The following is a 57,671-nucleotide window of genomic DNA, read 5'->3' as shown; positions in this document are numbered from 1 at the left end:
AAACAAGAATTTTATATTAGCTTCCCCAAAGAAATACCATCCTATAATTGTAGAAAATGCAAAGAAGAATAAAGCTACTGAAATAAATATTCCTCCAAATTCTCCACCCATACCATTAGCAAAAGCAGTTTGTGTTAATATGATTCCTGTTTCTCCACTATCCAAAGCTCCAGTAGTCAATATTACAAGAGCTGTTAAAGTTAATATAATGAAAGTATCTATAAATACTCCCATCATAGCAACTAACCCTTGCTCTGATGGATGATTAACCTTTGCTACTGCATGAGCATGTGGGGTTGAACCCATACCTGCTTCATTTGAAAACAATCCTCTAGCAACTCCATATCTAACCGCTTGTCTAATCGTTACTCCTACAACTCCTCCAGCTATAGCTTGAGGTTTAAATGCTCCAACTACAATCATTTTTAAAGCAGGTAATATATTTGCATAGTTCATTACTATTATAAATAAACTACCTATAATATATAATAGTGCCATTACTGGAACAACCTTTTCTGTAAAGGATGCTATACGAGAAACCCCTCCTATGAAAATTATACCAGCTAGTATAGCAACTACCACACCCACTATTCTAGGATCAATGCTAAAGGATTTTGAAAAAGCACTTCCTATGGAGTTTGCTTGTACCATATTTCCAATAAAACCAAGAGCAAGTATAATAGTTATTGCGAAAAATATAGATAGCACCTTTGCTATATTTTTATTCTTTAAACCATTTTTAATGTAATAAGCTGGACCACCAGTAACTTGTCCATTTACTACAGTCTTGTATTGCTGAGCTAAAGTTGCTTCAGCGAATATAGTTCCCATTCCAAAGAAGGCACTAATCCACATCCAAAAAATCGCCCCAGGTCCCCCCATCGCAATAGCTGTAGCTGCTCCTGCTAAATTTCCTGTACCTACTTGTGCAGCTATTGAAGTAGCTAAAGCTTGAAATGAAGACATTCCATCTGCTCCTGCTTTTTTTCCAAATTTTATTTTACCAAAAACAAGTTTAAAGCTTTCACCAAATTTTACAACTTGAACAAACTTTAATTTAAATGTAAAATAAATTCCTGTTCCACATAGTAAAAAAATCAATACATAGTTCCAAATAACTCCGTTGATACCCTTAACTATCTCTAGTAAATTATCCATAATATCCTCCCCATGATGTTACAGTTTACTACCTTATATTCATTGTAAGTTTATTTTGTGAATTTTTCAACAATTTCGAACAACCTTGTATATTGGAATATGTAATGATACTATTTGATATTTAAATAGATAATATTTAAATTATTATATAATCTTATAAAACATTAAAAATAAATAAAAAACAATGAAAAGCATTATGATCCTTCCCATTGTTTTGTTGGTGCAGATGGCGGGATTTGAACCCGCACGAGAATTCTCTCACTACCCCCTCAAGATAGCGTGTCTGCCGTTCCACCACATCTGCATACTAATATAATTTTACTTAATTATTATATCATCATCTATTACTAGATTCAACAACTAAAACCAACTTAATTTAAAGCAATTTAATAAATAAACCCAAATCAATTTATAATAAATTAATTTGGGCTTACTACTATAATTATTGCAATATGTGTTTTACTCTGCCTTTTGACCTAAATTGTATAGATATCTGTATATTCTATGATTAAATTTAACCTTTTGAACATAACTTTTTGTTTCCTTAAATGGAATTTTATGAAGGTTTTCTCCATCGCTAGAATATTTCTCATCCTCAAGCCACTTAGTAACATTTCCAGGACCACCATTGTAAGCCGCTAATACAAGAATATAGTCACCGTTAAAATCCTCACTCAATTTTTTCAAATACCAAGTTCCCATTCTTATATTCATCTCAGGATCTGCTATTATTTCTTCATTAAAGTTACTTAATTCTAGTTTTTCTGCAATCCACTTTCCCGTATCTGGCATTATCTGCATTAATCCTATTGCTCCCTTTGATGAACTTGCATCTACTACAAATTTACTTTCTGTATTAATTACTGCTGCTACTAAATTAGGATCTACATTGTACATCTCACTATATTCAATAATACTTTTCTCATACTCTAATGGAAAAAAGCTTTTTAGTATAACTTTAAAATTAATAATAATAATTACAGCTATAACTATTATCAATATACTCTTTCTGGTCCTTCTATTAGATTTATAAGTCATTTTTCCCCCTAATCTATTTAAGCTTGCTTATTACTTTCATCACTTCAATCCTAGTTTCTTGCAGATTTCCACTATTATCAATGATAAAGTCTGCAAACTTACATTTTTCTTTTGTACTCATTTGATTATTTATTCTTATAGTTGCTTCTTCCATTGAAAAATTATCTCGTCTCATAACTCTCTCTAACTGTATTTCTTCACTGGCAATAACAACTATTATCTTATCCATATAAGTATGAAGTTTACTTTCTATTAATGTAGGTGCATCTACTATGCACATTTCTTCCCCTATATCATTATATTTATTTATTTCACTAAATATATCATGAAAAATATGAGGTATTATTATATTTTCATATTGAGCTTTTTTACTTTTATCAGAAAATATTAGATTTCCCATTTTACGCCTTAGAAACTCACCATTTTCATTAAAATATTCATCACCAAAAGCTCTTCTTATTTCTAATAAAATATTAGGATGATTCACAAGTACTTTTCTAGAAATTTCATCTGCATCAATAACAGGAATATTACTTTCCCTAAAAATCCTACTTATGGTACTCTTTCCACATCCAATGCCCCCTGTTAAACCTACTCTTAATATATTATTTTGCTTCATACCAAGTGTCTCCTATAGAAATATCTACATCTAGGGGAACTTTAAGATCTAGTACATTCTCCATTTTCTTCTTAACTATATCCTTTACTAAATCAAGTTCATCCTTATATACATTAAGTATAAGTTCATCATGAACTTGTAAAATTAATCTACTCCTAAGTTGTTTTGCTTTAAGCTCATTAGCAACATTCACCATGGCAATCTTTATAATATCTGCTGCACTACCCTGAATAGGTGCATTCATAGCTAATCTTTTTCCTAAAGCCTTTACAATTTTGTTAGAAGATTTTACCTCTGGAATATATCTTTTTCTATGAAGAAGTGTTGTTACATAAGAATTTTCTTCAGCTTCTTCAATTACTCTATCCATATACTTTTGTACATTCCCATATCTCTCAAGGTATGTATCAATATACTTTTTAGCCTCTCCTCGTGTTATTCCTAAATCTTGAGCCAAGCTGAAATCACCTATTCCGTAAACAATTCCAAAGTTAACAGCCTTTGCATTACTTCTCATTGTCTTAGTTACATTTTCAATTGGAACATTGAATACTTCTGATGCTGTAGAAGTATGGATATCTAAACTATTTCTAAAAGCTTTTATCATATTTTCATCTTCAGAAATATGTGCAAGAACTCTAAGTTCAATTTGTGAATAATCCGCTGACAAAATTACTGAATCTTCATTGTGTGGTATGAAAACCTTTCTTATTGATCTTCCATTCTCATTTTTGATTGGTATATTCTGAAGATTAGGTTCTGTACTAGATAATCTGCCAGTAGTAGTTACAGTTTGAGTAAAGTTGGAATGTATCCTTCCATCTTCATCTATTACATTTTTAAGTCCCTCTATATAGGTAGAGTATAGTTTTGTAATTTGTCTAAAATATAAGATTTTATTTATTATCTCATGTTTATCCTTTAAAGCATCCAATACTTCCGCATTGGTGGAATAACCTGTTTTAGTTTTCTTTATTACTGGTAAGTCTAGTTTTTCAAATAATATTTTCCCAAGTTGCTTAGGAGAATTTATGTTAAATTTTTCCCCTGCCAAATGGTATACTTCTTTTGTAAGAGTATCAATCTCTCCACTAAATTTAGTTCCTAGATTCTCCAATTCTTTTCTATTGATATTAAACCCTTCATATTCCATATATGATATAACCTTAGTAAGAGGTTGCTCTACTTTAAACAGTAGTTCTTCCATATCTTCTTTTTTAATTTTCTCTTTTAAGATTGTATATATTTTCTCAAGAGCTACAATTTCATTGGCTTTAAGAGAATCTTCATCTCCATCAAATGTCTTTCCTAGCCTTTCTTCATAAAGTGTTTTTATGGAGTACTCTGATTTTGATGAATCTAATAAGTAAGCTGCTATTTCCACATCAAAATTTATTAAGTCTAAATCAATACCAAGCTTTAAAAAGGCAGTATATCCATATTTAATACCATGGGTAATTTTTTCAAGGCTAGAATTATGAAAAATTATCTTCATAGCCTTTATAAATCCTTCCCTATCTTCTTCTAGCAATTTATCACAATAAAGTAGATACACCTGACCTTCTGACAATATGCCCATGGTCTTCACCATAGTTTTGGCAAAATTACTTGTATCCTCTACATATAACTTTACAAAAACCCTACTTTTTATATTAGGTATAATATCATTCAAATCTTTAATTTCACTAATAACTTTGTAATCAACAACTTCTAATCTTTGATTTTCTGGAGTTTCAGAACTATCTTGTGAAAGATTTTCAAATTTATTAAGAAGAGATTTAAATTGCAATCTTAGACACATATCTCTAACTTCACTATTATTAAAGTTTCCTTTAGTTTTTAACTGTTCCATAGGTATTTCTACAGGAACTTTAGTAATAATTGTAGCTAACTTCTTACTAAAAATTGCTTGTTCACTATACTCTTGAAGAGACTCTTTAAGTTTTTTACCACTAATATTAGATATATTCATCAAAACATCTTCTATGCTGCCGTATTCCTTAATTAACTTAAATGCAGTCTTCTCTCCTATCCCCGGAACTCCTGGAATATTGTCTGATTTATCTCCCATAAGTCCCTTTACATCTATATATTGAGTAGGTGTTACCCCAAAATCTTCAATAAATCTTTCTTTATTATATATCTCTTTTTCTGTAATTCCTTTTTTATTTATAACTACATTAACGTTATCTGTGGCTAGTTGAAGAGCATCTTTATCTCCTGTTACCACATAAACTTCCATACCTACTTCTTCTGCTAAAACAGATATAGTACCTATTAAGTCATCTGCTTCATATCCCTCTAACTCAAATACGCTTATTCCCATCTTGGATAATATTTCTCTTATTATAGGAAATTGCATGGAAAGCTCTTGAGGTGTTTTCTTTCTTCCTGCTTTATAATCTTCATATTCCTTATGTCTAAATGTGTTAGAAGATTTGTCAAAGGCAACTACAATATAATCTGGATTTATATCTTCTTTAATTTTAAGAAGCATATTTAAAAACCCATATACTCCATTAGTATAAATACCTTCTTTAGTTGTAAGTTCTGGTATAGCATAAAATGCTCTATATAATAAGCTATTTCCATCTAAAACAGCTAAGCTTTCTCTATTAATTTTAATCACATCCATTCAAATTATTTAATTACTTTTATTGAATTCCTACATTTTTCTTATTATCCCCTATATTATTCTTTACTTTTTGGGGACTAAAGTCAAGTAAATAAACATGATTCTTTTGATAAATGATTATAACATTACTTCATGGTATTAACAACAAAACTAGTAATTTAAAAATATGAATTTTCATTCATATATATTATAAGTATAATGTAAATTTTATTTAATAGAATAAAATTTAATAAACCTTCTAAGATATANNTATATCTTAGAAGGTTTATTAACTGCAAAAATATAATTCTAAACACCACTAAATATTTATATAAACAAATAAATAATAACCGGTAAAAAAATTGCTGGCACATAGTTCATAACTTTAAATTTTGATACCTTCATCATATTTAATGCTAAAGCAATAATTAAAAGTGATCCAACACAAGTCATCTCTGCAACTACTACTTCCCCTAGATAAGGCGAAATAAACTGAGCTAATAAAGTTAAAGTTCCTTGATATATAAATATAAATATGCTTGAAAATATTACACCCACACCAAGAGAAGATGCAAATATAATTGCTGCTACAAAGTCTAAAATGGATTTTGTAAAGAGAATTTCATTATTTCCAGTTAATCCACTTTGTAAAGATCCAACTACTGCCATAGCTCCTACACAGAATAATAAACTAGCAGTCACTAATCCCTCTGCAATAGATGTATTTTTATCCTTAGATTTAAATTTTCTTTCTATAAAATTACCAAAACTATTAAGTTTATCATCTAAATCAACTGCTTCACCAATGATAGCTCCAAGGACTATAGAAATAATTAAAATAATAGTGTTTTTTCCCTTTAAGACTCCACTAATACCAATATATAATGTACTTAAAGCTAAACCTTTCATTACGGTATCACTTATTTTTTCAGGAAGTCCTCTCTTTAATAATATACCTATAGCCCCTCCAATTATTACAGCTACAGCATTAACTATAGTTCCTAACATTGTTTTTCCCCTTCTAAAATATGCTTAAGTCTAATTCGTGGGATAATTTTTCTAGAATCTTGATTCCACCTATGCTATTTCCCTGAGCATCAAGAGCAGGACCTACAACTCCAATTCCCATCCTTCTAGGTACTGCAGCCATTATTCCTCCACCTACTCCACTCTTTGCTGGAATTCCTATATGTACAGCAAACTTTCCAGATGCATCATACATACCACAAGTAACCATTATGGTTTTAACTATTCTACATGCCTCTCTGGATATAACTCTTTCATTATTTATAAGAACTCCATCATTGGCAAGCATAGCTCCTATCCTAGCTATATCTTTGCAAGTTATCTCCATAGAACAAGCTTTAAAGTAGACATCTAAAATTTCCTCTACATCCCCTTCTATTATGCCATTACCCTTCATGTAATAAGCTAATGCTCTGTTTCTATTTCCTGTTTTCTTTTCACTCTCATACACATTGTAATTTATACCTATCTCATCATTTCCAGTTATTTTTCTAGTAAAGTTAAGTATTCTGTTTATTTTTTCATCAGCTGTTTCTCCATTAATTAAAGACACTGTTGCAATTGCTCCTGCGTTTATCATAGGATTCAATGGTTGTTTTTGTTCATGCGTTTCCAAGTTAGTTATAGAATTAAATCCTGACTCTGTAGGCTCCATCCCCACTTTAGTGAAAACGTATTCTGTACCATTATCTAGGATTGCTAACATTAGAGTTATTACTTTAGACATACTTTGTATTGTGAATTTAATATCCCAATCACCTGCAAAATATTCTTCACCACCTAAATTGGTAACCCAAATACCTAAAGCTTCAGGATTCGCTTTTGCTAGTTCTGGTATATATGAAGCCACTTCACCTTTACTTGTCCATTTTCTACAATCTTCAATTATATTTTCCAAGATCCTCTTCATTATCATGTCTCCCCTCTGATTTAATTCCTTACAGTTTTATTATATTAATCAAATACCTATTTTTCAATACTTAAGTATTAACTTCTACACTATCCTTATCTAAGATAAAAATACTATTGTAATCCTTAGGAAATTATGATAAAATACTAAATGTACTAGCCGGTGTGATGGAATTGGCAGACGTGCGGGACTCAAAATCCCGTGGTGGCAACACCGTACCGGTTCGACCCCGGTCACCGGCACCAAATAATTTTATAAAAGTGCTAAAACCCTTGATATTTCAAGGGTTTTTTATTTTTCATTTTACTTAAAATTTAGCTATCTACCCCAACTGTTACCCCAACTAGTGTAAAATTAATTCGTCTGTGCATAAATAAAAAGCATCTACTAAAATAAATAGTAGATGCTTTTTAGTACTTTATTATTCCGTATCTAAATAATTACTAACTAATTCAATATGATGCATAATTGCGAGTTTTTTAGCTATACCTAAACCAGGATAACTCCTATTGTTATACATCTCCATGAACTTTTTCATACCATAAGTTTTAAGTTGCTTTTTATCTTGCCATTTTGCAAGCTTAGTTAATGCTTCATAAAACTTCTTAGCAGGGTTACTTATATCCTCATTGGAATCAGATACAAAGTGCTTAATACGTAAATTTTTATCCTTATCAAAATATACAATATGAATTGCTACTGCATATGGAGCAAATCCTGATTCTGAAAAGTCTTCGCCGATTACAGAATAATCTGAAAACCCTATATATCCTTCTTCCTTATAGTCTAAATGGTCATCAGAAAAAAATTCATCATCTTTATCAATATAATCGGCATTTCTATCTTGTTTATTAAACTTATCCTCTAAAATAACTCTATTGTCTTTAAATGTTTTTTTCAAAGAGCGTACATCAGGCATTAATATAAATTGTGGTTTTTTATCTTCAATATCCGACGTGTAGAAATTAAAGTCATCTCTTTCTTTTCCTATTATTGATAACTCTTGTGTATTAATACCTTCACTAAATAATTCATCAATTTCAAACTTTGAATCTTTATTAAGTATATGACTTTTATATACTAAATCATCCTTTAGAATATTCATGTAGTTATTTTTTATATCATCTTTTTCTTCGTCTTCAAGATCATCATAGAAACTTCCCACTTTTGGGTTGTGTATTATAGCTAAATTCATTTTGTTTTCTAAATATAATTCAACTGTTTTTATTAACGTTGAAGATAGTTTAATTGGCTCTACAATAGGAATTATATTTTTACCTATCAATTTATTTTCTACTAACTCCCTTAATGCTAGCAATTCATATTGTCTACCTCTCAAATACGGAAAATACATAACTTAACCCCCAAACTTATTTTTTAAAAAATCATTTAATTTTATATAATCACCTTTCTTAAAATTAGAAAAGTAAATTAAAAACTTCAATTCATATGGAACATAATGTTTATATTCTTCAATCTCTATTTTATTTCTTTGTTTCAACTCTTTAATCATATATTGATATGCTGATTCAATATCAATTTTTTGGAATAACTCAAAACATTCATCATAATAAAATACTTGATCAACTATAGGCAACACCCCAAATTGCTGCAGTAGTATATTCTCAAATTCTCGTTTCCTTAAAATTTTAAACATTGTCTTATGATTTAATTTTGAATTATCTTCTATAGGTTCTCGTCTTGTACTTAGGGTATTCTTATCTGTTAATATACATATACCCACATTACTATTTTTTAATATATCACTTAGTTTCTTATAATTAGATTCACATGTAACAACACATACATTATTAAAAGCCTTATAATAGTCATTAAGTTGACTACCTAATCTATCAAATGTATCTAATTCTGTTTTTATTTCATAAACTATTGCCTTACCATTAATTAGAACAAAATCAGCCTTTGACTTATTTATTGGTATCTCTGTTAATGCTGTAGTTGTTTTAAGACTATGTCTTCCAAGCAAAAGTTTATTCAAAAGAGTGTTTTTATAAAAATATTCATTTCTATATGTTTTAGTAATAACCTTATAAATTTCTCTTATTAAAAGTTCATTATACTTTGAATCTGAATCATTTACATATTGCTTTATTATGCTTGTATAAACATCACTTCTATTTTTCTCTATTAAATTTTTAAAAGTACTTTTAGTAAATAATTTATTAAGTATTAGATTATTACATTCACCCATATCCTACACCTCTGATTAGTATATACTCTTGTCGGTATATATCTTAACACATATAGGAAACTATTTAAATAAGTTTACTTTCCATTATTAATATTTTATATTCCACATGAAACCACAAATTCCTTCTTTTACCTACAAAAATACACCCATATTTCTACAGATGTATCTTTATATTTATTCTATAATTTATATGTTTCATTCCTAAAATACCTATTCATAAAGTCCATCTTCTTCTCTACACTTCTATAACTCAACTCTTCATACCCTATTAACTCTCTGGCATGCTCTTTCCCTTTAACTCTATACCAGGTACTATGTCTTATATTTCTTAATGATTTTCTTTCAATCTGCCTAACTCTTTCTGAGGTAATACCATAAATACATGATAGCTCTTGTAAAGTTAAAATCTTTGTATCCCAACCATATCTAAATTTTAATATATCCCTTTCTCTTAGTGTAAGCTTATCCCCCATAACTCCCTCTAGCTCTTCTCTAAGTTGCTTAAGGTATATCTTATATTCTATATCCTCAAAGCTATTATCATCAGCTTGTACAGTATCTAAAAGCTCCATATCTTCATCTTCACCCACTAAAGTATTTAAACTTTTAGTAGTATTATAAAACTTATTATTTTTTATCTCTTTGGAGCTATGTCCATTAACACAAAAATATATCTGCCTATTTATGTGATTTACTGCATAAGTAATAAATTGAGCCTTTTTATCATTATTAAAATCATAATTCTTAGCTGCATTTATTAAGCCTATAACTCCACTATTGAATAAATCATCAAATTCAAGTCTAGAATTCACTCTTATGTACTTGTTAGCTATTTTCTTTATGATCCCCTCATTATTCTTCAGGAGCCCATCAATAGCCTGTCTATTTCCTTCTTGATATAGTTTAACTAGTTCCTCGTTATTCAAGTACATCAACCACCTTCTTTTATAGCCTTACTATTCTACTATATTAATTTTATACCTTAGCATTTCTTAGCTATACACACGTGCGAATGTTGGGTTTTGCTAGGTTTTTAGATATTATTATTTTCTTCTTAGTTTCATTCATGGGGGTATACCCCTCCTTTCAAACATAGTAATATCAACAGCTAAGTTATATTCTCAATGTATAAAAAGTGAGGATTTAAACAAACAAACCCCACTTTCATATTTAGTTTATTATTCTTTTCTGAAATTACTTCTTATCTATTCCATTTATTTTTATAAGTACCATTCTAACCACTCCTATACTGTTTTAATTATCATGCTATTACCTAACCTTTGGTTTTCTTTAGCAGCATATGGATTAATAACTCTAGCAAAGGTTGTACCATCTATTTGAAGAATAATATCACCATTATTTGAATTACTATTTGAAGAGCCTCCACTAAATTGCATAGCTGATAATACTGCGTTAGCTACCATACTCCCTATTTCATCTTTCCATCCTGTATTATTTTCTAATGGAACAACTGCTTCACGACCTGCTTCACCAACCATAGCTAAAGTTGGACTATCTATTACCCCACCTTTAGCAAGGTAAGGTACACTTCCTATTTCAGATATATTAAATCCCCATTTTTGTCCACCTATAATTGGAACCCAATTAGGTACATCCCACTTCAATTTATTAATTCCTCTGATAGCCACATTAATGGCGCTAATCATTCCGTTTATGAGTCCTATTATCATGTTTATTGGTGACTTTGCAATACCTACAAATGTATCCCAAATACCTTTAAATATTTGTTTTACACCTGTCCATGCTTTTGACCAATTCCCTGTAAACACTCCAGATACAAAGTTAACTATACCTGTAAATACTTGCTTTATTCCATTCCATATTTGCCTTACAGAGGCAAAGAATCCATTTAATATATGTCCTAATACTCCAAAACCTTTAGACCAGTCTGCTGTAAATATATAATTTAAGAAATTATCAAAGGCTTTTAAAATTCCTGTTATAATATCCCATACACCACTAAATATTTGTTTAATACCATCCCAGGCCCTACTCCAATCTCCTGTAAATACCCCGACAATAAAGTCTATAACTCCACTTAATATTTTTTTCACGCCATCCCAAATATCTTTAATAAGTTTTAAAAATACATTTAAGACTTCACCTAAAACTCCGAAACTTTTACTCCAATCAGTTGTGAATACCTTTGTTAGCCAATCACTAAATTGCTTAAGTTTATGCTGTATCCAAGTCCACACTTCTCCACATTTTTCTTTAATCCAATCCCAGTTCTTATATAGAAGTACTCCTATTGCAATAATTGCACCTATAGCCAATATTGCTATACCTATAGGAGATGTCAGAAATCCTATTACCACCCCTAATCCACCAGTAGCAATAGTTGCTATCCCAGATACTAAATTCCAAGCCTTTAATGCTAGAGTAACTATTCCCCAAGCTAATGCAAAACTTCTTATTACTAATATTAAATTTTCTATGAGTGGCATATTCTCACTTATCCACTGTCCTATTCTTGTAAGAACGTCAGCAAGTCCATTTAAAATATTAACAATTACTCCTCCAGTCCATGCCGCTATAGGTTGTAAGAAATTATCCCATAGCCATTTACCTACATTCATAAATACTTCAAGTAATGGGTTTAGTACTTTAAAGACACCAGCTAATAAATTAAAAAATGCTGGTAATAAATCTTCTATAGTCCATTTAGTAAGTGGTCCTAATATATTAGTCATAAACCATGATAAAATCCTACCTATATTCTCCACTATAGGAACTATAGATGCTTTTAAGTTTTCAAATGATTTCTTTAATGGTGTAAAATCTATTGTTGAAATAAATCCTTTTATCTTATCAACTAACCTTTTCATGGAGCTATCAACCGCAGAAGTATCAATACTTGGTGGTGTAAGTGTAGGAATGTCAGCTCCACCACCACCTCCCCCACTAGTTCCAGCATCATCCGCTCCATTATCCATATTTAAAGTATTTATCTCATCAAAACCAGCAAGACTCCCCTGTGCTTTCTTAGCTTGTTTACCAGCTTTTTCTGTAGTATCACCATAAGCTCCCATAGCTGCCTTTGCATTTATTAAACTTTGAGTAGCATTGTAACTTTGCTGATATGTTTTTCCAAATATTGCACTAATGAAACTAGCTATATATGTTGTAGCTGTTGCTAATGCACTCATTAAAGCATTTAATGCTGGTAATATGGCATTAAATATCGGGGTAAATGCTACGGATAAGTTAGTTTTTATTTGAGCTAAAGAATTTGCAAACTGTGCATTAGTCATAAGTGATTGACCTAATGATGTGGCCATTGCCATAATTCCTCTTTGAATTATAGGAAATATTACTCCCCATTTAATCATTGTTCCTAAGAACATGCTTAAACCACTATGGCTACTTCTAAAGCTATTTCCAGCTCTTTTAGTATTCTTTTCAAGGTTTTTCATAGAATTAGAAAATTTATTAGTTCCACCAGAGGCTTTACTAACATTGGCCCCTAATGCTGCATATTGTGCATCTAAATCTGACAATTCAAAACCTAATTTATCTGACTGTCCTATTAATTTATTAATAGCAGCCTCTGTTTTAAGCATCTGTTCCTCAATTTTATTCTTTCTACTTTGATTAAATGTCCTAGAATAGGATTCCCTTAATTGTGCCAGTTTAGATTGTTGCTGATCTATTCTTGCATTTACTGTGTCTAATGTAGCTGATACATTTTGTATTTTCGCCCCTAACATTTCACCATTCATTGGTGGCCCTCTATAGGATTTTGTACTTACTTGGTCTATTGCTTTAGGCTTTGATACTTCTACTCTAGGAAATTTAATTTTAGGCATTTTAACATTTTTCATAGCAGCAAATACTGAACTTAAAGTATTTTTAGTTGATTCTCTCATTCTGGTCAACATAGATCTAATAGAATTATTAACTGTATTTAAACTTTTCTTGGTACTCTTATCCATGCCTCCAAACGCTGCCTTAGTAGTTGCTTGTAATGAATTTCGTAAGTTATTACCTATAAGACTAGATACTGCACCAACTTGTTTTTTTAAATCACTTACCAGCTCTACATCTAATGTAATCTTACCTACACTATCACTCATATAATCCCTCCTCTGGAAAAATAATTACTAACTCATCATAAATCTTATATACGGAATTAACCTTTTTATATAAATTTGCTATAGGTGTCAGTTCTTTTATTGCTGTACTTAAATCATTCGTATATAACTTGTATTCCTCTGCTTTATTCTTAATAGATGCATCTATATAACATATATACCCTATTGAATTAGATTTAAATAATTCTATATATACACACCTTTTACCACGTACATAATATGGCCTTATTGGTTTTCTTATAATGAGCTTATTGATTAATCTATTTAGATTTTCTTTTATATCTACTCTAGGTAATATAATTGCATCTTCATTATTGTTCACATTATTTCATCCCCTTTACTTCAATATCTCATTTAACTTATTCAACATTAAAGCTAAGATCATCATTTATATTATCTATAGTTGAAATAATCCCCTCAATGGCCATACCTCTTCCTGTTAAGCCACTATATTCGCCTTCTGCAGTAATAAATGTATCAATATTTCGTTTAAATGATTCTTGTAACTTTATAACCTTTCCAGTTTTGTCTATCGGCACAATTGCGACCTTTTCCGGTTGTTCAGCTTTTGATAAAATACCTCTAAATCCATTTAAAGCTAAACTATCATCTTTAAATGGCTCCATAATACCCTTTATATCTTCTTCATTTAAAGAATCCATACTAAATTCAAGTATCTTCAAAGTATTTGCTAAAGTTTGCTGGTAAGTACTATCTGACATTCTTTCAAATGATTTTTCTTTTATTTTTGATTTATAATCAGTAATTCCCGAATCAATAAATTTTATAGCATTCTGTTTGAAAATGCTTGATTCGCCTCTAAATTTATCCATGATTGCAGCTATATACTTTTCTTTTCCTTCCACACTTAAATCATCATTTGATTTTATAGAACTAATCTCGTTATCATATTTTATACTTAGTTCCTTAAAACGCTCTATTAATGACTTTAGTTCACTTTTCTTACTCATAATTAATCTTCCCCTCTTACTTAATATTTTTATTGTGATACTGCTTTCTTTTCCCAGTATCTATCCTGGATTATCTTAATTCTTTCTTTGTTCTGCTTTCGATAATTTCGCATATACGCGTTTCTCTTCTCTTTAGCCTTATCGTTCATGTTTACCTTCCTTTCTTTTTAACAAAATAAAAAGCCATAGCTAATAAATCAGTTATCCTCTTTAGGACTTCCAAAATATTAACCATGGCTTTTATGCCTTCCCACTTATCAAGTGAGGGTATTTCTTATATTTATTTTTATGTTTATATTATATCATCTACTATGCTTAGAGTACAGTATTTTCAATGACTTATTTAGTTATTCTATATCAACATATATTCTATAAAGCTCACCAGTTTTATGAGGTTTACTGACTTTCTTTATATTATTATCATTGGAAAGCTGCTTAAGGATCCGTATCTTATCTTCTTCTTTTTTATAACTTAATTTAATCCTAACCATAAATATACTCCTTATAAGATGCTAACTGACATCACACCATCAATCTCTTTTATAAACTCTAAATTTGATACTCCAGCTTTAACACCTTCTTTAAAATAAAACCTACACATATTTACCCAATCAGCACTTACTGCTGCGTAGTAGTCATGTAATAACTTTTGATATTCCTTAGGTGTATTATCAAATAGCTCGTTAAATAGTCTTTCTGACTCTCCAGTAAGTTCTATCTGCTCTTTATCTGTATCAATAAAATTTCTTTCACCATTTTCTTGTATATGTTGAAACTCATTCTCTATAATATTCTCAGTCAATTTTTTAATATCTTTATATTCCATAATATAAAATCCCCTTTACTACTTGAATTTTTTCAGCTTTTGGGATACTCTAAAATTGCTATGTGCTAGAGTATCCTTTTGGAACTCTGTTGGTGGATGAGGTGCAACTTATCCACCTTTTATTTTTACCCTCATACGTGCGTGAATACTAACAATAACTAACATGTATATAATCGTTAACCTTAACTTTTCTTAACATAATCAACATGTATATAGTCGTTAACCTTGACATTTCTAAACATATTTGACGTTAACATTAGTTAACAATGATTGTTTTCATTAAGGTACTTATTAACCTTTTTACTTAACTTTCTTTCTAGTTTTCTTCTTTGTTTTCTACTCATAGGCTTATTATTTTGATTTATCATGCTATTCTCAGCTATAGCTTTTTTAGAGTAATGATATAGAGATGTTCCACTATTATTAGATGTTATCTTCATTTAAAACTCTCCTTTAAATCTAGAAATTTAGTTTGTTATTCAAGTAATTTATAAGTGCAACTATTTTTATAATCTGTTTTAGCCCTTTTAAATGTATCAATTGCATCGATATAAACGGAATCTAAATAGCAGTACAATGGTTGAAGAAATTCTAGTTCTACATTTTCTAGTATATATAAACCACTACCTAATCTATTGCTACAGCTCTTAACAATTCCTAAATACTGGAGTAAATTCCCAAGTCTATAATCATCATTTAATTTTAATAAAATAAACTCTCTTAGTTCAGCTTGTAAGTGCTCTGTAGATACTACAATATCTAACCTTCCATTTACTTCATTCAAATCTTGATAACTTTGTAAAATACCATTTCTATCAAAAGCTGTAATTTTTATATAATGGTTGACCTTCTCATCAAAGTCATTAATTAATATACCACTATTATATCCTTGCAAATCCAACTCATATGAGGCTGTTATCATTAAAATTTCCCCTTTCATTATTAAGATAACCAATTTCATAACCTATTTTTAATGGTAATAACCATGCTAAACCTTGATATTACTAAGATAACCTAATAACCAGTTTTTTTTTGACATACACAGATACCTTATAAATAAACTATACTTATATCACTTATATCACTTATATTCTTTATATAGTATATAAATATTTTTTTAGTTATTTGGTTACTATATATTATGAATGTAGTTATATCAACACTTTTAACAAGTTACTATTTCAGTTATATAAGGTTATTTATTATTTCTTTAGGTTACCTCCGCTTTCTCTAAAATGTTTTCAATATCAATTCCCTTTGCATTTAATATATCTATATCTAGTTTAAAACACTTTTTAACTTTTGTTTCTCCATCAACTCCTAAATCAAACTTTACAGCCACATTGTGATTAATATAATACTCTGACTTCTGTAACTGCTTTTGGAAGTCTTTCCATTCCAATAGTGGCCCTGGAATATTAAAATCTTTATGATATTTATAGAATTCCATATAAACACTTCTCATTTGAATTGCTAGTATTTCTTTTCCTGTAAAATCATCTTTCATTATTTTGGTATACTTTGTATCAAATTCACAATTTACTTTTTTAAACATATCATTTATATACTCTAAAGTTACATCTACTATAGATTTTGTGTAAATATTCCCGTCTAGATTTTCTTGTATTAAGTTCTCATTGATTGATTTAATTAAATTATCTTCTGATAGCCCTATTGATTCCTCAAAATTTAAGTTCATTTTCTCATACAGAAGTTTTAATATTTTCAACCCCATGAAAGTGTTAATTCCAGTATTTTTAATTCTATCAACCTTTATATTAGTACTTATATAACTACTACATTCTTCATAAAGTTGTTGTATCTCATCTAATGATATACTTAATCCTATTTCTAATAATCCTCTACCTAATTTTCTAAGTAAATCTCTATTATTCTTAAGTAAGGTATAAGACTTTGTCCTATCATCTTCTTTTGATTCTTTTTTAGAAAAAGTTAACAATAAACTTCTTTCTATAAGTGCAGTTTCGCTTGATGAGGATTCCCCACATAATATTATGGAACTCTTTAAATTACTACTATCTATTTCAAGCTTTTCATTTCCTCTTACACTATTATGCCAATCATAAGAATTTCTAAGTATGCTAGATATTAATCTAATTTGAGATTCTTTTATATATCCTGGTTTATATTCTTCTATTATTAATGGTATAGTATTGTTTGAACTGAGTAATTTTTCTAAGACAAACCTTGTACAACCATCTGCACTAATTACACTACTTTCTATACTTAATAATGGGATAATTATATTTTCTAGAGTTTCACTTTTACCCGCTCCAGCTTCACCAGATATAAATAGATGACTAAACTTAACATTTGAATTTTTTAACTTTTCTTTTATAAATAATGCAGAAATATATCCGATAATGCTGATAGTTATCTCTTTAGAGTTAAAATTTAATATATCTTTACTCAATACCTCTAGCTCTTCTCTAGTAATTTTATTTACTTGAGTTATACTTGAAGAAATAGAATTATCATTAAGTAGAATTATATCTTTACTCTCTAATCCATTTGAATCAATACACCCTTTATTATCTAAGAAGTACCATTTATCATTAAAACAATGTACTCCCCCAAAGCTAAAAGCATTTATCTTAATTTCTACTTTATTAAATAGCATTACTTTTATAGTCTTTAGATCTTGTGTATTACCTGTAAATTTAGTTCTAAAATCACAAGTAACTTTATCGAAAGTTTGAACATTATCAAAATCAGTAGCTTTATATTTTTTATTAATACAATGATTGCTATCAGTTATTAGCTTTACTTCTAATGTACTCATACCTGGATTATCAACACATTCTATATACCTTATAGGTACTAAAATAAAGTTAGATATAACAGATGTACCATTTTTAAGTTTCTTTACATAACAATTATCTTCTTCCCATATGTTAAACTTATTTTTTTCATTAAGCTCTATTAAAGATTCTTGATAACTTTTATCACATGATTTAATTGCCATTCCAATAGTATTCAAACTATAATCTTCCCTGTTCCATTTCTCTCTATATAAGTTACTCTCTCTAAATGCTCTGTCAATATTTATAGAATTCTTATCAAGCCAAAATGCTAGATAATTACAAAGTGCCTGGTCTGCTTCACTCTGACTCGGATATAAATTATCCCATTCACCATTGTAAAGTGCTTCAATTTTAAATCCATTTTTACTCTGAAAAGCTTTATCTAACGTTGTCTTTATCTCTTCATCTGAAAGCTCTGCACCTTCGTTATCAATATCTCCTAGAGTAACTTTTGTTGTAATTGCATATTTAGAGTATAGTTCGTCAATTAAAGATTGATTATGTGATATATTATTATTATTACTTATTTTTTTACCTGTAATAGTGAAATATCTCACAGTACTATACATTTCAATTTCTTTCTTTTTAATGGCTCGGTGTAGATTACCTTTTATAATAATGTGAATTCCTTTTCCACTTTGACTAATTTCAGCATAGCTATTGCAATTATTAATAATTTCTTCAATACTTTCATTTATCTTGCCATCTTCACTAATACATTCATCAAAGTCTATCCCAACATACTCATCATTATTTGATAATACAAACCCTATTCCGGAATAACTTCCTTTGTTAAATTGAGCTATCACATTGTCAAAGCTATTCCACTTTTTAGGTTCTTTAATGCTTGCTTTAGCTCCAGAAATTTGATACGGTACTTTAGTAAAACTCCCATCTTTTCTCTTCTTTAATCTCCATAATACCCATTGATTAAGATTTTTAAGTTCTTCTGGTATTTGATCTATATTAATTTCTGTCATATGTTATATCACCTACTAAAAACTTTCTTGAAGAGCTGCAATCCTTCTAATGAGGGAATACAATGGAGCTCTTCACAAAGCAGCATATATTTATTAAGAATTTTTATACTCATGTCATTCCTCCTTAACAGAAACTATTGCACTTAATCATCTCATCAAGCCATTTATCTATTTTGCTTAGTATCACATACTTATTCCTACCAATCTTCACCACAGGAGCGTCAGCTCTTCTCATAAGCTCCTTAGCTTTATTTTCTGAAATACCCAAGCTAACAGATAAATCTTTATAATTCCCTAACTTCTTAACTAAATCCTTATTATGTTCATCTATTCTTTGTTGTAAACTCATGCTTTCCATTACTTAATCCCCCTTCAATAATAATTTTTCTCTGTGTTCTATTAATGCTCTAAGAGCTGCTTCATGTATATTTTTATCCTTAGGACTTATGTCCCTGGATATTTGATACCTTAAAGCTTTAATCTGCTTTTCTACCTTCTGTATGTCCTTAGGTAATTCAACTCTTAACATTTAATCACCCTTTCATATTCTTCTTACAGAGCCTCTGATACTCCGCTTGTGTCTTTCTATGCAATGTCATTCTGATGTGCTTAAATCTCCAATATGACCACATATAGTGGTTTTAAAATGCTTTAGATATAAAGTGTTTAATCTTCGTCAGAGAAGAATAAAGCAGGTACAGTAGAATTAAGAGCTGCAGCTATAGCTACCATTTGCCCGAAATTCAAAGTTGAATAATTGCCTTTTTCTATAGCAACAATAGTACTTGGAGATATACCCACTGAAAATTCATTGACTAACTTATCTCTTAATTGTTTTTGGGTAAGCCCCATTTTAATTCTTGCAATTTTTACGTTCATTTTTTCACCTCGTTATAGATATTTTTTATCGGTTTAACTACATCTTACAGATAATTTTTATCTATGTCAATAGTTTTATAAACTTTTTATAGATATTTTTTATCGGTTGTGTTATATTCTAAAATAGAGGTGATTATATGAAATATAAAGTTCTAGGTGAAAATATAAAACATTTTAGAAAGAACTTAAGACTTACACAAAAGGAACTAGGAGATAAAATTTTAAAATCTGAAATCTCAATACGAAAATATGAGAGTGGAACAAGCAACATCCCTCCAGCAACTCTTACAGATATATGTAATGTATTGAAAATATCACCGTATGATTTATTAGGCTCTGATTTAATTGCATACATCAATGATAATGGGGATATACACGACATATTAGATAAATCCCGTTTTAATAAAGCCAATGAAAATCGTAAGAATTATTCACTAGAGCAGTATATGTATGCACTTGGATATGAGATTATAATAGATACAGCCGAAGGGGATATAATTCTTAAAGCCCCAGAGGGTGAATATGAAATAACAATGAATGATTTAAATGATATGACAAGTAGCACTGATTCATTTATCAAATTTAAAATATCTGAAATTATCAATAAATCTAGAAAAATAGGTAATTAACACTAAGTACAAACTTGCACTCACTAAAAGTTTATTGTTTTAAAGGTACTAATACCCTGCGTCAAATTTGACGCACCTTATAAATAAGAAAGAAGGTGAATATATGGCTAATAATAAACGTGCAAATGGTGAAGGTACTATACGAAAGAAAGTTATAAAAGGTAAAACATACTGGGAAACTAGAGTTGTTACTGGCTATGATAGTAGTGGTAAGCCTATAAGAAAAAGCTTTTATGGTAAAACCCAGGCTGAAGCTTTACAGAAAATGAAGGATTTTAATAAATATAAAGAAGCTGCACCTAATGCAGATAATATGACTTTTGGTCAATGGTATTATACTTATCTATTTGAGTTTAGAAAGCAAGATTTGAAGCCTTCTAGCTTTGAGAGGTATTATAGTATCTACTTAAAATATATTAAGTCTAATCCACGTATATGTAATTGTGAGCTTACTAAGTTAAAGGCCACTACATTGCAAACATATTATAACGCTTTAATCAAAGATGGTGTAAAACCTAGTACTATTAAAACACTTAATCGTTACTTTAAACCATGCTTAAATGAAGCAGTAAAACAAGACTATATAATTAAAAATCCTTGTGTTTATGTATCTTTACCAAAGGATCATACACCAGTTGAGGAAGAATCAGATAAAAAAGTTGTATTTCTTACCCTTGAAGAGCAACAAAAATTTACTAATTATATAAAAGGTCATAAAAATGAAGCTTTATTTCTTCTTGCCTTAGGGACTGGATTAAGAGAAGGTGAACTTTTAGCATTAAAGTGGATTGACATTGATATGGATAATCTAAAATTGAAGGTTACCAGGTCCATTAAAAGAGTTCCTATAATTGATGAAATAACTAATAATAAGAGGAAATATGAAATAGTGGAACAAACTCCAAAGACTAAAAATTCTATAAGAACTGTTCCTATCCCTTCCAAAATCATTCCTGTACTTAAAAGACATAAGGCATCACAAAATAAAACTAGACTTGAAAATGCTGATGTATGGCTTAATAACAACTATGTATTTTGCAATGATGTAGGAGCTCCCATTGATAGTAAAAAACCATTAAGACAGTTTCAATCAATACTTAAAAAGCTAGAAATAAAGCCTATGAAGTTTCATGCACTTAGACACACATATGCAACTAGATTAATTGAAGCTGGAGCAAAGCCTAGTAATGTCCAGGAGCTTATGGGACACTCTGATATAGCCACAACATATATTTATGTTCATGCTACTGAAGAAGGTAAAGTGGAAGAAGTCAAGAAACTAGATTGTCTTTTTGAATAATAAATTTTACCCCAATAAGCTTCAAAAGTTACCCCAACTGTTACCCCAATCAGATGGGGTAACTTTTATTTTTCGCTTAATATTCAACGTGCATATATCACCTAAAAGCCAATAATATCAACACTTATAAGCCAATATTATATTTATGTGGACAACTTATAAACCATTCCCGGTCACCGGCACCAGTAAAAACCTCTTGATTAATCAAGAGGTTTTTTTATATTATAAACTTATTTTAGCAAATAATATCATTAAATATTTAAACTGAAATATAATAATATAAAGTATTATTATTTGGAGTATCTATGATTAATTCAAGAGATTGTAGTTTATATTATGATGAAAATGTATCTAATTTTCTTGTTCAATATAAAAATAAAGATAAATTTAAAGAACAAATAGATAAAATATCCTATGCTTGTGGTGATGTAATTACAGATAATCTAGCTGTAGTAGCAGTGTCCCATTTAGAAATGAATAGATTGTTAAAAGAAGTTCCTCAAATTGTTTTTTTCGACTTTAGAAAAATGTTTGTATTAGGTGAAACATCAAAATCTACTTACCCGCCTTCCGTGGGCAATATAAATTCCATATTAATAAATCCATATTTGAATTTAACTGGTAGTGGAGTTCTAATAGGTATTGTAGATACAGGTATAGATTATCTTAATGCGGAATTCATAAGAGAAGATGATACTTCAAGAATAGTTAGCCTATGGGATCAAACTATCTCAAACAATAGTTCTACCACATATATGGGTACTACTTATTCTAATGAACAAATTAATGCAGCAATTAAAGCTTATAGAAACAATGAAGATCCTTATACCATTGTGCCATCTAAAGATACTATTGGGCATGGTACACAGGTTGCAGGGATTATCGGTGCCAGAGGCAATAACTCTGATGTAAGAGGTATAGCCAATGACAGTGACTTTGTAATCGTAAAGCTCTTTGAATCTACTAATTTTAGAAAAACCTTATTGGAAAATGGTGTAGAGTATACCCCCATCTATAATGCCAGTGAAATTGTAGCTGGAATTGAATATTTAAAAAATGTTGCTGTTGAACTTAAAAGACCTATGGTCATATATTTAGGCTTAGGTTCTACAGAAAGTAGCCACGATGGAAATAGCTTGATTTCTAGATATATGTCCTCTATAGGTACTATTAGAGGAATATGTTTAGTTGCTGGCGTCGGAAATGAAGGAGCTGCTCAAACCCATGCTACTGGTTATATTAAAAATAAAGATGATCCCTCATCTCTAGAACTTAGAATAACCAAAGAAATGAAATTTTTCACATTTAATATATGGGTTAAAAAGCCAAACAGAGCTTCTTTGGTCATAGTATCTCCTACTGGCGAAAGCTCTAGCCTATTAAAATCCAAAGATGTTAATGAACAGAATACTAAATTTGTATTCTTAAACACGAGATCAAGAGTACTATATTTTAATCCGGAACATTTTACTGGCCATGAAGTTATCCATGTAGAATTTTATGACATAAAACCTGGTATATGGACCTTTCGGCTAATAGGAGAATATTTAATTGATGGACGATATGATATTTGGCTACAACCCCATAGTACTTTACCTAATGGTACCGAATTTCTTCAACCTAACCCTCTAAATACACTAACCGAACCATCCACAGCCGTTAATATTGTTACCGTTTCTTATTATGGTGAAGATAATGCTTTAATTTCCACTTCTGGAAGGGGTTTTAATACTAACAACCTAATCAATCCTGATATAGCTACATTAGGCATAAATATTTTAACTACAAAAGTTACTGGTGGCACTACCACCATGTCTGGTAGTTCTGCTGCAAATGCTATAGTTGCAGGAGCCTGTGCAATATTATTAGAATGGGGAATTATTAATGGCAATGATCAAACTATGTATTCTCAAAAAATTAGAAGTTATCTAATGCATGGTGCAGCTAGGAGCAGTTATTACAGTTTTCCTAATCAGGAATTAGGATATGGATATTTAGACCTAGTAGGTGTTTTTAACTTTATAAGTAGAGCCTATTCTACAAATATTCCTGTTACTAGATCTAACACTTGTAATGAATATAATAAAAACCATGATTATATTATATATAATACTAATAATATGTTTATAAGAATTCCAAAATGTATTGTAGGTGATTTTATATGAAGCGAAATTTAGATGTTCCAGATAACATTTTTTATGATGTAAATTACGATCATTATATTGTTCAGTATCAAGGAAATATTCAGCAAGACTTCTCTCAAGAGCCAAATCATTACCTAACTATAATTAATGAAAGATATGCAATCATATCTCTCCCTAAAAATGTGGAAATATCTGTTGGTGACCCTGAATACTCCTCCATTGTATATGTAAAGCCAGCTGAAATGTATACCCTTCAACAGATTACCCCTACAGAAGCCTCTCAAGCAGGTTTCTTACAGTTAGACCTACCTTTAACCTTAAATGGCAGTGGTGTCAATGTAGCAATTCTTGATACAGGCATTGATTACTTAAGCGAAGAATTCATGAGGGATAATGGAGAAACTAGAATAGAGTGTATTTGGGATCAATCAATTCCTTCTAATGGTAAAGCTTTAGATGAGTTTATTCCATATGGTTCTGTATATGAAAAGGATGATATTCAGTCTGCTATACAAGCAGCTAGAGAAGGAAAATCACCCTATGATATAGTACCAACCATAGATGAAGTTGGTCATGGCACAAATATGGCTGGGATAATTGGAGCCACCGGTAAAAATCCCCAGTTAAAGGGTGTGGTCCCAAATTGTGATTTTGTAATTGTAAAACTAATTGAAGATTTTTCCTACAAATCACAATTTAATGTTAAAGTTCCACTTTATAATATAACTACTATTTTTGCAGCCCTAGAATTTTTATATAGATACTCTTTAACTTCCACTAAACCAATGGTAATTCTTTTTCCTCTTGGTACTAATTTAGGTAACCATAAGGGAACTGGAATCTTAGAGCAGTATATAGAGTCTTTAAGCCAAAATAGTGGATTTATAGTGGTTGTTCCAACTGGCAATCAAAGAGATAAAGGATGCCATACTTCTGGAATACTATCCGAACCTGGAGAACTTCATATAGTAGAAGTTGATGTATCTCCAGAACAAAATAGTCTTTGGATGGATATTTGGGTAGATTCACCTAATATCATGTCAGTAGAAATTATCTCTCCCTCCGGTGAAAGCACTGGTATTATTGGAGCCGTAATTAATGATACAGAATATTACGATTATATATTCGAAAGGACTTCAGTCAAAGTTAATTACCATTTACCTGAAGATATTACCGGTGATGAATTAATACGAATTAGATTTTATGATATACAATCAGGCATATGGAAACTTAGATTGATTACAAATACTGTTTTAAAAGGTAACTTTAATGCTTGGATTCCAGAAGAGGGCTTAACTGTTGGTGGTACTCACTTTAGCTATGCAGATCCCTTTGGGACATCTACTAATCCAAGCAATTCCCCTTATGTAATCTCTGTTGCTGCTTATAATCAAAGCAATAATTATCTTCTAAACTACTCTGGTGCAGGTTTTAACAACCTTAAATTTAATTACGTTGATATAGCAGCTGGTGGTGTAAATGCTATAACAGTAGCTCCTAACAACGAAATTGCAACAGTTAATGGCACCTGTGTAGCTGCTGCTGTTGTTGCTGGTGCTTGTGCTATGTTATTTGAATGGGGATTTACTAGACTTAATGATCCTTACATGTATTCTCAATCTATGAAAACCTATATAGCAAGAGGCGCTGTACAACGTCTTGGTGATATATATCCTAATCCTCAATGGGGCTATGGATTATTAAATATACTTAAAATGTTTCAAAATATGATTTAACTATACTGGTAAAACCCTAATCATAAAACATACTATGATTAGGGTTTTGTAACTTTTCTTCTTTTAAACTCTTTTTTAACACATACTCACTTTAACATTTTTACCTATATTACTAAGTATCTTTTCTAATTCTCTTATTATTCCTAATTTTATAGTATAACTAATATGACTATTGGAATCATCATGAACAGGATTTATTGCATTCCCTATAAAAAAATTTATATCAGTTGATTCTTCAAATAAAATTTTTGCTATCATGGAAGCTCCGTCTATTTTATTCCTTAAATCTAAGGATATATTTGATGTAACACTATATTGTTTAGCAATATTTAAAACTTTTTCCAAAGTTATAACTCCTTCTGTAACTAAATCTACTCCTTCAATACACGCAGTTGATGGTATTTCCTCATTGCATGTATTGTTGTTTATTACAATAGGCTTATTTAAATATCTACTTGCTATCTTAGCCGTAGTTCCTCCACAAATTATCTTCTTACCTTTTCTTGAAAAAAAAAGTTTTAATACCTTATTATCATCTTCTTTATGCTCTGGTGGACCTATCATAAGATTTACTACTTTTCTCTCACAAATTTTAAACACAGCAACGGTTATGTCATCATCTGGGGAATTTAAATATAAATCCATAGATGCATTTGCTATGGTTGCCGCCATCCTTTGTGGTGACATATCCGGAGTATACCATCTCTGAACATATTCTATAACACTTTCTCTTCTCCACCCATTTTTTGTAGTTCTTCCGAGTCCAGCACTTGTAACTCCATCAGTTAAAAGTATTATCATATCTCCTATATAAAGCTTAATATTACTTTCATGTATTTCTTTTTCATATATAACTTTGCACATTGAATCATATACAACGTTTTTCCCTTCTCTAATTAAAATTACTGAAGGATTATCAAATTGTGCTAAATATGCATCACCTCGTTGATAAATTTGAAGTATAGTAAAAGTTGAATATGCCATATTTCTAACCTTGCAAACTGGTAAGCTTTTAGCTATTGTATATACGCTTTCCTCTATAGACATATTACTAGCCATCATGGTGCCTAATATCTTTGATGTTAAAGTTGCTAGTATATTAGCCTTAATACCACTTCCCAACCCATCAGACAATACAAATGTAGTCTTATCTTTACCTTTTATTGTAGTATAAAAATCTCCAGAGATAGATTCACCATGTTTGTTAAAGCTTGCAAATCCGCTTTCCAAAAACAAATTAGTCATAATCCTCTTCCTCCATAAGTATTGCTTCTTTAAGGTCTGTAAGTGCTACTTGAGTTTCAGCTGCTGTTTCTCCAAGTAATGATGCAATCTCATGTACAATACACATATGCTTTTCAACAATTTTATCAGTTATCTCTGCTCTAAGTGTCTTTTCTTTAATTAATTTCTCTCTTTTTAGTTTTAGTTTAGTTATATCCTTCATTATACAAATAACAATTCCGCTATTTTTATCATATATAAAATTCTGTTTAACAAACTTACCGTATTCAGGCAAGTAAACATTTTCATTTTCTGCATTCTCTTCTTTGCTTATTACCTTTATAAAATCAAATTCATCTAAAATTCTAGATACTGAAAACCCAATAATGTCTCTGGAATTTTGAATTTCAAATATGTCACAAGCTGATTTATTAATCTGTTGAACTTTTAAACTAGTATCTACAGTAAGAATAGCATTAGGTGTAACACTTATAATCTTATCTGAAAAAGATTCTGCTTTTTCCTTCATATAGGGTAAACACATACTTATTTCTGCTTTTCCTAAAATTACTGCTATTGCCTTTTCTCTACAAGTTGAATACCCACAAGTTCCACAGTTCAATTCATCTTGAATACTATTTTTCCCCATTTTTCTTAATATACTGCTAATCTCCCTATCACTAGGAGATTGAACAACTACTTGTTCATCTGTAATTCTTCTACTTGTATCAATACTATATTTTAAATCAAAATCAGTAGGATTACATTCATTCAATGCTATACTTTCTACCTTATTCATTGAAGATATTCGTAAGGATTTGTTATGAGATGATGCTGGACCATTTATGCAACTACCACTACATGCACTCATTTCAATAAAACAATTATCTAGATTATTATTAATTATTTCTTTTAGGGTTTCTATACAATTATCTAGACCATCAATAGCAATATATCTATACTCAGAACTTTTATTCATTGTATTCAAAATTCCTCCAGTTATGGGGAATAATCTGGAAACATAAGTGCTTTTATCTATGTTTATATTATCTTCAAATTTTAATCCTTCTTCATTTATCCAAATATCTAACTCTTCAAAAGTAATGGTTATATCATTGTATTCTTCTCCACTTCCACATTCTTCTTTTTTAGATATGCATGGACCAATAAACACAACAATAGCATCCTTCATATTACTTTTCAATAATTTACTATGAGCTTGCACTGGTGAAATTACAGGTGCTAAATACTTTAACGCTTCTGGATAATGCTTCTGAACTAATTTAACAACCGTAGGACAACATGAAGATATAATTACATTTTTCCAATGATTATTAATCAAATTTTCATATTCACTTTTGACTATGTATGCCCCTTCTGCCGTTTCAAAAGCATCACTAAATCCAAGCTTTCTTAGCACATTAGCAAATTGTGAAAACTGAGTAACGTTGTAATTTGAAATATAAGAAGGCGCTATACTAGCAATAACCTGTTTCCCCTCCCTGATCAAATTCTTTATAGTTAATACATCATTACGAACTTCTTTAGCATTCTGTGGGCAAACAACCATACAATTACCACATAAAATACAATCTCTTTCAATGATCTGAGCTTGATGATTTTTTACCTCTATAGCTTTAACAGGACAATTTCTAATGCATTTATAACAGTTCTTACAATTAGCTTTTTTAAATTTCAGTATACCCATGGAAAATCTATCCCCTATCATAAAATAAATAATGTAAACTATTTAACAATACTGATTTGATAAAGTTTTAACAATTCAATTGTATAGCCGAATAGTATAATTGTCAATTCTAACTAAGACTCAAATTCCAAGTGCTAAAATATATTCTATAATTTTATTTTCTTAGTGTATATATGTATAAAGTATATTGTTTTCCATAAAAAAACATATGTCTAACATATCTTTTTGATTAAATTAACATTATTATTTCCACATATTATCTGTAAGTTTTTCAATTTGTTTCTTAAGTTTTTCTATCTCTTTATTATTAATAATAAAAATAATTTTTATTATTTAATGGTAAATATTTATAATCCAAACATTACATTTTTATTTATATATATTATACCTAGTATTTTTTCTTATTAGTAGTAATAATTACACCTTAACTTTCATAATTTATAAGGAATAGAGGGGTTGATATTTTGAAAAAGAAATTTCTAATTTTATTTATTATTATAATAACAATAACCACTGGCTGTACAAAGGTAAAGTCATCACTAAATAAAGAAAAAACATATCTTGATTATTACACTCAAGAACTAGTAAGCAATCTTAACAAATCAGAACCAACGCGTATTTCTGTATTTTATAAAGAATTTTTTAAAGAATTTGATTTTCCTTCTACAGAATCTAAAGATATTGTTAGTTTTTTAAATTCCTTAGATGAAAGCTATTTCATAAAAAAACCTAATGATTTACCTGAATCTTATAAATATAAAGTATATATTGAATTCCCAAATAAAAAATATGGCATAACTATATTTAACGAAAAATATATATCTATCTATGATTGGGATGGAAAATATGAAGTTGATTACTTGAATATAACTGAAGTGCCAATTTCCTATAACTTATATGGCATATGTAAGTACTTTACAGAAGAATAGTTACAAATAAAAGAAAATATAAAAGGCAGAAGAATATTTCTTCCACCTTTTATATTTTTCACAACTATTTAAATTATATATCTAATAAAAATGCCTCATAAGCTCTGCAAGTTTCATATATGTCTGCTTTACTTGCAATTTCCCATGGCGCGTGCATATTGTGTAGAGCTACACCTGAATCTATAACTTCCATTCCATATTCAGCAAGAATGTATGCTATAGTACCACCGCCGCCTTGGTCAACTTTTCCAAGTTCTGATGTTTGCCAATAAACATTATGCTTATCCATTACTCTTCTTAATTGAGCAATAAATTCCGGATTTGCATCATTACATCCACCTTTTCCTCTTGCTCCAGTATATTTATTGAATACTACACCCTTACCGAAGAATGCATTATTTTGCTTTTCACTTACTGATGGATAATTTGGATCAAAAGCTGCACTTACGTCTGAAGAAAGCATTTTAGAATTTGCAAGTGCTCTTCTAACTTTAAGTTCACTATAATCTTCAACAAGGTTTACAAGTTCTGCTACAGTGTTTTCAAAGAATCTTGACTGCATTCCTGTAGCACCTTGACTTCCAACCTCTTCTTTATCTACAAGTAATGTGATACAAGTTTTATCTGTATTCTTAATTTTCATCATTGCTTCAAAAGAAGTATATGCACATATTCTATCGTCATGACCATAGGCCATAACCATTGAGCTATCTAAACCATAACTTCTAGCTCTTCCTGCTGGAACAACCTCTAGTTCTGCTGATACAAAGTCTTCCTCTGTAATTCCGTATTTTTCATTAAGAAGTCTTAATATGTTAAGTTTAACTCTATTTTTAGCTTCTTTATCTTCTACTGGTATAGATCCAACACATACATTTAGACTTTCGCCTTCGATTCCTTTAGCTAATGTCTTAGCCATTTGATCTGCAGATAAGTGAACTAGTAAATCTGATATTCCTACTACTGGCTCCCTATCATCTTCACCTATAACTATGTTCACTACACTTCCATCTTTTTTAATCACAACACCATGAATTGCTAGAGGTATAGTAACCCACTGATATTTTTTAATTCCTCCATAGTAATGAGTTTTAAGCATTGCAAAATCTGAATCTTCATATAATGGATTTTGCTTTAGATCAAGTCTTGGTGAGTCAACATGTGCTCCTAATATTTTAAAACCTTTTTCTATAGGTTCTGTTCCTATTAAGAATAATGCAAGAGTTTTTCCCATGCAATTTGCATAAACTTTATCTCCAGCTTTAAGCTTTCTTCCTTCAGCTATGCACTGATTTATATCTAAATATCCGTCTTTTTCTGCCATTTCTATGAATTCAGTAACACATTCTCTTTCAGTTTTACACTTTGACATAAAATCTATATATCTATCTGATAATTCGAATGCCTTATCAAGGTCTTCCTTTCCGTATTTATCCCAGACCAATTCATATTTCTTTTCTAATTTTTTTAAATCTTCCACTAAAATCCCTCCCAATAAAATCATAGTCATATAATTATACTTTTATATTAACTCAACTGAAATTGATTTACAATTCAAATTTGTGAAAATTTCAAATGTATATTATATTTAAATTTATTATAGTAAACTTTATAAGTAAGTGACTAATACAACTTAAAATTTTTATAAAATTATTCTTTAAATTATATTTTTTGCACTAAACCTCTTAAGAATTTTGACTATCCATGATTCGCTTTTCAATTGTTTCTACCGCAGTACAATTTGATGTGGCATTATATCTAAAATTAGCTGCTGCAGCTTCGATTATAACCGCTATATTACGGCCTGGCTTTAAAGGTAACACTATTTTCTCTACTTCAACCCCTAGTATCTCCATATACTCTTTATCTACTCCAAGTCTTTCATATTTATCATTTACATCCCAATTAACTAAAGAAATAACTAAGTTAATATTTTTTTGAGAAACTATACAGCTACTACCATAAATTGCTGATAAATCAATAATTCCCATGCCTCTAACTTCAAGCATTCCAGTAGTTATATAAGGACAAGACCCATATAACTTTCCATCTATTTCTTTAATATCTACTGCATCATCAGCTCCAAGCCTATGACCTCTTTTAATAAGTTCCAATGCTGCTTCACTTTTTCCTATTCCACTTTCTCCTATAATCAATATGCCAATTCCGTACACATCTACTAAAACACCATGGAGCCTAGTTTCTGGAGCTAACTCTGAGTCTAAAAAATTACTAACCCTATTAATGAATTTTGTAGTCTTATCAATACTTCTGAGAACAGTAACATTTTTATTTCTTGCTTCTTCTAAAAATTCATCATGTACTTTTAATCCACTTGTAATTATTACTCCAGGTATTGGGAAAGAAAAGTATTTTTTTATTCTACGTATCCTTACTTCTGGATCAAGACACTTTAGATAACTCCACTCAGTTTTACCTACAACTTGAATTCTCTTATTATCGAAATAATCATAGAAACCAGCAAATTGTAATCCAGGCCTATTTATCTCACTTACCACAATATTAGATTCTAAATCTCCTTCTACTAAAACCTCTAAATTATAGTTGTTAACCAAATCTAAAACTTTTACTCCCATCTTGTGCCTCCCCTACCTCATACCTTGCATTTATAATTATTGTTTACCTAAATTCTATTTTACTAATTATTATGTTTTGGGTCTACAGGTTTATATCCACTAATTTGAGCCTTAAAATTTCTTTTAACATTATCTATATACCTTCTTCTTAAAACTTGCTGTCTATTTTTTTCAGCTTCTGTTAAACCAGATTCTTGGCTCTTTTTATATAAAAAGTTTATTTCCTCAATAACTTCTTCTATTTTCATATTATCAATATTTATATATTCTTTATCCATTTTTCCTCCTAATAGTCTATTATATGATTATATAGTAATATCCACCAAATAATTACTATGATGTGAATTATAGTATTATTTATAGGTATTTTTTTAATTATTTTAAATTTATATTTGCTGCGTGTCGCAAAATGTATTATTATATTTACTTTGATATCCGAGAAATGGCTTTAAGTCATCTTCATATATTTACTTATAAGTTTTTTATGATATATTTATCGCTTTTATGGTGATTTTTGTAAAACTTAATATGAATTTGACTATTAATAATCATTAACATTATGCTATATCTCTGTTAAAATAAAAATATAAAGTTTAAGGATGTGATGGTATGTTATTAAAATTTAAATTCCTAAATCAAAAAATTAAATCTTTTAAACTACTACTACATGTACTGCTTAGATTTAAGAGACCTACAGATAATATTGTTGTAATATGCTCTCAACATTTAGATGAATATATCGTAGAATATCAAAAGATGAGTAATAATTCTAATAATGATAAAAAACATAAGAAATTAGCCTAATGCACTTCTACATTTATCATGTTTTGACATTTTAAAATATCATCATAATGTTTATTAATATAATTATAATTTTTGTCTGTATTGTCAATATATAGCTTAAATGAAATATCACAGTTAAGGGTATTAAAAAAATATTTACCTATAGTTTCCATAGGGGTAAACATATTATTCCATGAACTGCCCCCATTAAATATAAATATACCCTGTTTTCGTTCTTTTGTATTTTGTTTGAAAATAAACTTTTTACTCCAGAGCACTTGACACCTATCTATCAATGATTTTAATGGTGATGGAAACATACCAAAATACATAGGAGATGCTAAAATGATTATATCACATTCTTGTATATGTTTATAAATATCCGTCATGGAATCTTTAATTGAGCACTCACCTAATACTTTACTACAATATTTACAATCAATACAGGGATTAATATTCATATCATAGCAATTAATATACTTTATCTCCACGTTGAGATTAATACCTTTCAAAATTGAATCTACTATTTTATTTGTGTGACCTTCTTTATTTGGAGAACCATTTATTATGATTATTTTTTTCATAATTAATTATAACTCCATAATTAATTCATCAATATCTACAGGTAAAACTTCTCTATAAAATGCAACTAAAAAATTCATTGAATCATAATCATCTTCAGAAAGCTCATAAGACAGCATTTCATAATCTAAATCATACTCCTCTGAAATTTCATCTACTATATCATTAATATTATCTATTGCAGTATCATTTAAATAAGGTAGAAAGTACTCTTCATACCATTGTTCTCCTTCTCTTTTTTCATCACAATCTTCATTTGCAAATTCTCTAGCTCCTTCAATTTCTAACTCGTCAAATTCGTAAGAAAATTTAACTATGAAGCAATGATCATGCTTTTTTACTTCTATAATATTTTCTAAAGCATTATCTTCTAAAATCTCAATAATTTCTTGTTTATTCATAATATAGTACTCCTTTATTTTTATTTGTTATATTTCTACTACATTTACTTAATTTCTGCATTTCTAAGTCTCTATATGCAAGATTTCTTTAATTAACTGAATTTATAAATTTATATTTTTTTAGGTATTTCTTTATACTCTATATTTTACTTATTATATATAATAAAGCTTAAATTTTACCTTTATTATATAATAATCTAAATTTTAGTATAAATCTATATGAAAGTTTTAAAATAGTCTATTTAAAGTTATTTATAATAACTTTAAGTTCACAAAATAAATAAGAACTGTTAAAAGGTTATATTTATAAATAACCATTTAACAGTCCCACCTATTTTCATATTACCAATAAATAACTTTTATTCTTTACCTTCCACTAATTCGTACATTTCATCAGCTTTTTCCATATAAAGAATTCCTTCTAAATGGTCCATCTCATGACAAAAAACTCTTGCCATAAAATCTTCTACTTCATACTTTACAAGTTTACCATTTTCATTTAATGCTTCAACTATCATTTTTGTAGGTCTTTCAACCAATCCTTCATACCCCACATAGCTAAGACATCCCTCATAATCTCTAGCTGTTTCTTTAGATACTATAATAGCTTTAGGATTAATTAGTATTAAAGGCGAAGAATTATCAGGCGTTAAGTCAATTAATATAACTCTTTTGTTTACAGCAATTTGTGGTGCTGCAAGTCCAATACCTTCAACCGTTGATAATGTATCCTTTAAATCTTGTATTAACTCTCTTATTTCTTCATTTATCTCAACTACAGTATCGCTAACCCTTTTTAAATGTTCATCTCCATATTGAACTATCTTCTTTACTGCCATCTTAAGTTACCCCTTTCATATTCTTTCATAAGTATATTAAAACATATTTTTATATATTTTTCATCCTATGTTTTCAGTGTTTTACTAAAATACTAAGAAAAATAACCTACATAATAGCATAATAAAATTATCAAAGAAATACATCCCCTTAGTATATGATGTTTTAAATTCAGCTTATTAAATAATTTATATCCATGAATTATTGCAGCTACATGTATTGATATCAATCCTAACAAAAGTATATATAACATATTATTTCCACTCTTAAACTGTGTAATAGAAGCAAGTAAAATAGCTATGCTTCCTGTAATCATCAATAAATTAGGGAAAATACTTTCTCTGCTTTCTTTGATGGCCATAGCACAAGCAAACATAGATAATCCACCATAGATTATTATTAAAATCAAGGAAATAAGTTTAAAAGTCATAGCCATATTACTCCTCCTATTCTGAATTTTTTCATTTACAATTCATTCAATTATTTTAAATGTTCTTCAAACCAATTTGTTATTTCTGTAATTCTTCTTATTCTATGCTTAGGTTTTCCACTTCTACTAAGCTCATGGTTTTCTCCTCTAAACATGCAAAGTCTAGCTTCAACTCCATGATATTTTAAAGCTGTGAACATCTGTATACCCTCAGCTAACCAACATCTATAGTCTTCTTCTGAATGTATAAATAAAGTTGGTGTCTTAACTTTATCTGCATATTTAAGCGGTGAATGATACCATAATTTATCCACATTACTCCATGGAGTCCCACCATTTTGATCATCTACAAAATAAAACCCTATATCTGTAGTGCAAAACTTAGAAATCCAGTTAGATATACTTCTTTGAGATGCTGCAGCTTTAAATCTATCAGTATGACCAATTATCCAGTTAGTCATAAATCCTCCATAAGATCCACCAGTTACCCCTACATTGTTTACATCAATATTTTTGTACTTATCTAAAACTATATCCGTAAAAGTCATTATATCATGGTAATCAATAGTTCCATATTTTCCTCTAATGTCTGCATAAGCTCTCCCATGACCATCACTACCCCTTGGGTTACAAAAGAATACAAAGTACCCCATATTAGCCCAAAGTTGCATCTCATGATAAAAAACTTCACCATACACAGTTTTAGGTCCACCATGAATATCTAAAATAGCAGGATATTTTTTATTTTCTTCAAAGTCTACAGGTTTTAATACCCATCCTTCTATTACAACACCTGGTTCTGTTTCAACCTCAACTCTTTCTGGTTTCGAGATTTTTAATTCATCATGAATCCACTGATTAAATTTTGAAATTTCACACTCTATATCATCTTTTAAAGAATATATTTCTTGTAACTTTTGATTTCTAAGGCCTATAAATAATATATTACCATTCTTAATATCAAAACAATCTACAGACCCTTTATTGAAACTTATTTTTTCTATATTTCCATCTATATTGATTCTGTTTATATAAGAACTATCTATTTCTGTAGTTATAAAATATAAGTATTTACTATCTCTTACAATAGATTTTCCTCCTCCATATCTACAATCTGAACCTACAGAATTCCATGTACTTTTATCAAAATCTGGAGTTAATAAGGTTTTAATCTTAGTATTTATATCTATTAGATAGAATTTACCATCTTCATTAATTCCATACTCTTTCATATCACTTCCAAGTACTATTAATTTATCTTCATCCATGAAATTTACATAGCTATAAGAAAATTTTTCTTCTCCGTTAATTAAAGAAAGCTTATCTAATTTAATATTATAAATATATAGCTCATCATTAATTTCTGCCTTATCTTTATAGGAGCTTGCAGCAAATACTGCCTTACTTTTATCTTCACTTAATTCTAATGACATAACCGAAGTATACTCATCAGTTATTAAATTTATCTCCTCTGTACTTACTACATATTTATATAATCCACTTCTCTTTTTATTAGTGAATCCACCACCATTGCTCCAAAATGGAATCTCATCTAAAACTTCATAGTCCTTCTCTTCTTTTCTACACTTTAATTCCTCAGCTTTTTCAGCATCAGAAAGTCCAATTGAACTTTTTCCCCCTACTTTATGAATCCCCGTGAATAGGAATGTATCTTCATCCACCTCAACTATAGTATCAACTAACATAGGAATTTTAAAAGCCTTAACAGCTTCTCCACCACGGATATTTAACTTGTAGAATTGAGTAAATTCATCACCATCTTCAAGTTTCTTTTTATCCTTACTATCTCTTACTCCTTGAAATAATATAGTCTCATTATCTTGGAGCCATATATAACTTCTTTCTTTATTAAAAGCAGTCAATTGATGATACTTATTTAAAGTTAAATCATAAAGCCACAAATTAGAATCATATGTGTTATCCTCTAAATTACAATTAGATACTACAAAACAAGCCGAATCTCCCTTTGGTGAATAGTTTAGAGATGATAAAAAATTATATTTTGTAAAATCTTCTAGTTGAATGTTTTTCATGGCGCTCCCCCCCAATTACATATTGAAATAATTATACCATATTTTAACTTCATTGTAATTATTATAATTTCCCTTATTAACATACTTCACTATTTTTTTCTTAAACTAAACTAATTAATCATTGTACAGCTTTATTCCTTGCAGAACAATAAAACAAACATCTTTTTTAAATTTCACTTACTTGATTTATATAGAGTTACATTATCAAAATTTTATCATACATATCACAAAAACATATGTACGTAATCCTATAATTAATATATAATGTATTTAACTACTGAGCAGATATTATAGCTTTAATAATTAGTAGTAAAACAAAAGATGACAGGTGAAAAAATGACAAAACAAACACATGAATCTGGTGGATTTTTAATTGGAGTTATAACTATTTACCCAATGATCCTAAAGAACTTAAACAATTACCTATTAATTTATCAGTTATTATTGATAATTTTATATTTTCGCGCAGTAAATATTGGAGCACTCTTTCCTGATATAGATCTTAAAAGTTCTTATATAAGCAAAAGATATCCGTTAATTTCAAAATCCTTAGGTAAAAAATTTAAACACAGAGGTTTTACTCATAGTTTATTGTGTTTAATAGTATTATATATAGTTTATATTTTTTTTATTTACATAAGCAACTGGAATGTTGTAATAGAAATATTATGCTATGGCTTTTGGTTTGGGTATGCATCACATATATTTCTAGATTTATTTACTCACCAAGGAGTAGAATTATTATTTCCACTAAAAATTAATATTAATTTCCTTAATCTTAAAACTAATTCAATAGGTGAAAAAATCTTTAATAAAATATTAAAGATTTTATATTTACTACCATTATCATATTATATTTATAAAATTTATATTTATTTTCTACTATAACCTAATATGAATAAAGCTTGTATTATAATCTACTACATTCATAATTGCAGTAGCTATAGTACAAGCTTTAATATAATATTAAATATTTTCTGCCATATCTTTTGAACCTTTTTCTGAAGGCTTTAGTTGAGAAATTATTATAGCTATAAATATAAGTATACATCCAACTAAGCCTCTAGCACCAATTCTTTCTCCTAAGAACATAGCACCTCCTAATGCACCAAATACAGATTCCATGCTAAGAAGTATAGCTGCATGTGACGGTTTTGCATTTTTTTGTGCTACTACTTGAAGAGTATAGGCAACTCCTACAGATAAAAGGCCACCATATAATATTGATACCATAGCTCCAGAAATCCCTACCATATTAATATCTTCAAATATAATAGCCATTACTAAACTTAAAATTGAACATGTAGCAAATTGTACACTTGATAACTTTAATGGATCTATTTTTTTAGTAAAGTTGTCAATTAATAAAATATGTATAGCCCATCCTACAGATCCTATTAATACTAATAAATCACCATTTGATATAGAAAAATCTTCATTAATGCTTAATAGATATAATCCAATAATTGCTATAACTATTCCTATCCAAGTACTTTTATTAACCTTTTGCTTTAAAAATAATCCTAATATAGGAACTATAACCATATAGAGTCCAGTAATGAAACCAGCCTTTCCGGCAGTTGTACCCATAACTCCCATTTGCTGAAGACTTGTTGCTATAAACAAGGCACAACCCGCAATTATCCCAGCTTTAACTGTAAGTTTTAAAGAATCTCTATCATCATTTTGGGTTTTCTCATTTTCTCCCTTTTTCTTATTTAAAAATAAAATTAAGGGTATCAACGATATACCTCCAAGGGCAAACCTAATACCATTATATGTAAAAGCTCCTACATGTTCTGCTCCTACCTTTTGAGCTACAAATGCTAAGCCCCATATTGCAGCTGTAAGTAGAAGTAAAATATTTGCTTTTAGTTGAGTCTTAGTCATAATAATCCCCTTTCAATTTAAACCTTTTTCATTATGAGAAAATTTATTTCTCATAATGAATAATCTATATGTTTTTTAACATATACTTATTAAATTCTACAAATTTTTCATTATTCCTCTTTTAAATAAAATTTTATTAGTACTATAATTTTATTACTTAAATATATGTTATTATTATATATTTAAGTGTATAATTACTATAAATAAACTTATGTGTGAATAATAACTATAGTAAGGAGGCGTTTAAATGAAATTTATAAAGAAGAATGGAAAGGTTGTTTCCTTTGAACCATCAAAAATTAAAACTAGTGTTGAAAATGCTGGCTCTGATGTAGATATTCAACTTAACTCTAAAGAACTAGAACTAATTGTTTCAGATGTAGAGTCAATCTTAATATCTTTATCTAGAGAAATAACTACTGGTTATGAAGTAAGAAGTATTGTAGTAGAAGCATTAATTAAATATGGATATAAAAATATAGCTGAGTCATATATGCTAAATATACTTTAATCCTAAATCAGTTAAAAAAGCACAGTATCTACTGTGCTTTTATTGATCCTCTATACATATTTTTTTAACTTTTTAACTAAGAATACTGATAAAATGATTTTTAACATATCTCCAATTAAAAATGGTACTACACACATAATCAACGCCTCTATTAGTCCATTTTGAGTTATATACATAAACCATACTGTTCCTACGAAGTAACATCCTAAGATACCTACTACCATAGCCACTGTATAAGAATATATACTGTTCCCTAACCTTTTAACTATAACTCCAATTATAATTGTAATTATAATATATCCTACTATATATCCTCCTGTAGGACCAACTAGAATTCCAAGCCCCCCTGTAAAGTTTGCATAAACAGGAACTCCAATAGCTCCAATTATTACATATACCAATTGACTAATTGCACTTATCTTAGATTCTAACAAGCCTCCTGCAATAAAAACTGATATCATGGCAAGATTTATAGGAACAGGAGTAAATGGCAGTGGTATTGATATTTGTGAGAGAATAGCTGTTAATGCAGCAAAAATAGCGCATAATATAATGTTCTTAGTTGTAATTTTCAATGTTGTACCTCCCATATTAATACTTATTATATTTATTTCAAATATTTATTCCCTCATATATTAACATATGTGTACATCCAATTCTATAGCTTTTGCGAAAATTGTAATCCTTTTATTAAGATTAGGTTTACAATTTCTTTTGTGGATTTTTTAAATTGTACCTCTACTAAAAAATATTACACGAATCCTTATGAAATGTTCAACTTTGTTTGAAACATGCTCAGAGGTATCTTATACAAAACACTTCTTATATGTAATATATTTCCTAAGAAATATTTTGTAAATGGTTATAATATTTCTTAGTAAGTTCATATAATTTTTCAAAGTTTTTATTTATCCATACAATAAGTTCCTTAGCCTGTTCTTTTGCATCTCTATATTGTTTTTCTGTTATTTCCTTATTATTTAAAGCCTCCTCTAATTCCTCTTCGTCTAATAAAATTACTTCTCCTGTAGTTAACACTACTATATCCAAAAATAAATCATCATAGAAAGGTATTCCATCCTCAGTAAGTTCATATTTTTTTGAAATGTCAAAATACCATTGAATTATATTGTGTTTTTCATCAATCATAACTGTTAATACATAGTTTTTATTTTCTGGAAAATACTGAATCCAAGAATATTCCTTATCCACAATACAATAATCCACACCCTTAGTTTGTATAATTAAGGGTTCTGTTATCTCTTTCATATGGATACTTGATATATATCCTCTTAACTCTTCATTATCTATGAATTCAATTTTAAACTCTTTCCTTAATACTCTACTCCAATCTGGCTTATTAGCAAATCTTCTCTTCATTATATATCGTCTCCTTATAATGCTTATTAATATAATCTACTCTTGTAAATTAATCTCTATTTCCCTAATCGATCTATCATTTTTAACTACAATTTCTGCAGATATCTTGTCCACCTTAGAAAAAAACTTTTCTTTCACGTTTCCAATTTTTTTATACGCAATATTTAGCTCTTCCTCAGAACTAAATTTACCAATAGTCATATGAGGTATAAATTCAACCTGACTTAACCACTGTGGCTTATACGCCTTAAGTATTCCATCATATAATCTACTGTGAATTTCTCTTATCTCTTCTTTGCCTTTCTTTACCTCTAAACATAAATATAAACTTGAATCACTGCTAATTTTTATTATTCCTTCAAGTTCCACATTAAAGGGCTTTACACCCTTTAATGCTTCATTCATCCAATTCTTCAATTGGTACTCTTTAATTTTACTTTCAAAAGGAAAGACTAACGTTATATGAGGGCTCACATTATTTACAAAAGGATCATAAGTTTCTCTTATTTCATTAATTGTATTTATATTTTGAAACTCTGGAAATATCATTATACATCTTTTTATATCATTACCCATAGCTACTCCTATCCAGATATATATTATCAATATATAAAGTTTATTCTAGCTTAAACTAAAAATTTATTGTAATTATAATTATATATATAACTATATCTATATTAATTTTCTATAATAACTATTGATATTAAATTATCACTAAGTAGTTATTATATTATTTTACTTTTGGAAAAGATACTCTCTATGTAATACCCAAGTATTAGTCTCCCACCTATAAATACTTACATTATCAAAATAGCCGTGAAAATTGCATGGATACTTATTTACATAATTCCAAAGATCATAATATATGCTTTTTATTCTTTTTGAACTTATGGTAATATGAAATATTTTATCCTTACCATCTTTATTAGTAAATTCAATATAAGGAATCCTACTCATTTTACTAATTAATTCATCGTTAAGAGCCTTTCCCTCTTCACTCATTATCATATCCATATATATCACTCTATCATCAAAGTGATTATAACCTTTAATCTCTAAAGGCTCTCTTTTATGAGATGTGCAATAATTTTCTATAGATTTCTCTAGTTCTTTAATATCTCCATCATATTCAAAGGGGGCTTTTATAGTAAAATGTGCCGGTAATTTCGAAGACTTAGCCTTAAATTTATCATAAACTTCTTTTCTAAGATTATTATTAAAATCTCCGGCTTCTCCCTTTATAACGGAAACAATAACGTATCTCATTTTATCACTTCCTAACTCCACTTTCTATTATTGAAAAACCCTTCTCTTCACAATCTATTTCAGCTTTTGCTCCATAAGGAATTGTAATCATAGGTGCTGTGTGTCCAAAATTCACATTAAATAGTATTGGTAAATCTTTTAGTTTCAATTCATCTCTTATGACCTTAATAAAAGCTTCCTTATACTCATTATAATAAACATTATCATAAGGTTTTCCAAAAACTATTCCATTTATATTTTGTAAAATTCCTTGAGCTCCATAGTTTCGTAGCCAATATTCCACATAAGTAGGTTCTGGTTTATCTTCTGATGTTTCCAAAAACAATATTCCATCTTTCCACTTGTCACTACTTGGCCATACTTCAGTTCCTTTTAACATTTCTAATACATCAATACAACCACCTATTAAATGTCCTTGAACCTTTCCACTTCCTTGTAATAATTCATATTCCATATTTTTATTTACTTTTCTTGAAATAAATTTATTCTCTACTTCCCAAGGTAGATGTTCACTTGTCCAAATTTCTGATGGTCTAATATTACCAATAACATCATTAGTAAATAAAACTCTATTTATATAAAACTTAGTATAGTCAAACATTTTTATATTTTCTGCAAATTCAGAAAGTACCGCAGGTCCATAAAAGCTACAAATTCCAGCTTTCATACATATAAAATGTGTAACTGTACTATCAGAATAACCAATAAAGATTTTGGGATTATTTCTTATTACTTCGTAATCAATATAAGGTAAAATTCTTATGCTTTCATCGCCCCCGATACAAGAAAAAATACCTTTAATCGAAGGATCTTTAAATGCTTCCATCAAATCCTTTGCCCGTTCTTCTGGATTATTGTATACATATTCTGTACCCTTAAGAGTTGTCTTCATTTCCATAACTTGAAGCCCAAAATCTTCTTGGAGTCTTTTTTTCCCAACTTCATATCTCCAAAGAATATCTTCATCTCCTGCTCCGCCCCAAGATAGACTTATAGTTGCAACTTTATCTCCTTACATTAACATAATGGGTTTTTTAAGTCCCATGGAATTCAAATCATTTCCTTCATTGTTTTTATAATCTGATTTTAACATATCTTCAAAGTTTTTTCCCATTTTTTAACTCCCTCCTACCTAATGCTTATAGGTTTATTTATACTTGCTCCATGATCTAAAGTATATATTCTGCAAACTTTATTAAACAAATGAGGCTGTATTGATGGATAAGTAAGATTTTTAGGTTGATTATCGAATAAGCAAATTTCCCCAATTTCCAAGTTAGGAAGTTCACCTAACTCTTCAATATCCGCAAAGAAAAGTGCCCCATAGGATTCATCATATTCATCATATTCATCAGTGTCATTACTCCCCCTTACAACAGAGTATATATTTATAGGATTAAGTTTAAATTTTATAGCTCCTGTTTCTTCCCTCAATTCTCTATTTGCAGTATCCTTTATACTTTCATTCTCTTCTCTATGTCCTCCTGGAATCTCCCAAGTATCTCTCTCTTTATGCTTTACAAATATCCACTGATTCATATATCTTGCCATTATTACTGCAAATTTCAATTTATAATCATCTATTTCATTAAATTTATAAAAATTAACTTTCATTATTCCACTCCTTATCAATATTAGATTACTCTATAAACAGAGTTCTTAGCTTCTCTGAAGGTTACTAACAGACTTCTTAGTATCAATTTATTTGATACTTAGAAGTCGTTGTCCTTTAGGGAAAATCGTTATCCAGGGACCTAACAGCTCTTGCTCCCACTTTGAAAAAGATGGGGTATTAGAGCTGGTAGTCATCGGATCAACAGAATTCTTAGCTTCTCTGAAGGTTAGAAATCGTTATCCAGGGACGTACCAGCTCTTAACTCCCACTTTGAAAAAGATGGGGTATTAGAGCTGGTAGTCATCGGATCAACAGAGTTCTTAGCTTCTCCGAAGGTTAGAAATCGTTATCCAGGGACGTACCAGCTCTTAACTCCCACTTTAAAAAAAGAGGGAGTATTAGAGCTGGTAGTCATCGGATTAACCTTTATTATATATTACAATAAACTTACAGTATTAACAAATGAATAATAACTTTTAATAAATGTTTTATGTATAATAAAAGCACTAAAGATATCTTAGTGCTTTTTTAATTTAATCCTTAATTATATATTTACAGTGAAACTTTTAATGCTTGTACTATTATTTATAGAACTCCTGTGTAGCATAGTATCTATTCCCAGCTTTATATACACCAACACCTATACTTGTAAAGTTAGGGGATAGTATGTTTTCTCTATGTCCTTGTGAATTCATCCAATTTGTCATAAATTGATTTGCAAGTTCATTTATATCAGATACTCCACCTATATAAGCTATATTCTCTCCCCAAGATCTATAAGAAATACCGTCTCTAGCCATTTGTGCTGTTATAAGCTCACCCTCTAAATCTTTATGGTCAAAGTAATTTTTATCTCCCATATCCTTTGACTTTATTCTTGCATATTTCTCCATAAGACTACTGTAACTTAAGGTGCTCATACCCGCTCTAGCTCTCTCTTCATTTACTTTTGTAAATATAAGCTGTTCTATTTGCGATGAAAAATCACCTGTAACTGTTGTAGTCGGTGTAGTTGATTTTGATGGTGTATTTACTTTTTCCTGAGATGGTACCGATGGCTTTTCATTATTACTATAAGAATTACCTTCAGTTATTTCTTCTTGATTATTAACTGTAGTATTAGAATTTTCTTTTTCCTCTAAATTACTTCCTTCTTCATTATTAACTACATTTTTATCATTTTGTGAATTATCAGCTTGTCCACCACCCCGAGATAACCTAGTATCTTTACTAAGACTTATTTCTTCATTACTGTTTTTATCTTCTTCATCTACTTCATCAGATAAAGTAATTTTATTTCTCTTGTCCTCTATTGTGTCTTCTTTTTCATCTACACTTTCAATTGTTGAATTATTAATGTACTTAGAATTATTTTGTAAAGTTAATCCTACCAGTGCAGTGCCTGCTAATGCTCCACATATAATTAATGTAATAAGTTTCCTCTTCATTAGTATCACTCCTTTTAATTCACTTATTATTTATTTATAACATAAAATCTAGAATTTTTTATTAGTAGAACACTTCCTATGATTCTATAATAATTAATAATTTCATATTATTTACTTATAATAACGTTCGTCTCTTCCATAATTTTTTCTACTAACTATAATACAAATGCTATAATTGTTACCCTTTTCCAGGTTAATAAATGAATATTATCTATATATAAATTTTAATTTATTTAAAAATTTATTATTCTTCACCTATGAATAGCCACTTAATTGCAATTATATTTAACTAAAAATTCATATAATTCATTTTATTTATATTATATAATTATTTTATAACCTTAAATTAATTATGAGGGGGAACTATAAATTTGGATATCATTGTAATTAGACATGGTCAATCAGAAGCAGACATATTGAATGTTCATGAAGGAAGAGCAGATTTCTCATTAACAGAACTTGGAAATAAACAAGGTTTAGCTATGTCAAATTTTTTATCAATTAATTATAGTATTGATAAAATTTATTCCAGTCCGTTAAAACGTGCTAGTGAAACTGCTAAAATATTATCCAATGCTACTAACATTCCCATTATATATGAAAATGGACTTATGGAATTTAATAATGGACTATTAGCAGGGTTATCTAGAGAAGATGCAAATCAGCGTTATCCTGAACCTGATATAAGATGGCCTCACACATCTATGTATGGAATGGAAAGTATGATAGAATTCAGAGCTAGGGCTGAATCCATATTATCAAAGATAGTTAGCGAGAACTCCTCTGATTCTACTATAGCCATTGTTGCTCATGGCGGCATTATAAATATGCTTTTTAGAAGTTTTCTTGAGCTTCCTATAAATTCACAACTTTTTATATCTACAGGTGATACTGGAATACACCACTGGCAGATAACTAGCTGTTGTCATAGAATAATTTATACAAATAAATTATCTCATTTAGATACCTTAGATAGTAAATAATCTATTAATATAAGTTATGAAAGGAAATAAATGATGATATATAAAGAATTAAAAATAACTGACTTAGTTCCTGAACTATTAAATGATTTTGATAGACATGAGAAAATATACAGAGCTTGGAGACTAAGAGATGATGGAAGTGAGTATCTAAAAGATATCTATTATGAAGAGAATTGGGATAATAATGAGCTATTATCCATATGTAATGAATTAAAATCTACATTTGAAAAAGGTGGTTCAGTTTTTGCAGCCTTTGATGAAAGTAAATTAGTAGGATTTGCTTCCCTAGAAAATGATTTCTTTGGGAGTAAAAAACAATATATCCAATTGTCCAATCTTCACATTACAAACAGCCACCGCCATAAAGGTATTGGGAAAACACTATTTAACATGTGTATTGATAAAGCTAGAGAATTAAAGGCTAGTAAAGTTTATATCTCTGCCTCATCTTGTGAAAATTCTCAAACCTTTTATAGGTGTATGGGATGTATACTAACTAAAGAAGTAAATAAAAAGCTATATAGTCTTGAGCCCTTTGATTATCATATGGAATATATCTTATAAAATATATTATATTTAACTCAGTATAAAATGCTTAAAAGGAAGGAGATTAATTAATATCCTTCCTTCTATTCAATAGGTAAATAAAGTCTAATTTTGGATGTTCAGAAACTTCTTCTATATAGGCTATCTTCTAAGCTTCAAGGCCCCATATCTGCCTCATTTCTTCACAGTTTTTAAGAAGTTCTTCGAGTTTTCCCTGTCCTTCAATTTTTCCATCCTTCATAACTAAAATTTTATCTGCATTCTTTAAGGCTACATGTCTATTAGAAACTACTAAGGCCGTTATATTTTTCCTTTCAAACATCCTATCCCAAAGCTTTATTTCTGTTTCTATGTCTAAGGCACTAGATATATCATCGAAGACATATAAATCAGCCTTTCTTGCAAACATTCTTGCCACAGCTACTCTTTGCCTTTGACCTCCGGAAAGTTTTACTCCGTTAGAACCTATTAAGGTATCTATTCCCTCCTTAAAATTCTTAATATCCCTATCTAGAACTGCTGAATATATAGCTTGCTGCAATTTTCCTCCTTCATCCTTTAGTCCTAAAAGAATATTATTTTTAATAGTATCACTAAATAGGTTAGAATTCTGAGATGTATAAGCTACTATTGGCGGTGTTAGCTTTTCACTATTATTTTTAACTTCTTCATTATTTAGATAGATTTTCCCACTATCTACAGGTAACATTCCTAAAATAGATTTTATAAGAGTTGTCTTCCCTGCTCCAATTCTTCCTGTAACTACTACGAAATCACCCTTATTTACTCTTAAGTTAATATTTTCTATACCACTAGTTTCATTATACTTATAGGTTAGCTCCTTAACCTCTAAACTCTTAAATTCTATATCTTCTTGGTTACATTTCTCTTCAATTAATTCACCTTTTAGATATAATGAATTATGAGCTAATAACTCTTTTTCCATATTTTCATCTAAGAGTTTAAACATTCTCTTAAAGGCAATTCCCCCTTGCTGATACCTAGCAAAAATTTCTCCAAGGAAGCCTGCAAAGTCAGCTACAAATGGAAGATAATATAGAAACAGTGAAAAGTCTCCTACTGAAAAACTCCCTTCCAGCATATATTTACCTGTTAATAGCAATATAAATCCAGTACCAATAGTTACAGCATTTTCATATATAGCATCCATGATATTTACAAAAATCTTATCCCGCACCATATATTTCATTCTTTTTTCATTAAGATTATTTAGATTGTTAATTATATACTTCTCACTTCCAGATATTTTTATGGCTTGTATTCCAGTAAATATTTCCCCTATAGCCCCTGATACATCACCAGTTGCTTCCCTAGCAGTAGTCCTGTATTTTGAAATATACTTCATAGCCTTTTGTGATAATAATATTACTATAACTAAAGGAGCAAAAATAAATAAAGTTACCTTTACATTTATGGTTAATAAAATAATTAGTGCTCCTAAAGCAAATAATCCATCCCCAATTATATCTAAGGTGAAGCTTATAACAGTCTCAATCTCTTCTATATCATCTCTAAAACAGTTCATAGACTCACCTAAAGAAGTCTTATTTTCAATTAATGGATTATTTATAATACACTCTAGTAGATTTCTTCTAAGTAATCCACTCATAGAAAATCTATGGTTAGCATCTACTCTTCCACCCATAGCTATAATAATTGATCTAGTTAATGCTACTACTAAAATTAATGCCATAAGGCTTAGAATTTCACTATTCAACCCTCCACTTTTCTCTAAGACTTCAAAAAATCTCTTAGTAATTAAACCAGGTATCAGTGGAAACATATGAATTGTTATCCATAAAAAGCAGTTGAGTAAATAATACCACGGTCTATACATTATCATCTTACCAATATACTCAAGCACTGGAATTTTCTCTTTTTTACTTTTTATCATGCCAGCACCTCCTCCATACCCTTTTGTAGTAAATTATAAAATTTTGAATTATTATCTTTATAAAGTTGATTTCTATTGCCGTACTCTACAATTGTTCCTTCTTCAAGAATCAAAATGCTATCTGCTCTCCCAACTGTTCCAAGTCTATGAGCTATAATTATACAAGTCCTATTTTGGAGTAGTTTATTTAGTGCATTATCTATAAGTCCTTCAGTGATTGGATCAAGTTTTGAAGTAGCTTCATCTAAAATAACTAATTTGGGATTTTTAAGAAACACTCTTACAAAAGCGAGAAGTTGAGCTTCTCCTGAAGATAAGCCACTACCACCATTATCTAGAATAGTATTTAGCCCTTGGGGTAAATTATCAAGCCATGGCATTAATCCAATATCTTCAATGATATTAAGTATAGTTTCATCTTTAATACTAGGATTAAATAGTGTGAGATTTTCTCTAACTGTTGCATGAAAAATTTGTACTTCTTGAGTGACATAACTAATATTTTCCATTAAACTTTCTTTAGTGAAGCTCTTTAAATCCTCTCCATTAAATCTAATAGTTCCACCACATACATCGTATATCCTTACAATTAACCTAGCTAAGGTAGTTTTACCACTCCCTGTATGACCTAGTACTCCTAAAATAGTATTTTTTTCTATATTAATATTTATATCTTTAAGTACAGCTTCTCCATCTTCATAACTAAATGAAACTCCATCTATAGCTACATCAATAGAATCTTTACTATTTAAACCGTTATCGCCGTACTTTATTGTACTTTTAATTTGCAAAAGCTCTTTTACACGCTTAATACTCGCTTCAGCTCTTTGAAGTTTTTGCATCTGTGATCTTATTTCTTCTAATGGATTAGCCATAAGCTCAACATAGTGAAATATTAAATATACAGTACCAAAGGTTATTAATGAATTCCCATAAAAATAGGCTGAAAGTATTAATGCTGCAGCATTACCTAAGGCAAAGACAATTATGTTAGCTATCCACATATAATAGTGTCCTAAAGTGGCTTTTATTTCAACGGGCAGCATTTTTCTAAATAATTTATATAAACTATTCATAGTATAATTTTTACTGCCACAAGTATTTATATCTTCCACACTAGTAATTTGTTCTCCCAAAAAACCATATAACTGTGCACTAAATTCCCTTGATTTTTCCCAATGCTTTGATGAATGTTTTTCTATATATTTCATTACAACCATATCCAAAATAGCAATCATGGTTAATGTTAATCCAATCCTCCAATCTTCTTTATATAGCAATAAAATTATTCCTATTAAAAGTCCTAAATTTGATATAAATTGCAACACAAAAGTGGAGAAGAAACTAAATAGAGCATTTACATCTCCATCAACCCTTTCAAGCATCTCTCCTGATTGATGTGTTTTATGGAAATCCATATCTAAGTTTATACAGTGCTCTATTAAATCTCCTCTTAATGCATTAGTTGCTGTCCATCCAACCTTTTCACTAATATAAGTTGATATAATTTTAAATACTTGCCTTATAATTCCAAAAGCTATAAATAATAGAGCTGCTATTACTAAATTTTCGCTGCCCAAATTCTCTGTTACAGCATCAATATAATATCTCAATATTTGTGGATTTGCTAATTGTATTACTAAGTTAGTAACTAATATAAAAAATAGTAATATTACCATATTTTTTTGCTTTTTTAAGTACTTATATAATAATCCAAAGTAATCTTTTATTGGCAACTTCATTGTCATCACCCCTTTCAATTGATTATGTTGAAACCATTTCTTTTAATTAAACTAACTTCATCTGTGTCAATTCAAGCCCCTTTAGAAACCCTAAGTTCTCATAAACCTCCTCGGCTTCATTTCCTATATCAACATACAGCCTAACTACAGGATACTCTTTCTTTAGAATAGTAAGTGCCTTTTTTAGCATCTTAGTTCCAATCCCCCTGCCTTCATAGCTTGGCTTAACAGCTATCTGAGATATTAAAGGCCATTCCTGCCAAAGTGATACATAACAAACTCCAACTAGCTCATTAGTATTTCCATCATATACAAGGGTAGAAGCTCTATTTAGCATGTCACTGTCTAAATAATCATCAAAGTATTCTTTTACCCAACCTGTATATTCCTCTAGAGTATAACTACTATGAAGATTCACATTGTTTTCAAAAGCCTCATAAAGTAACTTTCCTATTTCTCCTTGATTTTCTCTTTTAGGTAAATTCGCATAAAAACCTTCTCCCCACATAATATTGAATTCTTCTATCGGTCTTATCATCCACCTACCGCTTTCAATTTTCTTAAATCCTATTTTCTCATAATTTTCAACTAAAGATGGTTGTACTATATCCGCAAGTATATCCTTTGTAGTATCTGACCAAAAAACTAGAATTTCTTTAAGTCTTTCTAATAATAAATCTACATTTGAATAGGGAGGTATAATGAATAATTCTGATATATTATTAGGTTCTATAAACACTCCACCTATTTTTTTATCATCTTTAATAATCCAAAAGCATTCATCTTCATCATCCACTACAGTTCTCATTACGTCATAACTTTTCATAAAGAAGCCATTAGCAATGTTCATCTGTGAGTAAACTGTATAGTAATCAGTGAACCCTTTATTATCAGCCCTTTCTAGTCTATATCCATCCCTTAATTCATAACTTAATATTTCCTTTGACCACTTTTGAAATTTCATATACTATATCCCCCTTAAGTATCTGTTCAAATCATTTTAATAATGAAAATTATCTAATAATTTTATTTAATTAACCTCTTTATTGTTTATCTACTAACAAAGCTTTTACTCCATTTGCTAGATTATCTTGCCAATCATAATAAAGATGAGCACCTATAAAAGTTTCAGAAGTTACATTGTATCCCTTACTTTTTAATGTAGCTATCATTCTGTTGTTTGCCTCCACATGACCTTTTGAAAATCCCTCTAGGCTTCCCATATTTAAATAGAAGTCTATTGGTAATACCTCTGAATCCTTGTATTCCTCTATTAGTTTACTATTTCCTTCAGAATCAAGTTGTATTTCTCCCTTATCATCAATAAACCATGCAAAGGCTCCTGATTGTGATAGAACATTTCCGAATATATCAGATCCATTAAGTGCTGCATAAGCTGCAAATTGTCCACCTAAACTTAATCCTGTAATAATTGTATTTTTAGGATTTTTTGTCACCTTATAATTTTCCCTAACCCATGGTAATATATCTTCTGTAATAAATTCAAAATATTCATTATTACAAATCAACTCTTTTGCTCTATTATCTGAGCTTTCAATAAATACAGCACAGGTAGGACTTATATGCCTATCACCTATGAGATTATCTAGTATTTTGGGAGCTTCTACTAAGTTTATATATTCCCATCCATCAGTAAACACCATTAGATTGTTATCACTTCCATCTTCTTCATATCCATAAGGGGTGTATATCCAAACTCTTCTTTCCTTTTTATCTGACTTAAGTTTAAATCTAGACATATGAATTTTTCCTGTTTTATTATCAGTTCTTTCCTTTGTCCATATTTTTTCTTTAGCCTCAGGCATCTCAATTATATTTTCGGTAGGTACAAGAAGCGCTATATCTTCTGGATTTTCTTCATCTCTTACAGGTGTATAAGTTTTAGGATTAAGAGGATCTATGATTACATCTTCATCCCTCCATTCATACTCTTCATTAACATTTGCTATCAATGTATATAAACAACGAGCTTTTTTAGATAAAATAGCACTTCTATACCATAAATCACTATTGCCTAATCTATATAAATTAGTTTTTTTATCCCCTTCTCCGAACATCCATCCTCCAAAGATTTCACTGAAAACAAATATATTATCAATTTCTCTATCCTATCTCCAAATTACAGTTACAATTGAATTTTCTTCATCTCCCTCTATGTCTTCAATAAGAGGCGCCCCTTCTCTTTCGATCTTTTCCCAAAATATATCTATAGCATTATCATTTCCAGAATTCATATCCTCTTCAAGTTTTAATATCATTGGACTTAACATTTTTTTATTATTCATAATTAATTTAGCAATAAGGTTATCTAATAGATACCTCAATCGCTTCCCCCCTTCAATTTAAGTATATTTTAATTTATTCTTTATCTAAACTTACTGAATTTAACTATTTACTACTAGCTAAATTTACATTTCTAATACGTCACTTCTTTATGTTTGTGTATAGAATTACCAAATCATCTAAATAACCAAATCCCACAAACCCTCATGAACAGAAGAACTATTTAACTAGTTGTATAGTTCTATATTTAAATAGTTGCATAGGTAAATTTATGTATATGAAACTATTTAAAACTTAATAGTTATGAGATTGAATATCCATTACTATAAATTTAAATTCTCCATCTTCCATATACTCATCACATTTTTTAAATCCTAGCTTGTTAAATAGTGATAATGATGGCTTATTATTTTCTTCAATCTCCACATATATTCTATTTATATCCATGGTATTAAATATATAGTTCATGGCTATCTTGATAGAGTCATAAGCTATGCTTTTCCTCCAATATCTTTTATCACCTATAGTAACTCCCATTTCCCCCTGCTTTGCAACTGTATCTATACTAAAGAAGTTGACAAAACCTATAAAATTTTCATCATTATCGGTGATTATAAAATATTTATACATTCGATCTTCTAATCTATCATTGATCACATTTCTTTCAAAGTTATCACAATAGATTTTACATTCTTGAATTAATTCTCTACTATTACTTGGTATAGGTCTTGGATCATACCTATTAATTTCCTTGTCAATTCTACAAGAAAACAAATTAATGATATCTCCTTTTTCTATATCTCTTATCCTAATATTCTTATCCTCATAATAAGTCACTATTAAATCCCCCTTTTTCTACTTTATCTTTTTACTTTTTTAGAAATCATCTTATTGTAAAATAAAAAAGCTGTAAGAAAGAATCTCTCTCTTACAGCCAAATCTAACATTTTTATTTTACTTAATTAGTATACTAATCTCTGATTTAGTATATATTATCTACTTTACCCAGTATATACAGATAAAGTTTCATATTATTATACATCCTATAAATTCAAAGACACAGCAAAGTATTAAATATGTTACCATATTTACTCATACTTTAAGTACTTCTTTACATTTATAAAATATATATTAACAAATATTATTATAAACTTAGGACACCTTGTAAATCACAAATTATTTAAAACATAAATAATTGTGGCATTCACTAAAAATAATCCTATAAAATACCCTTCTTAAGATTCACATCTTAAGCAAAGCTAATTATAATAATTAAGTAAAATTTAGAAATAGCTCAATAAGATTGATTTCATTTCAATTGTTTTAAAAAGAAGTATCACAAAAAATCCTATAGATATACTATAGACCTATAACGTAAACAAAACCTCTTTTAATTTAAATATTTTCTTTTCTCGAAAATTTAACTAACAATTGATTCTAATCAACATCTCATTGTCCCCTTCCTAAATTTAAAATTACAAGTATAATTTACCATAATAAATATATATAGTCAATACATATATTTCTACTTCATATCTATTAAACCCAATTTTTTAAGTTCATCTATATTTAAAGCTTTATTATAGGGTAATTCAATACTGCCTTCATTAACTAATTTAATTATTTTTTCTTTATATGGTGATTCCAAATTAACTCCAGTTATCTCCCAGTTATTATCCACTTGTGGAGATATAATACCTTGATTTTTAATATATTCTACTATCATATCTCTAATTGTATTAGAAGATTTCCAAATATAATTATTCTTTGCTAATTTCCTACCTTTTAAATTTGCAAAATAACAATAATCACTGGTTGCTAATTTTAATTTTTGATTTTCTTTCACTAAATCACCTTTGAAAATTAAATCTACAATTCGATGACCTACTGGTTTAGAAATATCTACTTTATAATTTACTCCAGCAAAAAATTCATGTTGATATCCTGGAATATCCATGGTAAAGCTTATAGAAATATCTCCTGACTTCCACTGATTGTAAGCTGAAGCAGCCCATTCCATATAATTCTTTAACTCTTTCCCTGTAACTTCTACTACATAAAGAAAAGTAGTAAACTTGTATACATTGAAAATATGTCCATAAGTAATAACACCTTTTTTTATATTACTATCATCCCTAATTAAAGAAGTTGATGTAACATCTGCACCAGAATTTATAAGTTGAACCTTATTTATCAACTCTATAAGTGGAGTATCTCTAAGCCGTCCTTCAGGTATAAAGCTTATCTCATCCTTTGGTTGAAAATCTTCTGTGGCTTCTCCTATTATTTCTGTGACAAAATCCATAGTTGTTTCATGTGCTTTCTTAATAACTGGTAATCCACTTAACTCTTCGCTAGGATAATACGGCTTCATGGATACAACTTTAACTTGTCCATCTATAACATGATTATTATTGTCCAAGGTTAAATCAAAACGAATTACTTCCTGTCCACTATCTGTAGCCCCTCCAATGAGCGTTTTTCCTCTTTTTTCTTTTACTGTTATATGAAAATGCCCAACTACTAGTACATCTATCTCCGGACATAATCTCAATATTTTTTCAGCTGCATCTCTTTCATTCTTCTTATCATGTTCTGAAACCATGCTTGCATGAGCCATAACCATTATAATATCTACTTTATCCCTAATTTCACTTACATACCTATAGGCAGTTTCACCAAGATCATGAAAATTTAGATCCTTCACTAGATTTCCTACCCATCTTGGTACATTAGGAGTAGTTAACCCTATAATTCCAACTCTCACTCCACCACAATTTATAATTGTATGTGTCTTTACAAAGTCTTCACCACTTTCTCTATAGTCTACATTTGCTGAAAGAAATGGAAAGTCACTTTGCTTTTCAAGAGATTTTATTAAATCAAGTCCAAAATTAAATTCATGATTTCCCAATACCATAGCATCATATCCCATAAAATTCATAGCAGAAATCACAGGATGTTTTTCATCCTTTTTATTACTATACATTTCATCTGTTAACGTATTTCCTTGAATTATATCTCCATTATCCACTACCAAAGTATTAAGATTTTCACTCTTAACTTGCTTTATATAAGAATAAATACGATTCATTCCACTATTATTGAAGCTTTCACCCTTATCATAGTTATATCCTAAAATGTTTCCATGTATATCTGTAGTTGCTAAGATTGTAATTTTCTTATTCTTTGTTGTAGTGATTCTATTCATTTATATTTAATCCTCCAGCTTAAAACATTAATTATTAATAATAACTTTCTCAACAATAACTTCTTAATTCAATTTTTTCTTATTATAATTATATCATTTGCTTCTGTATAATATATACTTTAGCATGGTATATATATTTTTCTCCATAAATAAAAAAACGCATCTAAACACAGACACGTTTTAACTACTATAATTTTAAAATAGATTTTCCTATAGTTGTTTTTAGCTTAGTAGCTTCTATTATAATACCATATAAAATATTTACAATTACATATATTACTAAAAATCCTAATACTTTGTCTCCAAATCTATATCCAAAAGGCATTAATATTAAATTAAATAAATAGAGTAATGCAAAACTTATTAATAAACTTATGCTCTGATCAATTATATTAGCACCTAGTTTGGCTAAAAATCCACCTTTCTTTTTAACATTTTCATTAGAACACTCTTCTGCCTTTTCAGCTTCATCTATATGCTCTAATACTTCTTCATTTTCTAAAGTTGCTTCCATGTTTTCTTGTGTTTCAGCTATAGTTTCTTCTGTTACATTTTCCTCTTCTATACTTTCATTATCACTTTTTATATTTTCTTCATCCTTTAACATCCAATATCCTCCTTAAATAATAATTATAAACTCTCTGATAAATATACTATACTTTAAATTATCTGTAAATTAATTCTATGTAAACTTAGTATGAATTTACATAGAAAATTAACTTTTTAATTCTATATTTAAAGCTATAGTGTAATTTTTCTATTTCACTATAGCTTAACTTTTATTATTATATTAAAATTTAAATATTATTTTTAGTATTCATTTCTCTAAATAACTTATATAAGTAATATAGATTTATAAAAACTATTATTGCATTAGCTATAGCTACGGGATATGCTCCAATAATCAGCCCGTATATTACAAATAATATACATCCCATTAAATTAATAAATCTTAGCTTAAATATTTCCTTCATAAACATAGAAATAGTAATTAGTATAGATGCTAAATAACCTATCCACTCAATCAATGTATCATTAAACATAGAACTCCTCCTAAAGTTTATTATATTCATTAATAAATAACAAATATTCACTCTAAATACTAATAAAACTAATGTTTAAAAAAATATGTTTATTTATAGTTTCTCTATTATATATTTTTTTATTTATATAATAATCATTTTTTATTTTAGTTTTTAGATTTTTATCTCTTATACAACAATGTCGTTTAATCCTTAGATTTAGGCTCTGTTGAAAATTACAGTGATAGAATATCCATGCTATGAGAATATTGGTGGACGTCCCTTAAAATTCGTGCTGAAATAAGGCTTTG

General features: G+C 29.2%; 57 protein-coding genes and 2 tRNA genes (1 of these 59 running past the window's edge). 11 read left to right on the top strand and 48 right to left on the bottom strand.

Translation table 11 applies throughout. The features are described 5' to 3' along the window. The 7 genes from B3J31_RS15750 to glsA form a co-directional block, all read right to left on the bottom strand. Window positions 1-1,158 carry the 5' portion of an amino acid carrier protein gene (locus B3J31_RS15750; protein ID WP_150842382.1) on the bottom strand. It extends 210 nt beyond the left edge of the window, so only the first 1,158 of its 1,368 coding nucleotides appear in the window; it begins with the start codon at window positions 1,156-1,158; its stop codon lies off the left edge, out of view. Between the two features lie 218 nt (window positions 1,159-1,376). After that, window positions 1,377-1,462 (bottom strand) — tRNA-Leu (locus B3J31_RS15745). Between the two features lie 155 nt (window positions 1,463-1,617). Beyond that, window positions 1,618-2,196: a transglycosylase SLT domain-containing protein gene (locus tag B3J31_RS15740; protein ID WP_150842381.1), complete on the bottom strand. Its 579-nt coding sequence runs from the start codon at window positions 2,194-2,196 to the stop codon at window positions 1,618-1,620. A gap of 13 nt (window positions 2,197-2,209) precedes the next feature. After that, entirely contained in the window at window positions 2,210-2,815 is a 606-nt protein-coding gene (coaE, locus tag B3J31_RS15735) for a dephospho-CoA kinase (RefSeq protein ID WP_346868029.1), read from the bottom strand. Continuing rightward, window positions 2,802-5,435, bottom strand: a complete 2,634-nt coding sequence (gene polA, locus B3J31_RS15730; protein ID WP_346868149.1) for a DNA polymerase I — start codon at window positions 5,433-5,435, stop codon at window positions 2,802-2,804. The genes coaE and polA overlap by 14 nt, the downstream gene beginning before the upstream one ends. 321 nt (window positions 5,436-5,756) lie before the next feature. Beyond that, on the bottom strand, window positions 5,757-6,437 hold the full coding sequence (locus B3J31_RS15725; RefSeq protein WP_346868030.1) for a DUF554 domain-containing protein: 681 nt from the start codon (window positions 6,435-6,437) through the stop codon (window positions 5,757-5,759). Window positions 6,438-6,450: 13 nt separating this feature from the next. Beyond that, complete coding sequence (gene glsA, locus B3J31_RS15720; protein ID WP_035133689.1) at window positions 6,451-7,365, bottom strand: glutaminase A; 915 nt, start codon at window positions 7,363-7,365, stop codon at window positions 6,451-6,453. A 158-nt stretch (window positions 7,366-7,523) separates the two neighbouring features. Here glsA and B3J31_RS15715 point away from each other — a divergent pair. Next, window positions 7,524-7,610: transfer RNA gene (locus B3J31_RS15715), tRNA-Leu, on the top strand. Between the two features lie 176 nt (window positions 7,611-7,786). Here B3J31_RS15715 and B3J31_RS15710 read toward each other — a convergent pair. The 14 genes from B3J31_RS15710 to B3J31_RS15645 form a co-directional block, all read right to left on the bottom strand. Then, window positions 7,787-8,719: a sce7725 family protein gene (locus tag B3J31_RS15710; RefSeq protein WP_346868031.1), complete on the bottom strand. Its 933-nt coding sequence runs from the start codon at window positions 8,717-8,719 to the stop codon at window positions 7,787-7,789. Between the two features lie 3 nt (window positions 8,720-8,722). Further along, a complete protein-coding gene (locus B3J31_RS15705) occupies window positions 8,723-9,577 on the bottom strand; it encodes a sce7726 family protein (protein ID WP_346868032.1) in 855 nt (284 codons plus the stop codon). A 179-nt stretch (window positions 9,578-9,756) separates the two neighbouring features. Next, window positions 9,757-10,503, bottom strand: coding sequence for a sigma-70 family RNA polymerase sigma factor (locus B3J31_RS15700; protein WP_346868033.1), 747 nt, complete (start codon window positions 10,501-10,503; stop codon window positions 9,757-9,759). Window positions 10,504-10,821: 318 nt separating this feature from the next. Beyond that, window positions 10,822-13,674, bottom strand: coding sequence for a hypothetical protein (locus B3J31_RS15695; protein ID WP_346874194.1), 2,853 nt, complete (start codon window positions 13,672-13,674; stop codon window positions 10,822-10,824). Further along, on the bottom strand, window positions 13,667-14,014 hold the full coding sequence (locus B3J31_RS15690) for a hypothetical protein (protein WP_346867352.1): 348 nt from the start codon (window positions 14,012-14,014) through the stop codon (window positions 13,667-13,669). The genes B3J31_RS15695 and B3J31_RS15690 overlap by 8 nt, the downstream gene beginning before the upstream one ends. 37 nt (window positions 14,015-14,051) lie before the next feature. Further along, window positions 14,052-14,663, bottom strand: a complete 612-nt coding sequence (locus B3J31_RS15685; RefSeq protein WP_346867353.1) for a hypothetical protein — start codon at window positions 14,661-14,663, stop codon at window positions 14,052-14,054. 347 nt (window positions 14,664-15,010) lie between these two features. Further along, the gene (locus tag B3J31_RS15680; protein WP_346867354.1) at window positions 15,011-15,154 is read right to left on the bottom strand and encodes a hypothetical protein; all 144 of its coding nucleotides are present in this window, start codon (window positions 15,152-15,154) and stop codon (window positions 15,011-15,013) included. Between the two features lie 11 nt (window positions 15,155-15,165). Continuing rightward, a complete protein-coding gene (locus B3J31_RS15675) occupies window positions 15,166-15,489 on the bottom strand; it encodes a hypothetical protein (RefSeq protein ID WP_346867355.1) in 324 nt (107 codons plus the stop codon). 260 nt (window positions 15,490-15,749) lie between these two features. Further along, window positions 15,750-15,929, bottom strand: a complete 180-nt coding sequence (locus tag B3J31_RS15670) for a hypothetical protein (RefSeq protein ID WP_346867356.1) — start codon at window positions 15,927-15,929, stop codon at window positions 15,750-15,752. 35 nt (window positions 15,930-15,964) lie between these two features. Beyond that, window positions 15,965-16,411, bottom strand: coding sequence for a hypothetical protein (locus tag B3J31_RS15665; protein WP_346867357.1), 447 nt, complete (start codon window positions 16,409-16,411; stop codon window positions 15,965-15,967). Between the two features lie 288 nt (window positions 16,412-16,699). After that, a complete protein-coding gene (locus B3J31_RS15660; RefSeq protein ID WP_346874193.1) occupies window positions 16,700-19,294 on the bottom strand; it encodes a hypothetical protein in 2,595 nt (864 codons plus the stop codon). 124 nt (window positions 19,295-19,418) lie between these two features. Continuing rightward, window positions 19,419-19,652, bottom strand: a complete 234-nt coding sequence (locus B3J31_RS15655; protein ID WP_346867359.1) for a DNA-binding protein — start codon at window positions 19,650-19,652, stop codon at window positions 19,419-19,421. A gap of 3 nt (window positions 19,653-19,655) precedes the next feature. Further along, window positions 19,656-19,823, bottom strand: a complete 168-nt coding sequence (locus tag B3J31_RS15650; protein WP_346867360.1) for a hypothetical protein — start codon at window positions 19,821-19,823, stop codon at window positions 19,656-19,658. 137 nt (window positions 19,824-19,960) lie between these two features. Further along, on the bottom strand, window positions 19,961-20,173 hold the full coding sequence (locus tag B3J31_RS15645) for a helix-turn-helix transcriptional regulator (protein WP_346867361.1): 213 nt from the start codon (window positions 20,171-20,173) through the stop codon (window positions 19,961-19,963). A gap of 137 nt (window positions 20,174-20,310) precedes the next feature. On the opposite strand from B3J31_RS15645, the gene B3J31_RS15640 reads away from it, so the two are divergent. The 4 genes from B3J31_RS15640 (at window position 20,311) to B3J31_RS15625 (ending at window position 25,982) form a co-directional block, all read left to right on the top strand. Continuing rightward, window positions 20,311-20,802 (top strand): helix-turn-helix transcriptional regulator, encoded by a 492-nt coding sequence (locus B3J31_RS15640; RefSeq protein WP_346867362.1) that lies wholly within the window; start codon window positions 20,311-20,313, stop codon window positions 20,800-20,802. Between the two features lie 103 nt (window positions 20,803-20,905). Continuing rightward, entirely contained in the window at window positions 20,906-22,102 is a 1,197-nt protein-coding gene (locus B3J31_RS15635; protein WP_346867363.1) for a site-specific integrase, read from the top strand. Window positions 22,103-22,407: 305 nt separating this feature from the next. Further along, the gene (locus B3J31_RS15630) at window positions 22,408-24,267 is read left to right on the top strand and encodes a S8 family peptidase (protein WP_346867364.1); all 1,860 of its coding nucleotides are present in this window, start codon (window positions 22,408-22,410) and stop codon (window positions 24,265-24,267) included. Then, window positions 24,264-25,982, top strand: a complete 1,719-nt coding sequence (locus tag B3J31_RS15625; protein ID WP_346867365.1) for a S8 family peptidase — start codon at window positions 24,264-24,266, stop codon at window positions 25,980-25,982. The genes B3J31_RS15630 and B3J31_RS15625 overlap by 4 nt, the downstream gene beginning before the upstream one ends. Window positions 25,983-26,057: 75 nt before the next feature. On the opposite strand, the gene B3J31_RS15620 is transcribed toward B3J31_RS15625, so the two are convergent. Both B3J31_RS15620 and B3J31_RS15615 read right to left on the bottom strand, forming a co-directional pair. After that, window positions 26,058-27,227 (bottom strand): SpoIIE family protein phosphatase, encoded by a 1,170-nt coding sequence (locus tag B3J31_RS15620; protein ID WP_346867366.1) that lies wholly within the window; start codon window positions 27,225-27,227, stop codon window positions 26,058-26,060. Further along, entirely contained in the window at window positions 27,220-28,914 is a 1,695-nt protein-coding gene (locus B3J31_RS15615) for a [Fe-Fe] hydrogenase large subunit C-terminal domain-containing protein (RefSeq protein WP_346867367.1), read from the bottom strand. Before B3J31_RS15615 ends, B3J31_RS15620 begins: the two co-directional genes overlap by 8 nt. 464 nt (window positions 28,915-29,378) lie before the next feature. On the opposite strand from B3J31_RS15615, the gene B3J31_RS15610 reads away from it, so the two are divergent. Next, complete coding sequence (locus B3J31_RS15610; protein WP_346867368.1) at window positions 29,379-29,843, top strand: DUF4883 family protein; 465 nt, start codon at window positions 29,379-29,381, stop codon at window positions 29,841-29,843. Between the two features lie 73 nt (window positions 29,844-29,916). On the opposite strand, the gene B3J31_RS15605 is transcribed toward B3J31_RS15610, so the two are convergent. The 3 genes from B3J31_RS15605 to B3J31_RS15595 all read right to left on the bottom strand — a co-directional run bounded on the left by B3J31_RS15605 (window position 29,917) and on the right by B3J31_RS15595 (window position 32,703). Further along, complete coding sequence (locus B3J31_RS15605; protein WP_207656676.1) at window positions 29,917-31,353, bottom strand: aminopeptidase; 1,437 nt, start codon at window positions 31,351-31,353, stop codon at window positions 29,917-29,919. A 175-nt stretch (window positions 31,354-31,528) separates the two neighbouring features. Next, complete coding sequence (gene hprK, locus B3J31_RS15600; RefSeq protein ID WP_150842374.1) at window positions 31,529-32,440, bottom strand: HPr(Ser) kinase/phosphatase; 912 nt, start codon at window positions 32,438-32,440, stop codon at window positions 31,529-31,531. 62 nt (window positions 32,441-32,502) lie between these two features. Next, the gene (locus tag B3J31_RS15595) at window positions 32,503-32,703 is read right to left on the bottom strand and encodes a DUF896 domain-containing protein (protein WP_035133744.1); all 201 of its coding nucleotides are present in this window, start codon (window positions 32,701-32,703) and stop codon (window positions 32,503-32,505) included. Window positions 32,704-33,049: 346 nt separating this feature from the next. On the opposite strand from B3J31_RS15595, the gene B3J31_RS15590 reads away from it, so the two are divergent. After that, on the top strand, window positions 33,050-33,244 hold the full coding sequence (locus B3J31_RS15590) for an aspartyl-phosphate phosphatase Spo0E family protein (protein WP_035133703.1): 195 nt from the start codon (window positions 33,050-33,052) through the stop codon (window positions 33,242-33,244). Here B3J31_RS15590 and B3J31_RS15585 read toward each other — a convergent pair. From B3J31_RS15585 to B3J31_RS15565, 5 genes are all read right to left on the bottom strand, one after another. After that, complete coding sequence (locus tag B3J31_RS15585) at window positions 33,241-33,807, bottom strand: NAD(P)H-dependent oxidoreductase (RefSeq protein ID WP_150842373.1); 567 nt, start codon at window positions 33,805-33,807, stop codon at window positions 33,241-33,243. The two genes, B3J31_RS15590 and B3J31_RS15585, sit on opposite strands and share 4 nt — an antisense overlap. A gap of 6 nt (window positions 33,808-33,813) precedes the next feature. After that, window positions 33,814-34,206, bottom strand: a complete 393-nt coding sequence (locus B3J31_RS15580; RefSeq protein ID WP_346867369.1) for a hypothetical protein — start codon at window positions 34,204-34,206, stop codon at window positions 33,814-33,816. Window positions 34,207-34,565: 359 nt separating this feature from the next. Continuing rightward, entirely contained in the window at window positions 34,566-35,045 is a 480-nt protein-coding gene (gene def, locus B3J31_RS15575; RefSeq protein ID WP_346867370.1) for a peptide deformylase, read from the bottom strand. Window positions 35,046-35,137: 92 nt separating this feature from the next. Next, a complete protein-coding gene (locus B3J31_RS15570) occupies window positions 35,138-35,479 on the bottom strand; it encodes a hypothetical protein (RefSeq protein ID WP_346867371.1) in 342 nt (113 codons plus the stop codon). Between the two features lie 44 nt (window positions 35,480-35,523). Continuing rightward, entirely contained in the window at window positions 35,524-37,527 is a 2,004-nt protein-coding gene (locus B3J31_RS15565) for a S9 family peptidase (protein ID WP_346867372.1), read from the bottom strand. Between the two features lie 321 nt (window positions 37,528-37,848). Here B3J31_RS15565 and B3J31_RS17050 point away from each other — a divergent pair, with 321 nt between their 5' ends. Continuing rightward, window positions 37,849-38,415, top strand: coding sequence for a metal-dependent hydrolase (locus B3J31_RS17050; protein WP_414632875.1), 567 nt, complete (start codon window positions 37,849-37,851; stop codon window positions 38,413-38,415). A 78-nt stretch (window positions 38,416-38,493) separates the two neighbouring features. Here B3J31_RS17050 and B3J31_RS15560 read toward each other — a convergent pair whose 3' ends face one another. Continuing rightward, window positions 38,494-39,417 (bottom strand): DMT family transporter, encoded by a 924-nt coding sequence (locus B3J31_RS15560; RefSeq protein ID WP_346867373.1) that lies wholly within the window; start codon window positions 39,415-39,417, stop codon window positions 38,494-38,496. A gap of 247 nt (window positions 39,418-39,664) precedes the next feature. On the opposite strand from B3J31_RS15560, the gene B3J31_RS15555 reads away from it, so the two are divergent. Beyond that, a complete protein-coding gene (locus tag B3J31_RS15555; RefSeq protein ID WP_346867374.1) occupies window positions 39,665-39,928 on the top strand; it encodes an ATP cone domain-containing protein in 264 nt (87 codons plus the stop codon). A gap of 50 nt (window positions 39,929-39,978) precedes the next feature. Here the strand turns inward: B3J31_RS15555 and B3J31_RS15550 are convergent, their stop codons facing one another. The 7 genes from B3J31_RS15550 to B3J31_RS15520 all read right to left on the bottom strand — a co-directional run bounded on the left by B3J31_RS15550 (window position 39,979) and on the right by B3J31_RS15520 (window position 45,637). Continuing rightward, the gene (locus B3J31_RS15550; RefSeq protein ID WP_346867375.1) at window positions 39,979-40,503 is read right to left on the bottom strand and encodes a biotin transporter BioY; all 525 of its coding nucleotides are present in this window, start codon (window positions 40,501-40,503) and stop codon (window positions 39,979-39,981) included. A 265-nt stretch (window positions 40,504-40,768) separates the two neighbouring features. Then, a complete protein-coding gene (locus B3J31_RS15545; RefSeq protein WP_346867376.1) occupies window positions 40,769-41,308 on the bottom strand; it encodes a DUF402 domain-containing protein in 540 nt (179 codons plus the stop codon). Window positions 41,309-41,344: 36 nt separating this feature from the next. Continuing rightward, window positions 41,345-41,884: a 2'-5' RNA ligase family protein gene (locus B3J31_RS15540; RefSeq protein ID WP_346867377.1), complete on the bottom strand. Its 540-nt coding sequence runs from the start codon at window positions 41,882-41,884 to the stop codon at window positions 41,345-41,347. Between the two features lie 159 nt (window positions 41,885-42,043). After that, a complete protein-coding gene (locus B3J31_RS15535; protein WP_346867378.1) occupies window positions 42,044-42,574 on the bottom strand; it encodes a 2'-5' RNA ligase family protein in 531 nt (176 codons plus the stop codon). Between the two features lie 4 nt (window positions 42,575-42,578). Further along, window positions 42,579-43,568: a S66 peptidase family protein gene (locus B3J31_RS15530; protein WP_346867389.1), complete on the bottom strand. Its 990-nt coding sequence runs from the start codon at window positions 43,566-43,568 to the stop codon at window positions 42,579-42,581. A gap of 134 nt (window positions 43,569-43,702) precedes the next feature. Further along, complete coding sequence (locus B3J31_RS15525; protein ID WP_167402800.1) at window positions 43,703-44,188, bottom strand: NUDIX domain-containing protein; 486 nt, start codon at window positions 44,186-44,188, stop codon at window positions 43,703-43,705. A gap of 582 nt (window positions 44,189-44,770) precedes the next feature. Next, window positions 44,771-45,637, bottom strand: a complete 867-nt coding sequence (locus B3J31_RS15520; RefSeq protein WP_346867379.1) for a CAP domain-containing protein — start codon at window positions 45,635-45,637, stop codon at window positions 44,771-44,773. Between the two features lie 371 nt (window positions 45,638-46,008). On the opposite strand from B3J31_RS15520, the gene B3J31_RS15515 reads away from it, so the two are divergent. Both B3J31_RS15515 and B3J31_RS15510 read left to right on the top strand, forming a co-directional pair. Further along, window positions 46,009-46,620 carry a histidine phosphatase family protein gene (locus tag B3J31_RS15515; RefSeq protein ID WP_346867380.1) on the top strand — a complete coding sequence of 204 codons (612 nt, stop codon included), beginning with the start codon at window positions 46,009-46,011 and terminating at the stop codon, window positions 46,618-46,620. 30 nt (window positions 46,621-46,650) lie between these two features. Beyond that, window positions 46,651-47,184: a GNAT family N-acetyltransferase gene (locus B3J31_RS15510; protein ID WP_346867381.1), complete on the top strand. Its 534-nt coding sequence runs from the start codon at window positions 46,651-46,653 to the stop codon at window positions 47,182-47,184. A 130-nt stretch (window positions 47,185-47,314) separates the two neighbouring features. Here the strand turns inward: B3J31_RS15510 and B3J31_RS15505 are convergent, their stop codons facing one another. From B3J31_RS15505 to B3J31_RS15465, 9 genes are all read right to left on the bottom strand, one after another. Then, window positions 47,315-49,081, bottom strand: a complete 1,767-nt coding sequence (locus B3J31_RS15505; protein ID WP_346867382.1) for an ABC transporter ATP-binding protein — start codon at window positions 49,079-49,081, stop codon at window positions 47,315-47,317. Beyond that, window positions 49,078-50,823 carry an ABC transporter ATP-binding protein gene (locus tag B3J31_RS15500; protein WP_346867383.1) on the bottom strand — a complete coding sequence of 582 codons (1,746 nt, stop codon included), beginning with the start codon at window positions 50,821-50,823 and terminating at the stop codon, window positions 49,078-49,080. Before B3J31_RS15500 ends, B3J31_RS15505 begins: the two co-directional genes overlap by 4 nt. Before the next feature lie 46 nt (window positions 50,824-50,869). Beyond that, entirely contained in the window at window positions 50,870-51,787 is a 918-nt protein-coding gene (locus tag B3J31_RS15495) for a GNAT family N-acetyltransferase (RefSeq protein ID WP_346867384.1), read from the bottom strand. 79 nt (window positions 51,788-51,866) lie between these two features. After that, entirely contained in the window at window positions 51,867-52,901 is a 1,035-nt protein-coding gene (locus B3J31_RS15490; RefSeq protein WP_346867385.1) for an alpha/beta hydrolase, read from the bottom strand. Between the two features lie 51 nt (window positions 52,902-52,952). Then, on the bottom strand, window positions 52,953-53,168 hold the full coding sequence (locus B3J31_RS15485; RefSeq protein WP_346867386.1) for a hypothetical protein: 216 nt from the start codon (window positions 53,166-53,168) through the stop codon (window positions 52,953-52,955). A gap of 253 nt (window positions 53,169-53,421) precedes the next feature. Further along, window positions 53,422-53,964, bottom strand: coding sequence for a GNAT family N-acetyltransferase (locus B3J31_RS15480; RefSeq protein WP_346867387.1), 543 nt, complete (start codon window positions 53,962-53,964; stop codon window positions 53,422-53,424). 688 nt (window positions 53,965-54,652) lie between these two features. Beyond that, window positions 54,653-56,338: a bifunctional metallophosphatase/5'-nucleotidase gene (locus tag B3J31_RS15475; RefSeq protein ID WP_346867388.1), complete on the bottom strand. Its 1,686-nt coding sequence runs from the start codon at window positions 56,336-56,338 to the stop codon at window positions 54,653-54,655. Window positions 56,339-56,525: 187 nt separating this feature from the next. Then, on the bottom strand, window positions 56,526-56,945 hold the full coding sequence (locus B3J31_RS15470) for a hypothetical protein (protein ID WP_150844508.1): 420 nt from the start codon (window positions 56,943-56,945) through the stop codon (window positions 56,526-56,528). 190 nt (window positions 56,946-57,135) lie between these two features. Beyond that, window positions 57,136-57,411 (bottom strand): YgjV family protein, encoded by a 276-nt coding sequence (locus tag B3J31_RS15465; RefSeq protein WP_084178204.1) that lies wholly within the window; start codon window positions 57,409-57,411, stop codon window positions 57,136-57,138. Window positions 57,412-57,671 lie beyond the last annotated feature (260 nt).

This window comes from Clostridium sp. UBA5988, assembly GCF_002435615.1.
GTDB lineage: Bacteria > Bacillota > Clostridia > Clostridiales > Clostridiaceae > Clostridium_J > Clostridium_J sulfidigenes.
This window is presented reverse-complemented; position numbering and strand designations above follow the sequence as displayed.

What these genes read in the sequence shown, in the direction of transcription:
- B3J31_RS15670 (WP_346867356.1), bottom strand. Translation starts at nt 15,929, where the DNA reads ATGAAGATAACATCTAATAATAGTGGAACATCTCTATATCATTACTCT.
- B3J31_RS15520 (WP_346867379.1), bottom strand. Translation starts at nt 45,637, where the DNA reads ATGAAGAGGAAACTTATTACATTAATTATATGTGGAGCATTAGCAGGC.
- B3J31_RS17050 (WP_414632875.1), top strand. Translation starts at nt 37,849, where the DNA reads ATGACAGGTGAAAAAATGACAAAACAAACACATGAATCTGGTGGATTT.
- B3J31_RS15695 (WP_346874194.1), bottom strand. Translation starts at nt 13,674, where the DNA reads ATGAGTGATAGTGTAGGTAAGATTACATTAGATGTAGAGCTGGTAAGT.
- B3J31_RS15635 (WP_346867363.1), top strand. Translation starts at nt 20,906, where the DNA reads ATGGCTAATAATAAACGTGCAAATGGTGAAGGTACTATACGAAAGAAA.
- B3J31_RS15555 (WP_346867374.1), top strand. Translation starts at nt 39,665, where the DNA reads ATGAAATTTATAAAGAAGAATGGAAAGGTTGTTTCCTTTGAACCATCA.
- B3J31_RS15705 (WP_346868032.1), bottom strand. Translation starts at nt 9,577, where the DNA reads ATGGGTGAATGTAATAATCTAATACTTAATAAATTATTTACTAAAAGT.
- B3J31_RS15645 (WP_346867361.1), bottom strand. Translation starts at nt 20,173, where the DNA reads ATGAACGTAAAAATTGCAAGAATTAAAATGGGGCTTACCCAAAAACAA.
- B3J31_RS15605 (WP_207656676.1), bottom strand. Translation starts at nt 31,353, where the DNA reads ATGACTATGATTTTATTGGGAGGGATTTTAGTGGAAGATTTAAAAAAA.
- B3J31_RS15725 (WP_346868030.1), bottom strand. Translation starts at nt 6,437, where the DNA reads ATGTTAGGAACTATAGTTAATGCTGTAGCTGTAATAATTGGAGGGGCT.
- B3J31_RS15665 (WP_346867357.1), bottom strand. Translation starts at nt 16,411, where the DNA reads ATGATAACAGCCTCATATGAGTTGGATTTGCAAGGATATAATAGTGGT.
- B3J31_RS15625 (WP_346867365.1), top strand. Translation starts at nt 24,264, where the DNA reads ATGAAGCGAAATTTAGATGTTCCAGATAACATTTTTTATGATGTAAAT.
- B3J31_RS15675 (WP_346867355.1), bottom strand. Translation starts at nt 15,489, where the DNA reads ATGGAATATAAAGATATTAAAAAATTGACTGAGAATATTATAGAGAAT.
- B3J31_RS15490 (WP_346867385.1), bottom strand. Translation starts at nt 52,901, where the DNA reads ATGTTCGGAGAAGGGGATAAAAAAACTAATTTATATAGATTAGGCAAT.
- B3J31_RS15630 (WP_346867364.1), top strand. Translation starts at nt 22,408, where the DNA reads ATGATTAATTCAAGAGATTGTAGTTTATATTATGATGAAAATGTATCT.
- B3J31_RS15660 (WP_346874193.1), bottom strand. Translation starts at nt 19,294, where the DNA reads ATGACAGAAATTAATATAGATCAAATACCAGAAGAACTTAAAAATCTT.
- B3J31_RS15560 (WP_346867373.1), bottom strand. Translation starts at nt 39,417, where the DNA reads ATGACTAAGACTCAACTAAAAGCAAATATTTTACTTCTACTTACAGCT.
- B3J31_RS15470 (WP_150844508.1), bottom strand. Translation starts at nt 56,945, where the DNA reads ATGTTAAAGGATGAAGAAAATATAAAAAGTGATAATGAAAGTATAGAA.
- def (WP_346867370.1), bottom strand. Translation starts at nt 35,045, where the DNA reads ATGGCAGTAAAGAAGATAGTTCAATATGGAGATGAACATTTAAAAAGG.
- B3J31_RS15500 (WP_346867383.1), bottom strand. Translation starts at nt 50,823, where the DNA reads ATGAAGTTGCCAATAAAAGATTACTTTGGATTATTATATAAGTACTTA.
- B3J31_RS15545 (WP_346867376.1), bottom strand. Translation starts at nt 41,308, where the DNA reads ATGAAGAGAAGATTTGCTAATAAGCCAGATTGGAGTAGAGTATTAAGG.
- hprK (WP_150842374.1), bottom strand. Translation starts at nt 32,440, where the DNA reads ATGGGAGTAAAAGTTTTAGATTTGGTTAACAACTATAATTTAGAGGTT.
- B3J31_RS15510 (WP_346867381.1), top strand. Translation starts at nt 46,651, where the DNA reads ATGATGATATATAAAGAATTAAAAATAACTGACTTAGTTCCTGAACTA.
- B3J31_RS15680 (WP_346867354.1), bottom strand. Translation starts at nt 15,154, where the DNA reads ATGGTTAGGATTAAATTAAGTTATAAAAAAGAAGAAGATAAGATACGG.
- B3J31_RS15580 (WP_346867369.1), bottom strand. Translation starts at nt 34,206, where the DNA reads ATGAATAAACAAGAAATTATTGAGATTTTAGAAGATAATGCTTTAGAA.
- B3J31_RS15685 (WP_346867353.1), bottom strand. Translation starts at nt 14,663, where the DNA reads ATGAGTAAGAAAAGTGAACTAAAGTCATTAATAGAGCGTTTTAAGGAA.
- B3J31_RS15535 (WP_346867378.1), bottom strand. Translation starts at nt 42,574, where the DNA reads ATGAGATACGTTATTGTTTCCGTTATAAAGGGAGAAGCCGGAGATTTT.
- B3J31_RS15615 (WP_346867367.1), bottom strand. Translation starts at nt 28,914, where the DNA reads ATGGGTATACTGAAATTTAAAAAAGCTAATTGTAAGAACTGTTATAAA.
- B3J31_RS15710 (WP_346868031.1), bottom strand. Translation starts at nt 8,719, where the DNA reads ATGTATTTTCCGTATTTGAGAGGTAGACAATATGAATTGCTAGCATTA.
- B3J31_RS15740 (WP_150842381.1), bottom strand. Translation starts at nt 2,196, where the DNA reads ATGACTTATAAATCTAATAGAAGGACCAGAAAGAGTATATTGATAATA.
- B3J31_RS15655 (WP_346867359.1), bottom strand. Translation starts at nt 19,652, where the DNA reads ATGGAAAGCATGAGTTTACAACAAAGAATAGATGAACATAATAAGGAT.
- coaE (WP_346868029.1), bottom strand. Translation starts at nt 2,815, where the DNA reads ATGAAGCAAAATAATATATTAAGAGTAGGTTTAACAGGGGGCATTGGA.
- B3J31_RS15640 (WP_346867362.1), top strand. Translation starts at nt 20,311, where the DNA reads ATGAAATATAAAGTTCTAGGTGAAAATATAAAACATTTTAGAAAGAAC.
- B3J31_RS15505 (WP_346867382.1), bottom strand. Translation starts at nt 49,081, where the DNA reads ATGATAAAAAGTAAAAAAGAGAAAATTCCAGTGCTTGAGTATATTGGT.
- B3J31_RS15525 (WP_167402800.1), bottom strand. Translation starts at nt 44,188, where the DNA reads ATGAAAGTTAATTTTTATAAATTTAATGAAATAGATGATTATAAATTG.
- B3J31_RS15495 (WP_346867384.1), bottom strand. Translation starts at nt 51,787, where the DNA reads ATGAAATTTCAAAAGTGGTCAAAGGAAATATTAAGTTATGAATTAAGG.
- B3J31_RS15620 (WP_346867366.1), bottom strand. Translation starts at nt 27,227, where the DNA reads ATGACTAATTTGTTTTTGGAAAGCGGATTTGCAAGCTTTAACAAACAT.
- B3J31_RS15590 (WP_035133703.1), top strand. Translation starts at nt 33,050, where the DNA reads ATGTTATTAAAATTTAAATTCCTAAATCAAAAAATTAAATCTTTTAAA.
- B3J31_RS15465 (WP_084178204.1), bottom strand. Translation starts at nt 57,411, where the DNA reads ATGAATATAATAAACTTTAGGAGGAGTTCTATGTTTAATGATACATTG.
- B3J31_RS15570 (WP_346867371.1), bottom strand. Translation starts at nt 35,479, where the DNA reads ATGGCTATGACTTTTAAACTTATTTCCTTGATTTTAATAATAATCTAT.
- B3J31_RS15585 (WP_150842373.1), bottom strand. Translation starts at nt 33,807, where the DNA reads ATGAAAAAAATAATCATAATAAATGGTTCTCCAAATAAAGAAGGTCAC.
- B3J31_RS15650 (WP_346867360.1), bottom strand. Translation starts at nt 19,823, where the DNA reads ATGTTAAGAGTTGAATTACCTAAGGACATACAGAAGGTAGAAAAGCAG.
- B3J31_RS15565 (WP_346867372.1), bottom strand. Translation starts at nt 37,527, where the DNA reads ATGAAAAACATTCAACTAGAAGATTTTACAAAATATAATTTTTTATCA.
- B3J31_RS15475 (WP_346867388.1), bottom strand. Translation starts at nt 56,338, where the DNA reads ATGAATAGAATCACTACAACAAAGAATAAGAAAATTACAATCTTAGCA.
- glsA (WP_035133689.1), bottom strand. Translation starts at nt 7,365, where the DNA reads ATGAAGAGGATCTTGGAAAATATAATTGAAGATTGTAGAAAATGGACA.
- B3J31_RS15540 (WP_346867377.1), bottom strand. Translation starts at nt 41,884, where the DNA reads ATGGGTAATGATATAAAAAGATGTATAATGATATTTCCAGAGTTTCAA.